This is a genomic window from Pseudomonas cichorii (assembly GCF_015471405.1).
Taxonomy (GTDB): domain Bacteria; phylum Pseudomonadota; class Gammaproteobacteria; order Pseudomonadales; family Pseudomonadaceae; genus Aquipseudomonas; species Aquipseudomonas serbiensis.
Genome location: NZ_BLVZ01000024.1, coordinates 1 through 57671, shown reverse-complemented (window position 1 = coordinate 57671; position 57671 = coordinate 1). Strand labels below are relative to the sequence as shown.

52 protein-coding genes and 1 pseudogene (1 of these 53 running past the window's edge) are annotated in these 57671 nt (G+C 58.4%); 38 read left to right on the top strand and 15 right to left on the bottom strand.

What is annotated here, in order from left to right; all coding sequences use genetic code 11:
* On the bottom strand, positions 1-18 hold the 5' portion of the coding sequence (locus JL015_RS27005) for an ATP-binding protein (protein WP_201002520.1). It extends 1884 nt beyond the left edge of the window; 18 of the gene's 1902 nt are visible here — the first part of the coding sequence; the start codon lies at positions 16-18; the stop codon falls past the left edge of the window.
* Positions 19-326: 308 nt separating this feature from the next.
* On the opposite strand from JL015_RS27005, the gene JL015_RS27000 reads away from it, so the two are divergent.
* The 8 genes from JL015_RS27000 to JL015_RS26965 all read left to right on the top strand — a co-directional run bounded on the left by JL015_RS27000 (position 327) and on the right by JL015_RS26965 (position 6573).
* Positions 327-1352 (top strand): NAD(P)H-dependent glycerol-3-phosphate dehydrogenase, encoded by a 1026-nt coding sequence (locus JL015_RS27000; protein WP_201002518.1) that lies wholly within the window; start codon positions 327-329, stop codon positions 1350-1352.
* Between the two features lie 25 nt (positions 1353-1377).
* Complete coding sequence (locus tag JL015_RS26995) at positions 1378-1722, top strand: DUF4389 domain-containing protein (RefSeq protein ID WP_201002515.1); 345 nt, start codon at positions 1378-1380, stop codon at positions 1720-1722.
* Positions 1719-2174, top strand: a complete 456-nt coding sequence (gene sixA / locus JL015_RS26990; RefSeq protein WP_201020623.1) for a phosphohistidine phosphatase SixA — start codon at positions 1719-1721, stop codon at positions 2172-2174. The genes JL015_RS26995 and sixA overlap by 4 nt, the downstream gene beginning before the upstream one ends.
* 101 nt (positions 2175-2275) lie before the next feature.
* Complete coding sequence (locus tag JL015_RS26985; RefSeq protein ID WP_201020622.1) at positions 2276-2719, top strand: hotdog fold thioesterase; 444 nt, start codon at positions 2276-2278, stop codon at positions 2717-2719.
* A gap of 121 nt (positions 2720-2840) precedes the next feature.
* Positions 2841-3650 (top strand): alpha/beta fold hydrolase, encoded by an 810-nt coding sequence (locus JL015_RS26980; RefSeq protein WP_201020621.1) that lies wholly within the window; start codon positions 2841-2843, stop codon positions 3648-3650.
* Positions 3647-4501 (top strand): alpha/beta fold hydrolase, encoded by an 855-nt coding sequence (locus JL015_RS26975; protein WP_201020620.1) that lies wholly within the window; start codon positions 3647-3649, stop codon positions 4499-4501. The genes JL015_RS26980 and JL015_RS26975 overlap by 4 nt, the downstream gene beginning before the upstream one ends.
* A 127-nt stretch (positions 4502-4628) precedes the next feature.
* On the top strand, positions 4629-5459 hold the full coding sequence (locus tag JL015_RS26970) for a DUF4892 domain-containing protein (RefSeq protein ID WP_374063555.1): 831 nt from the start codon (positions 4629-4631) through the stop codon (positions 5457-5459).
* 46 nt (positions 5460-5505) lie between these two features.
* Complete coding sequence (locus JL015_RS26965) at positions 5506-6573, top strand: AI-2E family transporter (RefSeq protein ID WP_201020618.1); 1068 nt, start codon at positions 5506-5508, stop codon at positions 6571-6573.
* 24 nt (positions 6574-6597) lie between these two features.
* Here the strand turns inward: JL015_RS26965 and xopAW are convergent, their stop codons facing one another.
* From xopAW to JL015_RS26950, 3 genes are all read right to left on the bottom strand, one after another.
* Positions 6598-7347, bottom strand: coding sequence for an EF-hand domain-containing protein (gene xopAW / locus JL015_RS26960; RefSeq protein WP_201020617.1), 750 nt, complete (start codon positions 7345-7347; stop codon positions 6598-6600).
* 114 nt (positions 7348-7461) lie between these two features.
* On the bottom strand, positions 7462-8499 hold the full coding sequence (locus JL015_RS26955; protein WP_201002499.1) for a sensor histidine kinase: 1038 nt from the start codon (positions 8497-8499) through the stop codon (positions 7462-7464).
* Complete coding sequence (locus tag JL015_RS26950; protein ID WP_201020616.1) at positions 8496-9245, bottom strand: response regulator; 750 nt, start codon at positions 9243-9245, stop codon at positions 8496-8498. The genes JL015_RS26955 and JL015_RS26950 overlap by 4 nt, the downstream gene beginning before the upstream one ends.
* 327 nt (positions 9246-9572) lie before the next feature.
* Here JL015_RS26950 and kdpF point away from each other — a divergent pair, with 327 nt between their 5' ends.
* The 6 genes from kdpF (at position 9573) to JL015_RS26920 (ending at position 17549) form a co-directional block, all read left to right on the top strand.
* Positions 9573-9662 carry a K(+)-transporting ATPase subunit F gene (kdpF, locus tag JL015_RS26945; protein ID WP_074569008.1) on the top strand — a complete coding sequence of 30 codons (90 nt, stop codon included), beginning with the start codon at positions 9573-9575 and terminating at the stop codon, positions 9660-9662.
* 8 nt (positions 9663-9670) lie between these two features.
* Positions 9671-11365, top strand: coding sequence for a potassium-transporting ATPase subunit KdpA (gene kdpA, locus JL015_RS26940; RefSeq protein ID WP_201020615.1), 1695 nt, complete (start codon positions 9671-9673; stop codon positions 11363-11365).
* A 10-nt stretch (positions 11366-11375) separates the two neighbouring features.
* A complete protein-coding gene (gene kdpB / locus JL015_RS26935) occupies positions 11376-13442 on the top strand; it encodes a potassium-transporting ATPase subunit KdpB (RefSeq protein ID WP_201002493.1) in 2067 nt (688 codons plus the stop codon).
* 118 nt (positions 13443-13560) lie between these two features.
* Positions 13561-14133, top strand: coding sequence for a potassium-transporting ATPase subunit KdpC (gene kdpC / locus JL015_RS26930; protein ID WP_201020614.1), 573 nt, complete (start codon positions 13561-13563; stop codon positions 14131-14133).
* Positions 14134-14149: 16 nt separating this feature from the next.
* A complete protein-coding gene (locus JL015_RS26925; RefSeq protein WP_201020613.1) occupies positions 14150-16804 on the top strand; it encodes a sensor histidine kinase in 2655 nt (884 codons plus the stop codon).
* Between the two features lie 55 nt (positions 16805-16859).
* Positions 16860-17549, top strand: a complete 690-nt coding sequence (locus JL015_RS26920; RefSeq protein WP_201020612.1) for a response regulator — start codon at positions 16860-16862, stop codon at positions 17547-17549.
* A 125-nt stretch (positions 17550-17674) separates the two neighbouring features.
* On the opposite strand, the gene JL015_RS26915 is transcribed toward JL015_RS26920, so the two are convergent.
* Positions 17675-18715, bottom strand: a complete 1041-nt coding sequence (locus JL015_RS26915) for a patatin-like phospholipase family protein (RefSeq protein ID WP_201020611.1) — start codon at positions 18713-18715, stop codon at positions 17675-17677.
* A gap of 139 nt (positions 18716-18854) precedes the next feature.
* On the opposite strand from JL015_RS26915, the gene JL015_RS26910 reads away from it, so the two are divergent.
* From JL015_RS26910 to JL015_RS26885, 6 genes are all read left to right on the top strand, one after another.
* The gene (locus tag JL015_RS26910) at positions 18855-19133 is read left to right on the top strand and encodes a hypothetical protein (RefSeq protein ID WP_025260601.1); all 279 of its coding nucleotides are present in this window, start codon (positions 18855-18857) and stop codon (positions 19131-19133) included.
* A gap of 197 nt (positions 19134-19330) precedes the next feature.
* A complete protein-coding gene (locus JL015_RS26905) occupies positions 19331-20248 on the top strand; it encodes an AAA family ATPase (protein WP_201002484.1) in 918 nt (305 codons plus the stop codon).
* Complete coding sequence (locus JL015_RS26900) at positions 20218-21201, top strand: DUF58 domain-containing protein (protein ID WP_201020610.1); 984 nt, start codon at positions 20218-20220, stop codon at positions 21199-21201. Before JL015_RS26905 ends, JL015_RS26900 begins: the two co-directional genes overlap by 31 nt.
* Positions 21198-23198 (top strand): transglutaminase TgpA family protein, encoded by a 2001-nt coding sequence (locus JL015_RS26895; protein ID WP_201020609.1) that lies wholly within the window; start codon positions 21198-21200, stop codon positions 23196-23198. Before JL015_RS26900 ends, JL015_RS26895 begins: the two co-directional genes overlap by 4 nt.
* A 229-nt stretch (positions 23199-23427) precedes the next feature.
* Positions 23428-24189 (top strand): CHAD domain-containing protein, encoded by a 762-nt coding sequence (locus tag JL015_RS26890; RefSeq protein ID WP_236250287.1) that lies wholly within the window; start codon positions 23428-23430, stop codon positions 24187-24189.
* A 113-nt stretch (positions 24190-24302) separates the two neighbouring features.
* Complete coding sequence (locus JL015_RS26885; protein ID WP_201002478.1) at positions 24303-25100, top strand: acyl-CoA thioesterase; 798 nt, start codon at positions 24303-24305, stop codon at positions 25098-25100.
* 20 nt (positions 25101-25120) lie between these two features.
* On the opposite strand, the gene JL015_RS26880 is transcribed toward JL015_RS26885, so the two are convergent.
* From JL015_RS26880 to JL015_RS26870, 3 genes are all read right to left on the bottom strand, one after another.
* A complete protein-coding gene (locus JL015_RS26880) occupies positions 25121-25483 on the bottom strand; it encodes an Mpo1-like protein (protein WP_201020608.1) in 363 nt (120 codons plus the stop codon).
* Positions 25484-25578: 95 nt separating this feature from the next.
* On the bottom strand, positions 25579-27054 hold the full coding sequence (locus tag JL015_RS26875; RefSeq protein WP_201020607.1) for a methyl-accepting chemotaxis protein: 1476 nt from the start codon (positions 27052-27054) through the stop codon (positions 25579-25581).
* Positions 27055-27152: 98 nt separating this feature from the next.
* A complete protein-coding gene (locus JL015_RS26870) occupies positions 27153-27977 on the bottom strand; it encodes a TatD family hydrolase (protein ID WP_201020606.1) in 825 nt (274 codons plus the stop codon).
* 165 nt (positions 27978-28142) lie between these two features.
* Between JL015_RS26870 and JL015_RS26865 the strand changes: the two genes are divergently transcribed.
* The 6 genes and pseudogenes from JL015_RS26865 to greB all read left to right on the top strand — a co-directional run bounded on the left by JL015_RS26865 (position 28143) and on the right by greB (position 33677).
* Positions 28143-29570, top strand: a complete 1428-nt coding sequence (locus JL015_RS26865; protein ID WP_201020605.1) for a transglycosylase SLT domain-containing protein — start codon at positions 28143-28145, stop codon at positions 29568-29570.
* Between the two features lie 104 nt (positions 29571-29674).
* Positions 29675-30109, top strand: coding sequence for a DoxX family protein (locus tag JL015_RS26860; RefSeq protein ID WP_201002469.1), 435 nt, complete (start codon positions 29675-29677; stop codon positions 30107-30109).
* Positions 30110-30342: 233 nt separating this feature from the next.
* Positions 30343-30651, top strand: coding sequence for a class I SAM-dependent methyltransferase (locus JL015_RS26855; protein WP_201002467.1), 309 nt, complete (start codon positions 30343-30345; stop codon positions 30649-30651).
* A gap of 376 nt (positions 30652-31027) precedes the next feature.
* Positions 31028-32191, top strand: a pseudogene (locus JL015_RS28210) (HAMP domain-containing protein); the annotation flags it as partial.
* Positions 32192-33061, top strand: a complete 870-nt coding sequence (locus JL015_RS28205; RefSeq protein ID WP_374063557.1) for a methyl-accepting chemotaxis protein — start codon at positions 32192-32194, stop codon at positions 33059-33061.
* Positions 33062-33203: 142 nt separating this feature from the next.
* Positions 33204-33677, top strand: coding sequence for a transcription elongation factor GreB (gene greB / locus JL015_RS26845; RefSeq protein WP_201002464.1), 474 nt, complete (start codon positions 33204-33206; stop codon positions 33675-33677).
* A gap of 61 nt (positions 33678-33738) precedes the next feature.
* On the opposite strand, the gene JL015_RS26840 is transcribed toward greB, so the two are convergent.
* Together JL015_RS26840 and JL015_RS26835 are read right to left on the bottom strand one after the other, a co-directional pair.
* Positions 33739-36246, bottom strand: a complete 2508-nt coding sequence (locus JL015_RS26840) for an ABC transporter permease (RefSeq protein ID WP_201020603.1) — start codon at positions 36244-36246, stop codon at positions 33739-33741.
* Positions 36246-36929, bottom strand: coding sequence for an ABC transporter ATP-binding protein (locus JL015_RS26835; protein ID WP_122317868.1), 684 nt, complete (start codon positions 36927-36929; stop codon positions 36246-36248). Before JL015_RS26835 ends, JL015_RS26840 begins: the two co-directional genes overlap by 1 nt.
* A 10-nt stretch (positions 36930-36939) precedes the next feature.
* On the opposite strand from JL015_RS26835, the gene JL015_RS26830 reads away from it, so the two are divergent.
* The 3 genes from JL015_RS26830 to JL015_RS26820 all read left to right on the top strand — a co-directional run bounded on the left by JL015_RS26830 (position 36940) and on the right by JL015_RS26820 (position 38944).
* On the top strand, positions 36940-37545 hold the full coding sequence (locus tag JL015_RS26830; RefSeq protein WP_201020602.1) for an arylesterase: 606 nt from the start codon (positions 36940-36942) through the stop codon (positions 37543-37545).
* Between the two features lie 56 nt (positions 37546-37601).
* Positions 37602-37883 carry a hypothetical protein gene (locus JL015_RS26825; RefSeq protein ID WP_117164303.1) on the top strand — a complete coding sequence of 94 codons (282 nt, stop codon included), beginning with the start codon at positions 37602-37604 and terminating at the stop codon, positions 37881-37883.
* A 95-nt stretch (positions 37884-37978) separates the two neighbouring features.
* Positions 37979-38944 (top strand): L,D-transpeptidase family protein, encoded by a 966-nt coding sequence (locus tag JL015_RS26820; protein WP_201020601.1) that lies wholly within the window; start codon positions 37979-37981, stop codon positions 38942-38944.
* A 119-nt stretch (positions 38945-39063) separates the two neighbouring features.
* On the opposite strand, the gene oprI is transcribed toward JL015_RS26820, so the two are convergent.
* A complete protein-coding gene (oprI, locus tag JL015_RS26815; protein WP_002553018.1) occupies positions 39064-39315 on the bottom strand; it encodes an outer membrane lipoprotei OprI in 252 nt (83 codons plus the stop codon).
* A 614-nt stretch (positions 39316-39929) separates the two neighbouring features.
* On the opposite strand from oprI, the gene JL015_RS26810 reads away from it, so the two are divergent.
* Positions 39930-40211: a GNAT family N-acetyltransferase gene (locus tag JL015_RS26810; RefSeq protein WP_201002454.1), complete on the top strand. Its 282-nt coding sequence runs from the start codon at positions 39930-39932 to the stop codon at positions 40209-40211.
* Between the two features lie 64 nt (positions 40212-40275).
* Here the strand turns inward: JL015_RS26810 and JL015_RS26805 are convergent, their stop codons facing one another.
* Positions 40276-41352 carry a 3-deoxy-7-phosphoheptulonate synthase gene (locus JL015_RS26805; RefSeq protein WP_201002453.1) on the bottom strand — a complete coding sequence of 359 codons (1077 nt, stop codon included), beginning with the start codon at positions 41350-41352 and terminating at the stop codon, positions 40276-40278.
* A gap of 279 nt (positions 41353-41631) precedes the next feature.
* Between JL015_RS26805 and JL015_RS26800 the strand changes: the two genes are divergently transcribed.
* From JL015_RS26800 to cysB, 4 genes are all read left to right on the top strand, one after another.
* Positions 41632-42588: a putative 2-dehydropantoate 2-reductase gene (locus JL015_RS26800; protein WP_201002451.1), complete on the top strand. Its 957-nt coding sequence runs from the start codon at positions 41632-41634 to the stop codon at positions 42586-42588.
* 26 nt (positions 42589-42614) lie between these two features.
* On the top strand, positions 42615-43520 hold the full coding sequence (locus tag JL015_RS26795) for a 5'-nucleotidase (RefSeq protein WP_201020600.1): 906 nt from the start codon (positions 42615-42617) through the stop codon (positions 43518-43520).
* A 90-nt stretch (positions 43521-43610) separates the two neighbouring features.
* Positions 43611-44105: a universal stress protein gene (locus JL015_RS26790; protein ID WP_201020599.1), complete on the top strand. Its 495-nt coding sequence runs from the start codon at positions 43611-43613 to the stop codon at positions 44103-44105.
* A 150-nt stretch (positions 44106-44255) separates the two neighbouring features.
* Positions 44256-45230: an HTH-type transcriptional regulator CysB gene (cysB, locus tag JL015_RS26785; RefSeq protein WP_201002444.1), complete on the top strand. Its 975-nt coding sequence runs from the start codon at positions 44256-44258 to the stop codon at positions 45228-45230.
* 67 nt (positions 45231-45297) lie between these two features.
* On the opposite strand, the gene JL015_RS26780 is transcribed toward cysB, so the two are convergent.
* Positions 45298-46032, bottom strand: a complete 735-nt coding sequence (locus tag JL015_RS26780; protein ID WP_201020598.1) for a phosphoadenylyl-sulfate reductase — start codon at positions 46030-46032, stop codon at positions 45298-45300.
* 186 nt (positions 46033-46218) lie between these two features.
* Here JL015_RS26780 and thrH point away from each other — a divergent pair, with 186 nt between their 5' ends.
* On the top strand, positions 46219-46836 hold the full coding sequence (gene thrH / locus JL015_RS26775) for a bifunctional phosphoserine phosphatase/homoserine phosphotransferase ThrH (RefSeq protein WP_201002440.1): 618 nt from the start codon (positions 46219-46221) through the stop codon (positions 46834-46836).
* Between the two features lie 47 nt (positions 46837-46883).
* Here the strand turns inward: thrH and pabB are convergent, their stop codons facing one another.
* Positions 46884-48239, bottom strand: coding sequence for an aminodeoxychorismate synthase component I (gene pabB / locus JL015_RS26770; protein WP_201020597.1), 1356 nt, complete (start codon positions 48237-48239; stop codon positions 46884-46886).
* Between the two features lie 454 nt (positions 48240-48693).
* Here pabB and JL015_RS26765 point away from each other — a divergent pair, with 454 nt between their 5' ends.
* From JL015_RS26765 to JL015_RS26755, 3 genes are all read left to right on the top strand, one after another.
* The gene (locus tag JL015_RS26765) at positions 48694-50961 is read left to right on the top strand and encodes an autotransporter outer membrane beta-barrel domain-containing protein (protein WP_445177112.1); all 2268 of its coding nucleotides are present in this window, start codon (positions 48694-48696) and stop codon (positions 50959-50961) included.
* A 239-nt stretch (positions 50962-51200) separates the two neighbouring features.
* Positions 51201-53210, top strand: a complete 2010-nt coding sequence (locus tag JL015_RS26760) for a hypothetical protein (protein ID WP_201020595.1) — start codon at positions 51201-51203, stop codon at positions 53208-53210.
* Between the two features lie 85 nt (positions 53211-53295).
* On the top strand, positions 53296-54750 hold the full coding sequence (locus JL015_RS26755) for a hypothetical protein (RefSeq protein WP_201020594.1): 1455 nt from the start codon (positions 53296-53298) through the stop codon (positions 54748-54750).
* A gap of 47 nt (positions 54751-54797) precedes the next feature.
* On the opposite strand, the gene JL015_RS26750 is transcribed toward JL015_RS26755, so the two are convergent.
* A partial coding sequence (locus JL015_RS26750; protein ID WP_307726281.1) for an RHS repeat-associated core domain-containing protein occupies positions 54798-57671 on the bottom strand: 2874 nt, incomplete at its 5' end.

The following is a 57671-nucleotide window of genomic DNA, read 5'->3' as shown; positions in this document are numbered from 1 at the left end:
CCAGTGACGCAGTTTCATTGGCTGCGTACCGTCTGGGCCGGGAGGCGGTCCGGTAAATGGAGGATTGCGTCCATGCTTCTGGGCTCTGTGGTTCGGGTCATAGCATTTGCGTCAGTGGCACAGCGTAAAAGCCAAATGCCACGATCATCCATGCTGCATCGGCGCATGTTAACCGAGATGGGCACGATTTCCATGGAACTTGTGTGGCCGCAACGGGCTCAGGTCCATGACTGATGGCGTTTCTGAAACGTTTGTCGCTGGCCGATGCGCCAGCGCTCCGTATAATGCGCCATCGCCAGTTGAATGGCCCCTGGATGGATTGGTTTATGACCACGCAGCAACCTGTAGCGGTTCTTGGTGGCGGCAGTTTCGGCACTGCCATTGCAAACCTGTTGGCACAGAACGGTCATCAGGTTCGTCAATGGATGCGCGACCCGGAGCAGGCCCAAGCGATTCGCGACAACCGTGAAAACCCTCGTTACCTCAAGGGCATCAAGGTCAGGCCCGAAGTCGAGCCTGTCACAGACCTCACGGCCACTGTCGAGGCGTGCGAGCTGATTTTCGTCGCCTTGCCTTCGAGTGCCTTGCGCACTGTGCTCTCGCCCCATGTCGAGCGCTTGAACGGCAAGATGCTGGTGAGCCTGACCAAGGGCATTGAGGCTCAGACTTTCAAGCTGATGAGCCAGATTCTCGAAGAGATCGTTCCCAAGGCGCGCATTGGCGTGTTGTCCGGTCCCAATCTGGCCCGTGAAATCGCCGAAGATGCGCTGACCGCGACCGTGGTCGCCAGCGAAGATGAAGAGCTGTGCCAGCGGGTCCAGGCTGCGCTGCATGGCCGTACCTTCCGTGTCTATGCCAGTAACGACCGTTTTGGCGTCGAACTGGGCGGTGCCTTGAAAAACGTCTATGCGATTATTGCAGGCATGGCTGTTGCCCTGGGCATGGGCGAAAACACCAAGAGCATGCTGATTACCCGTGCCCTGGCAGAAATGACCCGCTTTGCGGTCAGTCAGGGCGCCAACCCCATGACTTTCCTGGGGCTGGCCGGGGTCGGTGATTTGATCGTGACCTGTTCCTCGCCCAAAAGCCGTAATTACCAGGTCGGTTTCGCATTGGGGCAGGGCCTGACCCTGGACGAAGCGGTGAGCCGCCTGGGCGAAGTGGCCGAAGGTGTGAACACACTCAAGGTACTCAAGGTCAAAGCGCAGCAGGTCCAGGTCTATATGCCGTTGGTCGCTGGCCTGCATGCAATTCTTTTCGAAGGTCGTACGCTCAATCAGGTCATCGAAGCGTTGATGCGCGCAGAGCCCAAGACGGACGTCGATTTCATATCAACCACGGGTTTCAACTGAATTCAAACTCATCAGGGAGAATGTCTTGAACGAATCGAAAATCCAGAAAAACGAATCGATCCTGCTGCGCATCCTGTGGATGCTGTTGTTCGCCATCGTCTGGCAGGTCGCGGAGATTGTCCTGGCGGGTGTCGTGCTGGTGCAGTTGGGCTATCGCCTGATCTATGGGGCGCCCAGCGGCAGCCTGATGAACTTCGGTGACAGCCTGAGCCAGTTTCTGGCACAGATCGGGCGCTATGGCACTTTTCATAGCGACCAGAAGCCCTGGCCATTCGCCGATTGGCCGACGCCTCGTGCTCCAGAGGGCGAGGCTGCGCATTATGTCGAGCCTGCGCCGCATCCGGTGCGCGATGAAGAGCCAAAACTGTGAAGGTCTGGGTACTGCGCCATGGAGAGGCGCAATCCCGGGCACGCAGCGATGCCGAGCGTGAACTGACGGCCCATGGCCGCGAAGAGGTGCTCAAGAGCGCCGTGCATCTGCAGGGCAAGCCGCTGCAACGAATCGTGGCCAGCCCTTACGTGCGGGCGCAACAGACTGCCGAACTGGTTCGTCATGCGCTAGGGTTCAGTGAGCCGATTGTGACCGTGCCCTGGCTGACACCCGACAGCGATCCCCGTCAGGTCCTGAGTCACCTTGATCTTCAGGCTGACGATGACGTCCTGTTGGTCAGTCATCAGCCTCTGGTCGGCGCATTGATCGGTTTGTTGGCACATGGCAGCTATCAGCATGCCCAGCCCATGAGTACCGCCAGCCTTGCCGAGCTGGAAGGCGAATTTGCAACGGCTGGAGGCATGACACTGCTGAGTGTCCGCCACGTCTGAATCACTGACGCATGTAGGAGCAACTTCAGTCGCGAGCCCCTTTCGCGAATGAATTCGCTCCCACACAGCATGATTGAGTGCATCTATAAAAAGGATCGAGCATGACCCTATGGCGTGAAACCCCCAATCTCGAAAGCCTCAATGCAGGCCAGAAGAACACCATTGGCGAAGTGCTGGATATTCGCTTTGACTCGTTCACCGAAGATTCCCTGACCGGCAGCATGGTGGTCGATCAGCGTACTCATCAGCCTTTTGGTCTGTTGCATGGCGGGGCGTCGGTGGTGCTGGCCGAATCCCTTGGGTCCGTGGCCAGTTTTCTTGTGGTCGACACCAGCAAGTTCTTCTGCGTGGGCCTGGAGGTCAATGCCAACCATTTGCGTGGTGTTCGTAGCGGGCGAGTGACGGGCGTTGTGCGTCCGGTTCATATCGGTCGCACGACCCATGTGTGGGATATCCGCATCAGTAACGAAGATGGCAAGCCGTGCTGCATCTCCCGCCTGACCGTCGCGGTCGTTCCTCATGGTCAGGAACCACCTGCACGTTGAATGCCGACACTCCGGCCAGTTCCATGGCCGGAGTGTCACCTTCGATGGCACTTCCAGGCGTTGCCGTACCTTTGGCGCAGTGCGCACAATCGCCACAGATTCAGCCATTGGATGCGTCGGCATGTCGCAACATATCTTCTTTGCTCACGCCAACGGTTTTCCGTCGGCGACCTACGGCAAACTGTTCACCGCGCTGGCGCCGGAGTACTCGGTTGCCCATCTGGAACAGCATGCCCATGACCCTCGTTTCCCGGTCGATGACAACTGGCTGAATCTGGTGGATGAACTGATCCATCACCTGCGCGAGCAGCCGGGGCCGGTCTGGGGCGTCGGGCATTCCCTGGGGGGCGTGCTGCACTTTCATGCGGCACTACGCTGTCCTGAGTTGTATCGTGGCGTGGTGATGCTTGATTCGCCGGTCCTGAGCCTGGTGGACCAATGGATGATCCGCGCCGCCAAGCGTTTTGGTTTCATCGACCGCATCACACCCGCAGGCCGTACTCTGGGGCGCCGTGAGGCCTTCAGCAATGCCCAGGCGGCCCGTGATTATTTCTCCAGCAAGACGCTGTTCCGCCGTTTCGATCCAGACTGTTTCGATGCCTATCTGCAACACGGCCTGCAAGCCGATGGCGAACAGTTGCGCCTGCGTTTCGATGCCGCCACGGAAATCAGCATCTATCGCAGTATCCCGCACACCAGTCCCAAGCCGTCGCGACAGCTCAGCGTGCCGTTGGCTGTGGTGCGTGGCAAGCACAGCCGGGTGGTATTGCCGCATCATGGCTATCAGGCCAGACGCCTGCGTGACGGTGAATACCTGTCGATGCCGGGCGGCCACATGTTCCCGCTGGAGCGGCCCACCGAGACGGCGCAGATGCTCAAATCATTGTTTACCCGTTGGGATGCCCGACGCATCGAGGTCACCGGCCCATGAGCCATGCAGTGGAAGAAGTTCGCCTGAGTCTTGGGCATATCGAGCTGGCTGCGCATCTGTTCGGCCCTGAAGATGGTCAGCCAGTGATCGCCTTGCATGGCTGGCTCGATAACGCCAACAGCTTTGCCCGACTGGCACCCAGGCTTGAAGGCCTGCGCATCGTGGCGCTGGATCTGGCTGGTCACGGTCATTCCGATCATCGTCCCGCAGGCGCGAGCTACAATCTGGCGGATTACGTGTTTGATGTGCTGCAGGTGGCCGAGCAATTGGGCTGGCAGCGTTTTTCCCTGCTCGGGCACTCGCTGGGCGCGATTATCTCGGTGATTCTGGCGGCTTCGATGCCTGATCGGGTTCATCGTCTGGCCTTGATCGACGGCCTGTTACCGCTGACCGGCGAAGCTGACGAGGCGGTGGATCGCATGCGGATGTCCATTCAGGCGCAACTGGCCTTGCCCGGCAAGAAAAAGTCGGTGTATCCGGATCAGGAGCGCGCCGTGGAAGTGCGCATGAAAGGCATGGTGGCGGTCAGTCGTGAAGCGGCGCAATTGCTGGCCCAGCGTGGGCTCATGCCGGTTCCGGGCGGTTACACCTGGCGTAGCGACAGTCGCCTGACGCTGCCTTCGGCCGTTCGTTTCACTCAGCAGCAGGCCATGAGCTTTATCGACGGTATCCAGTGTCCGACACAATTGGTAATGGCTGAAGGCGGAATGCTGGCCAAGAACCAGGACCTGTTGTCGGGCCTGCCATTTCAGGTCTCGAGCTTGCCTGGCGGGCACCATCTGCATTTGAATGACGAGGTGGGCGCACGCTCTGTTGCAGACTGTTTCAATCGCTTTTTCGCTGCGTCTTGACTTGCAACAGGCAACTGTCGACGCTGCAAGGATTGAAACAGGAGTCAATCATGATGGACCAACCTATTGCCTTGTATATTCGCCTCAGCGGCGACGTTGCCCATTTCATTTCTCGCCTTGCAAGTCGATGAGAGCATCCATGCGTTTATCCAGTGCTCCATTTGTCATGTTGTGCGCTTCACTGTTCAGCGCCCTGGTGTCTGCCGCCGATGTGCCGGGTAGTCATGACCTGAATATCGTGCCGCGTCTGGCCGATGCGGAAATCGTCGATTACCGCCCAAGTGCTGATCTGGAGCGTATCTATCCCATGGGGTCTATCCGCAAGATCAGCGGCCAGTTACGTTTTGATGGTCAGGTCAGCGCCCGCGGCAGTCTCACTTCGGTGACCTACCAGTTGCCTGCCGAGCACGCTTCCGACGAAGCGTTCACGGCTGCCCGTGAAGCCTTGCAGAAGCAAGGTGCCGAGCTGTTGTTCTGGTGTCAGGCCCGTGATTGCGGGGAAAGCAGCCTGTGGGCCAATGAGGTTTTCGGTAATTCCAAGCTTTATGGTGCCGATGACCGACAAGCCTATCTGCTGCTGCGACTGGCTGAGCCTGACAATGAAACCCTGGTGGCCTTGTACAGCATCACTCGTGGTAATCGCCGGGCTTATCTGCATGTAGAGCAATTCACGGCTGCCGCGCCTCTGGGTGAGTTGCTGCCGACATCCGCCACCTTGCTGCGTCAGCTCAGAAGCACCGGCAGGCTCGATATGCCAAGGCTGGGTGGCGAGCCGCAGGAGAGCTGGGTGACTTTGCTGTCCCGGGGGCTGAATCTGGAAAGCACCTTGCGTGCGACGGTTTCGGGTGTTCATGCCGAAGCATGGCGTGAAGCTCTGGTTGCCAAGGGTGTACGCGCGGCACGATTGGAGACGGGCAGTGTCGATAAAGCGGGTCTTGTCATTGAAGTGATCCGCTAGTCTTTGTACAAGACATTCGCTGTTCTTATTTTCATAGGTGCCCTCCATGTTCAATAACGACCGCCTGCTGGTGCAGATCCTGTTGTTGGTGCTGTTTGGTGCCTGTCTCTGGGTGATGGCGCCATTCTGGTCGGCACTGGTCTGGGGGGCTGTGCTGGCGTTCGCCAGTTGGCCGCTGATGCGTTTACTGACTCACTGGTTCAAGGGCCGTGAATCACTGGCCGCGTTGGCGATGAGCCTGTGCTGGATGTTGCTGGTGGCGGCACCGTTGGTCTGGCTGGGTTTCAACCTTGCCGATCATGTGCGGGACGCAACGGCGTTCATCAAGGATGTTCAGGTCGACGGGCTGCCTGATCCTCCGGGCTGGCTGGCAGGCATTCCGTTCGTGGGTGAGCGGCTGGTGGGCATCTGGAACACCATCGATCAGCAAGGCGCGGCATTCATGGCTGCTGCCCGGCCTTATCTGGGCGAAGTCGGCAACTGGTTACTGGCCCGTAGTGCGCAGATCGGTGGCGGCATTCTCGAACTGACCCTGAGTATCGTGTTCGCTTTCTTCTTCTATCGCGACGGTCCAAGGCTTGCGGCTTTTGTGCTCAGCCTGCTGGAACGCTTGATCGGCGACCGCGCCCAGTATTATCTGGATCTGGTTGCCGGGACGGTGCAGCGGGTGGTCAATGGTGTGATCGGTACCGCCGCAGCCCAGGCAATCCTGGCCTTGATCGGCTTCCTGATCGCGGGTATTCCCGGTGCGCTGGTGCTGGGCATCCTGACGTTCGTGTTCAGCCTGATTCCCATGGGCCCGCCGCTGGTCTGGATACCGGCTACCGCCTGGCTGGTCTGGCAGGGCGAATACGGCATGGCGGTGTTTCTCGGTCTTTGGGGCACCTTCATCATCAGTGGTGTCGACAACGTGCTCAAGCCGTACCTGATCAGCCGCGGCGGCAACCTGCCGTTGGTGATCGTTCTGCTGGGGGTATTCGGCGGTTTGCTGGCGTTTGGTTTTATCGGCCTGTTCATCGGGCCGACGCTGCTGGCGGTTGCCTATAGCCTGTTGACCGACTGGGTCGCCGGGGAAAAGATCATCAAGACCAAGCGAGAAGATCCCGCCGCGTGATGTGCATCAGCGGCGGTTCTCGTGTCAGGCAGCAGTGTCGAGGTATTTACCGATAGGCTTGCTGCCTTCGGTGTCATAACGCTCGCCCAATGCGGCAATCATCTTGCTCAAGGCCTGGGCGGCCACTTGATTGGCATTGGTCTGTTCGCTATTGCTGTTGCTCTGGCTCAGGGCCGTGGCCAGCTCGGTAGCGCTGATGCTGTCATCGCTGTCGGTATCCAGGGCGCTGAACAGGGCTGCGCTGTCAGTGCTGCTGGTATTAGCGTTCTGGGCAGGTGGCGGGCCAGCCGGTGGCTGCTGCGGTTGCAGGCTGGCGGTCAGTTCTTCAAGGCTGACGGTGCCGTCTTCGTTGGTGTCCAGAGCATCGAACACTTTGGTGCTGTCGGCAGTGCTGCCCGCATTGGTCAGGCCAGTGGTCAGCTCGTCGCTGTTGATCGAGCCATCGCCGTCAGTGTCCAGCGAGCTGAGCAAGTCTTCGGCTATATCCGTGGCAGGTGGTGGCGGTGGTGGTGTCAGGGCTGCCAGTTCATCGGCATCCAGGCTGTCATCATCGTTACTGTCCAGGCTGCTGAACGCTTCGCTCAGGCTGACAGTAATTCCGTCTTTCTTGTCGGAGGAGAGCGCCGAGCTGAGTTCGTCCTTGTTGATGCTGCCATCACCGTCGGTATCGAGCTTGGCCAGCAACTCTTCCTGAAACTTCTTGCTGTTTGTGCTTGAAGTCAAACTGCTTGAGCTGGTGTAGCTCGAATAACTACTGCTGATACCACTGATCATTGGGCTGACTCCCATGAGGTTGATAGATCCGATGGCGGTGCATCGGCTTATGAAGCCTCAGGGCGTCAGTTGTCGTGGGGATGTGGGATTTGTATCGGGCGGGATACGCGCTCGTCAGACTCGTGGTAGATCGAGTACGACCGTCAGGCCACCGCCGGGTGTCTCTGTCAGGTACAACTCGCCGCCCATGCGCCAGGCTGCCTCGCGGGCGATGGTCATGCCCATGCCGACGCCGCCGGAGTTGCGATTGCGCGAGCCTTCCAGGCGATAGAAGGGCTCGAATACCGTCTCGTGAAACTCGGGCGCAATACCCGGCCCACGGTCGATGACCGAAATCTTCACGCGACTGGCTTGATCCTGAATATCGATGTTCACACTGCCTGCATAGCGCAGAGCATTGTCGATCAGGTTATGCAGGCAGGAACGCAACGCCATCGGTTGCGTCTTGAGGGGTTTGCACTGCCCCTGGTATTGCACGTCATCACCGTTGTCCTGAGCGTTCTCGGCCAGGGACTCGATCAGTGCCTGCAGGTCGAGCTGTTGCAGTTCTTCGCTCTTGCGATGCTCATTCAGGTAGCTCAGGGTGGCGTCGAGCATGTTGATCATGTCGTCCAGATCCTGAGTCATCTGGCCGTGGAGTTTGGGGTCTTCGATTTTTTCGACACGCAGTTTCAGGCGTGAAAGCGGTGTGCGGAGGTCGTGAGAGACGGCTGCCAGCATGCGCCCGCGCTGCTGCATCTGCTCGCGAATCTTTTGCTGCATCAGGTTGAAGGTGTGAGCCGCATTGCGAGCTTCCCTGGGGCCGGTCAGCTCCAGAGGCGGGCTATCGAGGTTTTCACTGAGGCGTTCGGCCGCTTCGCTCATGCGTTGCACTGGACGGCTCAGGGCCTTGGCCCCATACCAGGCGGCGATGACCAGCGTGATCAACTGAAAGCCCATGACTGTCAGAGGCCCCCGCCAGAATGATGGCCTGCGGGGGACGCGCTCCTGAGAAGTGCCGTTGGCGTCCTGCTGAGCGAAGGGCGGTGCCTCCCTTGGCGGTGGCGGGCCGTATTGCGTGAACCAGATGAATGCCAATACATGCCCGAGCAGGATCGCAATCAGCGCTCCACCGAACAATCGTGCAAAAAGTGTATCGGCTGATCTTATCAAGCGAGTTCCCTGGCATCGAAAAGGTAGCCTTCGCCGCGCACAGTCTTGATCAGTTGGGGATTCTTGGGATCGTCCCCCAGCTTCTGGCGCAGGCGCGAGACCAGCAGATCGATGCTGCGGTCGAAGGCCTCAATGGAGCGGCCACGGGCGGCATCGAGCAGCTGCTCGCGGCTGAGCACGCGATGAGGGCGTTCCAGAAATACCCGCAACAGACGGAATTCGGCGTTGGAGAGCGGAACTACCAGGCCATCTGCGGCGATCAACTGACGCAGGACGCTGTTCAGGCGCCAGGCATCGAAACGTACGGTGGTGCGCTGCTCGCTGCGCTCGTCGCGCACCCGGCGCAAGACTGTCTGGATACGAGCGACCAGTTCGCGAGGCTCGAAGGGCTTGGCCATGTAGTCGTCGGCACCCAGTTCCAGGCCGATGATACGGTCGGTGGGCTCGCAGCGGGCGGTGAGCATCAGGATCGGAATATCCGAAGTACTGCGCAGCCAGCGACACAGCGACAGACCGTCTTCGCCGGGCAGCATCAGGTCCAGCACCACGACATCAAAGGTTTCCTCGGCCAGGGCCTGACGCATCTGTGTGCCGTCGGTAACGCCTTTGGACTGGATGTTGAAGCGGGACAGGTAATCGCAGAGCAGTTCACGAATGGCCACATCATCATCGACGATCAATGCGCGGATATTCCAACGCTGTTCTGGTGACGAGTTATCGGTATTGCTGTCGGGGATTGCTTGCATAGTGCGACTGCTGCCTTGTGATGCCGCCATCACTGGCCGCTATTGAAGATCAACGCTCCCGTCATGCTACTTCGCCACGGGACGCGGCGAAAGGGTGTCGCGGGAGAATGTCGTGGGCATGTCGTGAATGTATTCAAGTTGGTACAAATCCCCAAGGCCCCTCCCACAAGTGACATGTATGCCTTAACCGATCGGGATTACTTCTAAAGAGTCGGCATTCTTTACGCCGTCTTTACGCCCCTCGCTACCTGTCGCTCTCGTTCCTTTACGCCTCTGCTGAGGACAATTGCTCCCAAGCGGCAACCGCCGTAGCGACGGAGAATCTTGATGAGCGTTCTGGATGGGGTGTCACTGCTGTTGGCAGTCGGGCTGTTCATTTACTTGCTGGTTGCGCTGCTGCGCGCAGGCCGGAACTAGGAGCTGCCATGCACAGTTATGACTATCTGCTGATTCTGGCTTTTCTGGTGCTGGTCGTATTGCCCGCGCCTTTGCTGGGGCGTTTCTACTATCGGGTGGTGGAAGGCGAGCGCACCTGGCTCAGCCCGGTGCTAGGGCCGGTGGAGAGTATCTGTTATCGCCTGTCGGGCATCGACCCCAAGGTCGAGCAGAACTGGAAGGCTTACCTATGGGCCTTGCTGGCCTTCAACCTGGCCGGTTTCGTGCTGCTGTTCGCCATGTTGCTGGGGCAGGGCGCCTTGCCACTCAACCCGCAGCAATTGCCGGGGATGGAATGGTCGCTGGCGTTCAACACCGCAATGAGTTTCGTCACCAACACCAACTGGCAGAGCTATAGCGGCGAAGCGTCGCTCAGTTACCTGAGCCAGATGGTCGGCCTGACCGTACAGAACTTTGTCAGCGCCGCCACGGGGATTGCCGTGTTGCTGGCGTTCTGTCGCGGCATCAGCCGTCGCTCCACAGAAAACCTCGGCAACTTCTGGACCGACATGACCCGCGTCACTCTGTACGGCCTGTTGCCGCTGTGTATCGTGCTGGCCCTGTTGCTGGTCTGGCAGGGCGTACCGCAAAGCTTTGCCCACTATATCGATGCCGTCACCTTGCAGGGCGCCGATCAAAGCCTGCCCATGGGGCCTGCTGCAAGCCAGATCGCGATCAAGCAACTGGGCACCAACGGTGGCGGCTTCTTTGGCGTGAACTCGGCGCACCCGTTCGAGAACCCGACCGCCTTGAGCAACCTGCTGCAACTGGTGTCGATCCTGCTGATTCCGGCTGCGCTGGTGTTCACTTTCGGGCATTACGTCAAGGACATGCGCCAGAGCCGCGCCATCATGGCCTGCATGCTGATCATGCTGCTGATCGGCGGCGCTGTTTCGCTGTGGGCCGAGTATCAGCCCAACCCGGCGCTGAACATTGCCGGTGTCGAGCAGACCGCGCCGCTCGAAGGCAAGGAAAGCCGTTTCGGCACCACTGCTACTGTGCTCTGGGCGACGGCGACCACTGCCGCGTCGAACGGCTCGGTCAATGCCATGCATGACAGCCTCAACCCGCTGACCGGCATGGTCGCGCTGGTCAACATGATGGTCGGTGAGGTGATCTTCGGCGGCGTCGGTGTCGGCCTCAACGGCATGCTGCTTAACGTGCTGATCGCCGTCTTCCTGGCCGGCCTGATGATTGGCCGCACCCCGGAATACCTGGGCAAGAAGCTGCAAGCGACAGAAATCCGCCTGCTGGTCGCGACCCTGTTGGTCATGCCTGTCGGCGTGCTGGTGCTCGGTGCCGTGGCGGCCAGTCTGCCAGGGCCGCTGGCTTCAGTGAGCAACCCTGGCCCGCATGGTTTCAGCCAGTTGCTGTATGCCTACACCTCGGCCACGGCCAACAACGGCTCGGCGTTCGGCGGTTTCAGTGCCAATACCGTGTTCCACAACCTGATGCTCAGCGTGGCGATGTTCCTGGGACGTTTCGGTTACATCGTGCCGGTCCTGGCACTGGCGGGCAGCCTCGCGATGAAAAAGGCCGCGCCACAGGGCCTGAACAGCTTCCCGACCCACGGCCCGCTTTTCGTGACCTTGCTGACAGTGACCATTGTGCTGGTCGGTGGCCTGACCTTCCTGCCAACCCTGGCACTTGGGCCGATTGCCGAACATTTGAGCCTGGGCTTCTGAGGAGCCGATGATGAATATGCAGATTCCAGTGACAAAGCCGTCTGAAGCGCCAGCAGTGGCCGAGTCGGCAAAAACCAGCTTCTCGTCGTTGTGGCGCGGTGCGCTGGTGCAAGCCTTCGTCAAGCTCGATCCCCGCCAACTGGCTCGTTCGCCGGTGATGCTGGTAGTGGAGCTGACCGCAATCCTGACAACCATCCTGTGCCTGATTCCCGACCCGGCCGTACCGACCGGCGTTGCGGTGCAGATAGCCTTGTGGCTGTGGTTCACCGTGCTGTTCGCCAACTTTGCCGAAGCCTTGGCCGAAGGGCGTGGCAAGGCGCGGGCCGACAGCCTAAAGGCGGGCAGCGAAGGGCTCAAGGCGCGTCGTCGTGATGAGTCCGGCGCGTTCAGCATGGTCAATGCCAGCGCCTTGCGTAAAGGCGATGTGGTGCGCGTCGAGGCCGGGGAAATGATTCCCGGCGACGGTGAAGTCATCGAAGGGATTGCGGCGGTCAACGAAGCGGCGATTACCGGTGAATCGGCTCCGGTCATCCGTGAGTCCGGCGGCGACCGTTCGGCCGTGACCGGCAATACCCGGCTGGTGTCCGACTGGCTGCTGATAAAGATCAGCACCAACCCCGGCGAATCGACCCTGGACCGCATGATTGCCTTGGTCGAAGGTGCCAAACGCCAGAAGACGCCCAATGAAGTGGCGCTGGATATCCTGCTGATCGGCCTGACCTTGATCTTCCTGCTGGTGGTCGTGACCTTGCAGCCGTTCGCCCACTTTGCCGGTGGCAGCCTGCCGCTGGTGTTTCTGGTGGCACTGCTGGTGACATTGATCCCGACCACTATCGGCGGCCTGCTGTCGGCCATCGGTATCGCCGGCATGGACCGGCTGGTACGCCTCAATGTCATCGCCAAGTCCGGGCGTGCAGTGGAAGCGGCCGGTGATGTGCATGTGCTGTTGCTGGACAAGACCGGCACCATCACTTTCGGCAACCGTCGTTGCAGTGCGCTGTACGCCGCCACAGGCGTGACGGCCAGGGAAATGAGCGACGGCACCTTGCTGGCGTCGCTGGCCGATGACACTGCCGAAGGCAAGTCCATCGTCGAATACTTGCGTAACCTGCATCCGATTACCGAGCCAAAACCTTCGGAACTGACGGCTGTGCCTTTCAGCGCCGAAACCCGTTTGTCCGGCGTGGATTATCAGGGCCACCAGTACCGCAAGGGTGCCGTGGATTCACTGCTGGCCTTCGTGGACTTGCAACGTCGCGACCTGCCTGCGGCTCTGGCCCGGGAAATCGACAAGATCGCCAAGACCGGTGGTACGCCATTGCTGGTGTGTGTCGACAAGAAACTGCTGGGCGCCATTCACCTCAAGGATGTGGTCAAGCCGGGCATTCGTGAGCGCTTCGCCGAACTGCGCAAGCTGGGGATTCGCACCGTGATGGTCACGGGTGACAACCCGCTGACCGCTGCGGCGATTGCCGCCGAAGCCGGTGTGGACGATGTGCTGGCCGAAGCGACGCCGGAGAAGAAGCTGGAGCGTATTCGCGCCGAGCAGAACGAAGGGCGTCTGGTAGCGATGTGCGGGGACGGCGCCAACGATGCACCGGCACTGGCTCAGGCGGACGTCGGCATGGCGATGAACGATGGCACCCAGGCGGCACGGGAAGCAGCGAACATGGTCGATCTGGACAGCGATCCGACCAAGTTGCTGGATGTGGTGCAGATCGGCAAGGAACTGCTGGTGACGCGCGGTGCGCTGACGACCTTTTCCATCGCCAACGACATCGCCAAATACTTCGCGATCCTGCCGGCCCTGTTCGCTGCGATCTATCCGCAACTGGGCGTGCTGAACATCATGCAACTGGCCAGCCCGCAAAGCGCGATTGTTTCGGCCATCGTCTTCAACGCCTTGATCATCGTGTTGCTGATCCCGCTGGCCCTGCGCGGCGTTCGGGTCCAGGCCGCCAGCGCGGCTCATCTGCTGCGCCGCAATCTGCTGATCTATGGCGTGGGCGGGATCATCGTGCCATTCGTGGGCATCAAGTTGATCGACATGCTGCTGGTTGGATTGGGGCTGGTGTAACTGACCCAGTCCGTAGGAGCGAATTCATTCGCGAAAGACCGATGCTGTATGGAATACCGCTTTCGCGAACAAGTTCGCTCCTACAAAAAGCGTTGCAACTCACTATGAGGAACTGATGATGTCCACTGTATTACGCCCGGCCTTGAGCCTGATTGTATTGATGACTGTGCTGACCGGTGTGGCTTATCCATTGGCGGTGACAGGTGTTGCTCAGGTGGCCTTCCCCGAGCAGGCCAATGGCAGCCTGGTGTACGACGCCAGCGGCAAGGTGCAGGGTTCGCAACTGATTGCCCAGGCCTTCAGCGGTGATGAATGGTTCCAGCCGCGTCCTTCGGCCGGTGCCTTCGCCACGGTTTCCAGCAGCGCGAGCAATCTGTCACCGAGCAATCCGGCTCTGGTGACCCGTGTCTCTGACGATGCCGCGAAACTGGCGGTCGCGGGGCAGGGCGCGGTGCCTCTGGCTTTGCTGACCACTTCCGGCAGCGGTCTTGATCCGCATCTGCCGCCGTCTGCCGTGGCCTATCAGGCCGCACGAGTCGCGGCGGCGCGCAAACTGCCGTTGGCGCAGGTAGAGGCCCTGATCGAGGCCAATACCGAGCGTTCCCTGATTGGCCCTCCGGTGGTCAATGTGCTGAACTTGAATCGTGGCCTGAATCAGTTAACGTCTGCACAACATCAGGCACAACTTTGAGTGAGTAGTAACAACCATGAGTGATTCCGGCCGTGCCGATGCCTTGTTAGCCGATATGCCCAGAGCCGGGCGTGGGCGTTTGAAAGTGTTTCTGGGCGCTGCGCCCGGCGTCGGCAAGACCTACGCCATGCTGCAGGCCGCCCATGGCCAGTTGCGTCAGGGCGTGAGGGTGCTTGCCGGTGTGGTCGAAACCCATGGTCGCGCAGAAACCGAAGCGTTACTGGGCGGTTTGCCGCAACAGCCTTTGCTGCGCTCGCAATATCGGGGCGTGACACTGGAGGAAATGGATCTCGACGGCCTGCTCAAACAGCGCCCGGAACTGGCGCTGGTGGACGAGCTGGCCCACAGCAACGCGCCGGGCAGTCGCCACGCCAAACGCTGGCAGGACATTCAGGAACTGCTGGCGGCGGGTATCAATGTCTACACCACCGTCAATGTCCAGCATCTGGAAAGCCTCAACGATCAGGTGCGCGGCATTACCGGTGTGCAGGTGCGCGAAACCCTGCCCGACTGGGTGTTGCAGGAGGCCTATGAGCTGGTGCTGATCGACCTGCCGCCCCGTGAACTGCTGGAGCGCCTGCGCGACGGCAAGGTCTATGTGCCGGAACAGGCGCGGGCGGCCATCGATGCATTCTTTACCCAGACCAACCTTACGGCCTTGCGCGAACTGGCGATGCAGACGGCTGCGGCACAGGTCGATAACGACCTCGCCCAAGGCTACCGCCAGTTGGGGCAGGACGCGCCAGCCGTGCGCGGTCGGTTGCTGGTCTGTGTGGATGGCGACATCCATGCCGAGCGTCTGGTCCGCCATGCCAGCCGCGTTGCGCAGCGTCGGCATCTGCCCTGGACGCTGGTGCATGTCGATAATGGCCGGCCTTTTGACGAACAGTCCCGCGCCCGTTTGCAGCGAGCCCAGCAACTGGCCGAGCGGCTTGGGGGTGAAGTGGTGCAACTGCGCGCCGGCGAGGTGGCCAGAACCCTGATTCAGCACGCGGCCGAGCGCCGGGCCAGTGTGGTTCTGGTCGGCCAGTCGCAACCGCGCTTGCGTCGTCGGTTGTTCGGCGGTGGCGTTGCCGAGCGTCTGTTACGCGAAGCCCATGGCCTTGAAATCAGTGTGCTGGACAGCGAGCCGCTGCCGGATCAGCCACGGGTTCGCTCGTCCCGCTCTGCGCCGTGGTTCGACTACTTCCTGGCCCTGATGGCGACATTATTGGCCAGTGCCCTGGCCTGGGCGGTGTCGAACGTACTGGATTTGCCGAATATCTCGCTGGTGTTTCTGGCTGCCGTCCTGCTGGTAGCGATCCGTACCAGTGTGGGGCCGTCATTGGCCTGCTCGGTGTTGTCGTTCCTGGCCTATGACTTTCTGTTCATGCCGCCAAGTTTTTCCCTGACCATCCAGCGCGAAGAGGACGTGCTGACCTTGCTGTTCTTCCTGCTGATGTCTGCCCTGACCGGCAACCTGGCTGCTCGTCAGCGCCGGCAACTGGAAGCCCTGCGCGACACTCAGGAGCAGACCAGCGAGTTGCTGGATCTGTCCCGCAAAATGACCGCCGCGACGGATCGGCAAGCTGTGCTCAGTGCCGCCGAGCATCATTTGAATGGCTGGCAAGAACTGCAAGTCTGCCTGCTGGATCGTGACGGGCAGGGCGGCTGGAAACTCAGCGACGATATTGCTCCGTTGTCCGAACCGGAGCGTGCAGCGGCAGACTGGGCCTGGCAGCATGATCAGGCGGCGGGCTATGGCACCGGCACCTTGCCGTCCGGTCGCTGGTGGTGGTGGCCATTGTCCGGTGAAAACGGGCCGCTGGCCTTGCTGGGCGTGTGCCCTCGCGACGGCCAGGAATTCACCGCCCAGCGTCGCCGTCTGTTGATCGCTCTCAGTCAGCCGCTGGCTCAGGCGCTGGCCCGTGCGCGACTGGCCGAGGATCTGGAAGCGGCGCGTCTGCATGGTGAAACTGAACAACTGCGCAGCGCCTTGCTGGCTTCGGTGTCCCATGACTTGCGCACGCCCCTGACCTCAATGCGCGGCAGTATCGACAGCCTGCTGGCGCTGGGCGAAGCCATTTCTCTGGAGGATCGCCGCGAGTTGCTGGAAGGCACGCGGGACGAGGCCGAGCGTCTGGATCGCTATATTCAGAACCTGCTGGACATGACCCGGCTGGGACACGGCGCATTGAAGCTGGCGCGTGACTGGGTTTCGCCCGGCGATATCGTCGGCAGTGCCCTCAGTCGCTTGCGCGCGGTCATGGCGCCTTTGCAGGTCGAAGCGCAGGTGTCTGCCGAACTGCCGCTGCTGTATGTGCATGCCGCGCTGATCGAGCAGGCGCTGGTCAATGTGCTGGAGAACGCAGCGCGGTTTTCGCCACTCAATGGCCGCTTGCAGGTCACGGTCACGGTGGAGAGCGACGAACTGGTATTTGCGGTCAGCGATGAGGGGCCGGGGATTCCCGAGAGCGAGCGGGCGAAGATTTTCGACATGTTCTACACCGCTGCCCGTGGTGATCGTGGCGGGCAGGGCACGGGACTGGGGCTGGCGATCTGTCAGGGCATGGTCGGTGCCCATGGCGGACGTGTCAGCGTCGGCGCGGGCATTGACGGGCAGGGCACCAGCATCACCTTGCACCTGCCACTGCAAGCCCAGCCTGAAGCAGAAACGGAGTCGTTGTCTTGAGGACGCTTTACGTTAGGCTTATGGCCCACTCGGCCATTGCACGCCCAGGGACATCATGAGTCAGACCGCGACCATTCTGGTGATCGACGACGAGCCGCAGATCCGCAAGTTCCTGCGCATCAGCCTCGTGTCGCAGGGGTACAAAGTACTTGAAGCGGCAACCGGCACCGACGGCCTGAGCCAGGCTGCGCTGAGCAAGCCTGACTTGCTGGTGCTCGACCTCGGTTTGCCGGATATGGACGGTCAACAGGTGCTGAGCGAGTTTCGCGAGTGGTCGAGTGTGCCGGTGCTGGTGCTTTCCGTACGTGCCAGCGAAGTGCAGAAGGTCCAGGCGCTGGATGCCGGGGCCAACGATTATGTGACCAAACCGTTTGGTATCCAGGAGTTTTTGGCCAGGGTTCGTGCGTTGCTGCGTCAGGTGCCGGCCGGCGATAAACCGGAAGCGGTAGTCAATATCGGCCCGCTGATGGTGGACCTGGCCTATCGGCGCGTGCTGCTTGAGGGCGTCGAGGTATCGCTGACCCGCAAGGAGTACGCGGTGCTGGCGCAACTGGCGCGTTATCCGGGACGGGTCATCACCCAGCAGCAATTGCTCAAGGATATCTGGGGGCCGACTCATACCGAGGACAGCCACTATTTGCGGATCGTGGTAGGGCACCTGCGCCAGAAACTGGCCGATGACCCTACCGCCCCGCGATTTATCGTGACCGAAGCGGGGGTTGGATACCGCCTGATGGGCACCTGACCCAGTAGGAGCGAATTCATTCGCGAGAGGCCGATACATCCAAAGAAAATGGTTCGCCTGAAATGCCGTCTCGCGAATAAATTCGCTCCTACATCATCCGCAAACACATGGCGGCGGGTGATCTTTCACCCGTGCTCGTTTTCATATCGATCCAGCGTATCCCTGGCAATCTCACGGCCTAGCGCGATCAGCTCCGGTGCCTTGTAAAACTCGAAGAACCGGCAGACCCGTTTTGGAACGTTGATCAGAATATCCGGCGGATAACCGGCGATCTTGTATTGCGCCAGGGACGTCTGCATCACCTCGAAACTCTGGTTGATCAGGTCCAGCAGTGAGGCCGGCCCCACATTGTCGATGATGACCGAGCCGCTGGCGGATTTCGGGGCACCCGATGCCTGGGGCGCGGCTGCCGGTTGTTGACTCAGCGGGTCGGCGGACTCCTCGCCCAGCCAGGGGTTGCCGATAAGTGCCGATGCAGGCTTCAGGCTGTTCGACTCGCCATCGGCCGTCTCGATCTTGCGACGAAACGGCAGGCGTGAGCCCAGTGAGCTGATCAGTGAGTCAAAACGCTTTTTCACGGCTGGTGGACGTTCAATCGTGGGTAGCTGATATTGCTGCTGGTTGGTTGCATTGAGGTTGATTGCCACGATCAGGTCGCAGTGGCTGGACACCACGGGCACGATGGGCAAAGGATTGAGCAGACCGCCATCCACCAGCATCCGGCCACCCTGCATGACCGGGGTGAACAGGCTCGGGATTGCCGCCGAAGCCCGCATGGCCTGATGCAGGCAGCCTTCCTGAAACCATATTTCCTGCTGATTGGTCAGGTCGGTCGCCACCGCCGTGTAGGGAATACGCAGGTCCTCGATATTGATTTCTCCGACGATGTCGCGGATCTGACCGAAAACCTTCTCGCCGCGAATCGCCCCCAGCCGGAAGCTCACGTCCACCAGACGCAGCACATCAAGGTAATCCAGGCTCTCGATCCATTGACGATACTGCTCCAGCTTGCCAGCGGCATAGATACCTCCCACCACGGCCCCCATCGAGCAGCCTGCAATGCAGGCAATTTCATAGTCGCGCCGTTCCAGCTCTTCGATCACGCCAATATGGGCATAACCACGAGCGCCACCGGAGCCCAGCACCAGTGCTATTCGTTTTTTCATCAGATCGCTCCTGATTTGTATCGATCCACGACCGGGTAATGCAGAATGCCATGCAATGAAAACAGTTGCTTACGGCACTTTTAGTGGCAAGTATCGTCAAAGTCGCACACTCTTTTTTTACTTCTGAGGTAACACCCCCATGAAAGCCTGGATCTGTTTGCCATTGTTCATCGTGGTCCTTGCAGGTTGCGCCGGCAAGACCGGGTATCGGGATAGCTGCGCCAGTCAGCTCGACAGTGCCTGGCAGGAGCTGGATCTGGCCAAGGCCGAGGGTTTTGCCGGGACGGTCAGTTACTCCAAGGCTTTGTCGCTATTGACCGGTGCCAAGACCCAGCAACAATTCGAGGCGTTTGAAGGTTGTACCCAAAAGGCCGAGAAAGCACGTTTCTATATTCGTGAGTCCCGAGCCGGTCGCTGACTCTGCTTTAGCGAATGAATCCGCTCCGGCGCCGTCGGCAGGAGCGAATTCATTCGCGAACAACCATCTCACATCTCCCGCAGCAATTCTCCTCTCTCCTCTGGCGAAAAGGCCTACGCTAACCGTAAAGTGTTTGTGCGTATGGCATCGTTTGCAGTCCCAATGGCTTGTAAGCAGTCGCCTGGAGAGGCTTTCAGATGGGCAGAAAACTCGATGCATGTCTCAGTGCCATAAATGAAGTGGTTCTGGGCAAGGAGGGGCAGGTACGTCTGGCAATGACGTGTCTGCTGGGTGGCGGTCATTTGCTGATCGAAGACTTGCCGGGTATGGGCAAGACCACCCTCAGTCATGCTCTGGCCCGGATACTGGGCTTGAGCTATCAGCGTATCCAGTTCACCTCGGACCTGTTGCCCGGAGATATTCTCGGCACCTCAGTGTTCGATCGCGATACCGGGCAGTTCACCTTTCATCCGGGGCCTGTCTTCGCCGAGCTGGTGCTGGCTGATGAAATCAACCGGGCAACACCCAAAAGCCAGAGCGCCTTGCTTGAAGCGATGGAGGAAGGTCAGGTTTCCATCGAGGGCGCGACGCGACTGTTGCCCGATCCATTCTTTGTGATCGCTACCCAGAACCCGTTCAGTTCGGGTGGCACCTTTGCCTTGCCCGAGTCGCAACTGGATCGTTTCCTGATGCGCATTTCCATGGGCTATCCGGCCCGCGCAGCAGAAAAAGCCCTGTTGCTGGGGCAGTCCAGGCGTGAGCTGATGCCGCGTCTGCAGCCGATACTCAACCATGCCGAACTGGGCCTGTTACAGGCCCAGGCGCGGCAGGTGAGGGTCAGCGATGCGCTGGTGGATTATGTCTTGCGTCTGGTGGACGCCACTCGCAGTCAGCCGCAGTTCGCCTACGGGCTTTCCCCGCGTGCAAGCCTGGCGATTCTGGCAGCGGCGCGGGCCTGGGCCTTGTTGCTGGGGCGAGATTATGTGATCCCCGAGGATGTGCAGGCGGTGCTGCCATCTGTGGTCGGTCATCGTCTTCGCGAGCGTAGCGACCCGACCGGTCATGGCGGCGGGGCGCTGGTGCAGTGGCTGCTGCGCGAGGTGCCGGTGCTTTGATCCAACAGCTCAAACCGCTCTGGCAGCGCTGGCTGGGGCGGCGGATTCCTCCGGCGGCGCGCATCAAACTGGATCATCGGCGCATTTTCATCCTGCCGACCCGTACCGGTGCCACTTTCGCGTTCGTGGTGTTCCTGATGCTGCTGGTTTCGATCAATTACCAGAACAGCCTGGCGTACGGCCTGACCTTTCTGCTGCTGTCGGTGGGAATACTGGCGATCCTGCATACCTATCGCAATCTTGGCGGGCTGGTGCTCAGTGCCGGTCTGGCACGTTCGGTATTTGTCGGTGAACCGGTGCAATTACGCCTGCGTCTGGAAAGCGCCGGTTATGCCCATCATGCGATTGGCCTGGGATGGGATGCGCAAGGCTTACAGCAGAGCGACGTGTCTGCCGAAGGCCTGACGGAAGTCGAGTTGACCTTGCCCGCCGAAACCCGAGGCTGGCTGCGTGCTCCTCGATTGCGCGTCGATAGCGTCTTCCCGCTGGGGATTTTCCGGGCATGGAGCTGGCTTGATCTTGAGCAGAGCGTCCTGATTTACCCTCGCCCGATACCCGGCGCAATGCCGCTGCTTCAGGGCGTGCAGCCTCATGCCCAGGACGATGGTCAGGCGACTCAGGGCGCGGGGGTTGATGATTATCAGGGGTTGCGCAGCTATCAGCCTGGAGATAACCGCCGACGCCTGCACTGGAAGGCGTATTCCCGAGGTCAGGGTCTGCTGGTCAAGGATTTCACCGACCTGAGCGGCCATGAGCTGTGTCTGGATTTCATGGCGCTGGGGGGCGACATCGAGGAGCGTCTGTCGCGCCTGTGTTACTGGGTGCTGGAGCTGTCGCAACGCCAACAGCCGTTTGCACTGCGTTTGCCGGGTTTCCTGTCGGCGGTGGACAGCAGCGACGCCCATCGCGAGGCCTGCCTGCGCGAGCTGGCGCTGTTCGGCAACCGCTCATGAACAGCATCAGCCTCGGGCAACCTGTCCCGCGTCCCGGCCTGATCTGGTTGTTACTGGCCCAGGCCCTGGTCATTCTGCCGTTCATCACTCATCTGCCGGTATCCATCATCCTGTTGTGGCTGGGGTGCATGGCATGGCGCGTCCAGGTCATGCGTATGCGAGCCCGCATGCCGGGTAACTGGGTCAAATCGGGCCTGTTGGTCGGTACGGCCGCAGGCGTGTATCTGGCGCGTGGCAGCCTGGTGGGGCTCGATGCGGGGGCGGCGCTGCTGATTGCTGCATTCGTGCTGAAGATGCTTGAAGTCCAGACCCGTCGCGATGCACTGGTCCTGATCTTTCTGGGGTTCTTTTGTGTGGTGGTGGGTTATCTGTTTGAGGACAACCTGCTTTGGGCACTGTTCAGCCTGTTGCCGATTACAGCATTGCTGGCGGCGCTGATCGGCTTGCAGCAGTCGGATCTGGCCAGCAAGCCCGTCAACAGCCTGAAGCTGAGCTTCAAGTTGATAGCCCAGGCCTTGCCTCTGATGTTGCTGCTGTTTTTGTTCTTCCCGCGTCTTGACCCGTTGTGGGCGCTGCCGCAGCCAAGCAACAAAGGGGTTACCGGCTTGTCGGACAGCATGTCGCCGGGTGATCTGACCGAGCTGAGCAAGTCGCCAGCCCTGGTGTTTCGTGCCAGTTTCAAAGGGCCGGTGCCGGCGCGCAATCAGTTGTACTGGCGCAGCCTGACCCTTGAACAGTTCGATGGCCGTCGCTGGTCGCAATCGTTGCGAGCCCAGACGATCCAGATTCCTCAGTGGCAAAAGCGCGGCGATGCGTTGACCTACAGCATCGTCATGGAGCCTAGCGGGCGTCCGTGGCTGCCAAGCCTTGATGTCGGCGAAACGAATCTGGCCGAGGTGCGCCAGATGAGCGATTTTCGTTTGCAGCGCAGACGTCCGGTCGATCAGGCCTTGATGTTCGCGGTGACCTCATGGCCACTGTCGGTTCGTGATGCGCAATTGAGCGAGAACATTCAGCGTCAGGACCTGCAACTGCCCGCCAAGGGCAATGATCAGGCCAGGCAGTGGGCCAGGGATCTGTTGCGCCGCTACCCCAAGCCCGATGCATTGGTCGAGGCCATGCAGCGGTATTTTCGCGAAGAGTCTTTTCATTACACCCTCAAGCCAGCGCCTCTGGGCCTGGACAGTATCGATGATTTCCTGTTCGTCAGCAGGCGGGGGTTCTGCGGTCATTACGCTGGAGCCATGACCTTTGTGTTGCGGGCGGCGGGGATTCCGGCGCGCGTAGTGGCGGGTTATCAGGGCGGTGAATTGAACCCGGATGGACAATACCTGACCGTGCGCCAGTTCGATGCCCACGCCTGGGTCGAGTACTGGCAGCCGGATGTCGGCTGGCGCAGTGTCGACCCGACCGCTGCCGTGGCGCCCGAGCGTATCGAACAGGGACTGGAGCAGGCATTGGCCGCCGATGAAGCATTTCTGCAGGACTCGCCCATGTCGGCGTTGCGTTATCGGGACGTGGCCTGGATCAACTCATTGCGCCTGAGCTGGGACAACCTCAATTACGGCTGGCAACGCTGGGTGCTGGGTTATCAGGGACAGCAGCAATTGCAGGTGCTGGGCCGCTGGTTCTCGGGTTTTCAGGTGCCGGTTTTCGTAGGGGGTGTGCTGGGGGTTCTGGCACTGATAGCCTTGTGGCTGTTCAAACCCTGGCAGCGGGAAAGCGATTCGCAGCTTCGTCTGTTCAAGGCGTTCGAGCGTTTGCTGGGGCGCCATGGGTTACACCGTCTGCCGGGCGAGGGCGCCGAGGCATTCTGTCGTCGTGCCGTGCTGTTTTTTCCTCGTCATGCCGATGCCATCGAAGCATTCGTTGCAGAGTTTCAGGCTCAGCGATATGGCGCAAGCGGGGCGTCGCTGAGCGAGCTGCGTCGGTGCCTCAAGCAATTGCGCCGTCGTTTGCCATGGCGTCTGGCGCCCGTGAAGGGCAGTCATTCATAAACTGATGCCGATCAGTCAAGAGGCTGATTTCAAAAAAACGGGTGGCTGGGGTCACAATCCGTGGTAGGGGTCTTGGCCGCGACAGCCCGGTTTCAGGCGCTGAAAATGTGTTGTCTGTAAGCAGGTCGTTGCGGCCAAGGCCCCTCCCATAAAGTCTGCACAAGTCACAGGTATGCCTTGGCTGATCGGCATTAATCATTCATAAACCGTTTTTTCAGAGGGGGTAGGCATGTCGTCGATGGTGAATCATCTGATCGCCGAAGTCATTGCGCTGGACGTCAAGTTGATTGCGTGCCAGGCACGTGTGGCGGTATCCACCGACAGTGAAGCGCTGCACGACCTGCGCACCACGGTACGTCGTCTGCGCAGTGTGTTGCGTCCGTTGCGCGAGCTGTCGAGTGTCGAGCCGCTGGAGGAGGCGGCAAAGGCGGTTGGCCAGTTGACGACGCCCTTGCGCGACATGCAGGTACTGGCTGCGTTTCTTGCGAAAAAAGGCTTGAGCGAAGCGGCCAGCAAGCGCGATGAATATCTGGAAAAGGCCTGCCCGAAGGTGGCGAGGTCTGCGGAGTTGATCCGGTTGCTCACCATGCTCGATCAGTTCCCGGCCATGCTGCGCATGCAGGAGCGTCAGGGTGGTTTGGGTGACCTGCGCAAGACCATCGAGAAACGCATGGACAAGCAATGGCACAAGCTGCGCGTTGCCATGGCTGATCCGGGCCATGACCGTCACGATCTGCGTTTGCTCATCAAGCGCGTGCGTTACGCCGCCGAGGCTTATCCGCAACTCAGCCATCAGCCCAAAAAGTTGCAAGCCAGGCTCAAGGCTGCCCAGAGCGAACTGGGTAACTGGCACGATCATTTGCAGTGGCTGGCGCAGGCCGGACAAGAAGCGGATCTGGCGCCCTGCATTGCAGGTTGGCAGATCGGTATCGTACGGGCCGAGCGTAAAGCCGAAGTGGCATTGGAGCGGTTGGCCAAAGATTGTTTCTGATTCTGGGTATCTGTGTCATTCAGGCCGCAAATATGGCCGATACGGCGTATGTCAGCAGGCGACGGGGTCGTTAAGATCCTGTTCAGTCAGCTTTTTCCTACACCGGGGTGCCCATGAATTTTTCTGACCTGCTCAACGCGGTTCGCGACAACCCACAGTCTGTCACCATCCCGGCTCAATGGTCCCAGGGGCGTGCCTGTTTTGGCGGGCTGATGGCAGCCTTGCAATACGAAGCCATGAGCGCCCGCGTTCCACAGGACAGACCGGTACGTTCCCTGGCGATCACCTTTGTCGGGCCAGCCGAGCCAGAGATTCCGATCTCTTTCGAGGTGGAGATATTGCGTGAGGGCAAGGCGGTCAGCCAGGTGCTGGGGCGAGCGGTGCAGAACGGGCAGGTGATGACCCTGATGCAGGGCAGTTTTGGTGCCCCGCGTGAGTCGGTGATTGCGGTCGAGGCCGATCCGGCCCCTGAACTCAAGTCATTGGAGCATTGCCCGGCGCTGCCTTTCATCAGTGGCATGATGCCTGAGTATCTGCGCTTCATGGAGTTACGCTGGGCATTGGGTGGTTTGCCGTTCAGCAATACAAAGTCGCCAGCCATTGGCGGTTACGTACGTTTTCGCGTTGATGGCGAATCCGAGCCGCTGACGCATGCGCATATTCTGGGAATGGTCGATACCTGGCCGCCTGCTCTCTTGCCGCACTTGAGCAAACCCGCACCCGGCAGCTCATTGACCTGGACCATCGAGTTCGTCCAGCCACAACCCGCCTTGAACACACTCGACTGGTGCAGCTACCGTGCAGTGATCGAGCATGCCCGCGATGGTTATGGCCATACCGCTGCGATGCTGTGGGCACCTGATGGTGAGTTGGTGGCTATCAGCCGACAGACTGTGACGGTTTTTGGCTAAGCCCTGGAGGTGCGCAGGAATTACTTGCGATGCCTTTGCTTCCAGGCGCGCCACCATCCGCCACTCAGAACAAAGCGGGGGAAGGTCACGAACTGTTCGGTCAGCAGACGTTTTACTGCATCGTTCCTGTCGCTGAAGGGCTCGGGTGCCTGAGCTTCCAGCGAGTGGCCGTGACGCTGGAAGCCCAGTGCTGCGATCAGGCCGATGATGCCGATGGCAATCGAGGAAAAGCTCAGCGAGAAGATGCCATCGAGCAGTAACAGAACCGCGAGGATAAACAGCGGGACGGCAATCAGGTGCAGGACAAGATTGGCCGGGTGCTGATGGTTGTCGGCATAGCCACGCCACTGCCAGGTGGGGAGATTGGGGAGTCGCTTGCCCATACTGCTGTCCTCTTCAATACATATTTCAATGTGTGAAGAATAGGCTTGGCTCCGTTTGTCCGCGAGCCAAGCCTGACTATCGGTCCGATAGGCCTTTACAGCTTGAGTTGGCCGATGGCCTTGCTCAGTTCACCTGCCAGAGTGGCCAGATCGTCACTGGTGGAAGCCGAGTCCACGGTCTGGGTGACGGTGCGTTCGGTGACATCGCGAATACTGACCACTGCGCGATTCATTTCTTCGGCCACCTGGCTTTGTTGCTGGGCTGCGACGGCAATCTGGGTATTGCTTTCGCGCATCTGCGCCACGGCGCCGGCAATGGCGGCCAGCGCTTCACCGGCTTCCTGGGCTTGCTGCACGCATTCGTCGGCCTTGTAGGAACTGTCCTGCATGAAGTCCACGGCATCGCGGGTTCCGGCTTGCAGATCTGAAACCATGCTGGTGATTTCGTCGGTGGAGGTCTGCACACGCTTGGCCAGGTTGCGAACTTCGTCGGCAACCACCGCGAAACCGCGACCCATTTCCCCGGCGCGTGCAGCTTCGATGGCCGCGTTTAGTGCCAGCAGGTTGGTCTGTTCGGCAATGCTGTGGATCACGTTGACCACGCCATTGATCTTCTGGCTGTCTTCGGCCAGGCGCTGGATCATTTGAGCGGTCTGCTGCACACCGCTGGACAACCCGGCAATGGAAACCTGAACACGATCGACCACGGCCTTGCCACCACCGGCAAGATTGTCTGCGGTCTGGGACTGATCCCGTGTGGTGCTGGCGTGCTGGGCAATGTGATGGACCGTGGCGGTCATTTCATTGATCGCCGTGGCGACCTGATCGGTTTCGCTTTGCTGGCCGAGCATGCCGTGGCGCACATCCTTCATGCCGGAAGCCAGGTGAGCTGCGCCTTCATCCAGACGTGTGGCAGTCTGCGAAACGGTATTGACCACTCGCTGATAGCCCGCCTGCATGGCATTGAAGGCCTTGGCCATCTGGCCCACTTCATCGTCGCTGCCATTGGGGACGCGGGCAGACAGGTCGCCGCTTTTCTCCACATGCAGCATCACATCCTTGAGGGTGTTGAGCTGGGTGAGGATGAAGCGAATCAGCAATTGCGAAGCGCAGAGCATCGCAATCATCAGCACGAATACCGCGATGGCGTAGTTGGCAAAGCGATCCTTGAGCACCTGCACGGCAGTAGGTGCAACGGCCAGTACGGCGATGCGCTGACCGTCGGCGCGGCTGACGACCTGTGCGCCGATCACGGACTGTTCGCCTGCCTGTTTGTCCAGCGTGACCCAATCCGTTGCATTGCTCAGCTCGGGCAATGGCAGGTTTTTCAGGCTGGGTGTCTGGCCCTGCGCGTAGACCAGGGTATTGACGGAGGAGGGCAAAGGCTGCGCGGCGGGCCATGCGGCAATCAGGCGGGCCTGCGCCTGGGCGGCGTCTTTGGCGGTTTCCTGCCGAGCCTGTTGCTCCAGCTCGACGGCGTACACCACCAAGAGCAGGGTGGTGATGAAAGCGACCGCGTTAACGGCCCAGAACTTGTACTTCAGTGAGAGGTTGCTAAGCAATGAGCCCATAAGTGGTCTTCTTTTGGTTGATCGTTAGAGATGTGCAGCAAGGTGCCATCACGATGCCTTAGCCATTAAACAAACAGTTGATGCGGGTCAAGGTAACATCACATTTCTTTCACTGAAGCCTCGAAATCGGGCAAGCGAAAGAAATTACGCGCACAGGCTGTGGTATGGCTGGCGAGGTCATCCTGACTCTCGTTGCGGTGCAAAGCCACTTCCCGCAGGACTTCGGGCAGATAGGCCGGTTCGTTGCGACCGTTTTTCGGTTTGGGCCGCAGGCTGCGCGGCAGCAGGTAAGGCGCATCGCTTTCCAGCATCAGGCGACCACGAGGAATATTGTGGACCAGTGGATGCAGATGGGTGCCACGACGTTCGTCACAGATCCAGCCGGTGATGCCGATGTGCAGGTCCATATCCAGATAACTGAACAGTGCGCGTTGCTCGCCGGTAAAGCAGTGAACCACTGCCGCAGGCAGGCGATCACGGTAGTCGCGCAGGATTTCCAGCAGACGCTGGCTGGCATCACGCTCATGCAGGAACACGGGCAGTTGCAACTGCACCGCCATGGCCAGATGGGCCTCAAGAACCTTTTCCTGCTGGGGACGAGGCGAGAAGTCCCTGTTGAAATCCAGCCCGCATTCACCGACTGCCCGCACGCGAGATTCCTTGAGCAGGGCCAGCAACTTTTGTTCGGTGTCCTGTGTCCAATCGCTCGCCGAATGGGGGTGAATGCCAGCGGTGCTGAAGAGTTGCAAGGCGCTTTCATCCAGCTCATGGCAAAGCTCCAGGGCCTGTTCGCTGCCCTCGACACTGGTGCCGGTGACGACCAGTTGCGACACGCCAGCAGCGTAGGCCCGGTCGAGGACCGCTTGTCGCTGAGAGTCGAAGCTTGCGTTGGTGAGATTGACGCCGATGTCGATGAGTTGCATGGTGCTACCTCCAGCCGAAGGCTGCCGAGGATATCAGAGCTTCGGTAATAAAAAGAAAATGCAATGCATTCAGCAGGTTAGGCCGAAAGGTTTAACGTTTTTAGTGATAGCGCTTCCTTGAACAACCCTTTTTTCTGTCTTTTCTGGCATTTCCCCGGAGAGTGAATGACCGTCCGAGCCCTGCTTTTGCCTATCGTTTGCCTCATGGCGCTGTCGCCTTTGTCAGCGGCTGCCCGTCAGGCCGGTCCGGAGGCTGCGCAGCATAAAACCCAGGTTCGGGATCTGGCGGAAATTCGCAGCAGTAAAGTGCTGCGGGTGCTGGTCAATCAAAGCCGCAACAGTTCGGGAGACGTCAAGGGGCAGGAAATCGGCATTGAATATCAACGCCTGCAAGCGTTTGAACAATACCTCAATGGTCATTCACGCAATGGCCAGAAAGTGACCTTCAAGGTCATCCCCAAAGCCAAGAATCAACTGCTTGCCGCCTTGCAGCGTGGCGAGGGTGATCTGGTCGCGCCCGGTGAACTGCTCGATACCGCCAGCGCCAAGGGTATCAATGCCGGCGAGCCGATCATCCGTGACGTGCCGCTGATTCTGGTAGGTGTCAGGGGCGGGCGCAGCTTCAAGAATGTCGATCAGCTTTCAGGGCGCACCCTGAGCCTGCCCGCTGGCAGCATGGCCGATGAAGCATTGCATCAAGTGAATCAGCAGCTGGCATTGCGCAAACTGGCGCCGGTGCGAATCGAGTGGGTCGATCCCAGTCTTGCCGTTGAAGATGTACTGGAGATGGTCCAGGCGGGTATCTATCCCCTGACACTGGTGGAGCAGCCGATTGCCGAACGCTGGGCCAGGGTCATGCCCAGGTTGCGTCTGGACCGAAACCTGACGCTGCGCACCCATGACGACATCAGTTGGTTCGTGCGCCAGGACGCAGCCATGCTGCGTGCCAGCATCGATGACTTCCTCAAGACCTATAAGCCTTCCGCCAATCAGGACGTGGCCTTCGAGAAGGCCTACAAGAACATGTATCGGGTCAACAACCCGTTGGTGCGCACCAATCTTCAGCGTCTGGAAAAACTGCGGCCCATGCTGCAACGCCATGCCGACGCGCAGAATATGGACTGGCTGGACCTGGCAGCGCTGGCTTTCAAGGAGTCGAAGCTGGACCCGCAGGCCAAAGGCAGTGGCGGTGCCACGGGGTTGTTGCAGATCACTCCGTCGGCGGCAAAGCGGGTCGGTGTTTCCGATATCCAGAATGCGGACAAGAACGTACAGGCCGGTGCGCGTTACATGGCGTTGATCCGCAGCAAGTATTTCGCCAGCCCCAGGGTCAATGAGCGTGAGCGCATGGCTTTTGTCCTTGCGGCCTACAACCTTGGGCCGGAGCGGGTGCAGAGCATGCGTGAAGAGGCGCGTCGTCGCGGGCTCAATCCCAATCAGTGGTTCTTCCAGACCGAGCGCATCGCCATGGAGCAGGGTGGCGCTGGTGTAGTCAGCTTCGTGAACAGCGTGAACAAGTACTACCTGGCGTTTGATCGGGAAAGGGGAGCGCTGGAGAAAGAGGGGTCTGAAAAGTACGTCATCAGAAGATAGATCGAATAATTCGATTGTTATGCAGCGTTTTTTGCAATTTTCATATTGGTTGATTTGATTATGATGGCGCCACTCCCACTTAATCAGTAACGGAACAACTCACCATGAACGCAACCATCAAATCTGTACTCTCCACTCGCGCTGGCTATGGCCTGACTGTATTGCGCATCATCGTCGGTATCATCTTCATCGCTCACGGCAGCCAGAAGCTGTTCGGTGCATTTGGTGGCTATGGTCTGGAAGGTACGGCGCAGTTCATGGCAAGCCAGGGCCTGAATCCGGGCTACCTGATGGCGCTGCTGTCGGGCAGTGTCGAGTTCTTCGGTGGCCTGGCCGTGCTGATCGGCCTGCTGGCCCGCCCGGCGGCACTGGGCCTGGCGGTATTGCTGCTGGTAGCGATTTTCTCGGTACACATCGGCAATGGCCTGTTCATGTCCAACAATGGCTATGAGTTCGCACTGGCCTTGCTCGGCGGCGCTATCGCAATCCTGATCGAAGGCGCGGGCAAACTGTCGGTGGATCGCGCCATCGCCAAGTGAAGAGCGGCATGCGCATCAAGAAGGGCTCGCCTTGTGAAAGGCGGGCCTTTCTTGCTGATGGCATTTGACAATTAGCCAGTGGCTTCTCTAGGATGCTGACCAGGCGCCGATTTAACAACTACTTGCGGGGCGCCAGGCAAGGCACAGACCTTGTCGAAATACCGCTAAAACGTTGGTTCGGTGTTGCCTCCCACCGCTGCCCAGCGGACCATCCGAGGCTGAGACAAGACACCATGAACAACCTGCGCCCCCTCGCTCGCCTGTCCCCGATCACTACCGTGCTGTCCCGCAAGAATCCGAAAATCCTGCTGGGTGGTTCGCATCAGCCGACGTTATTGCGTTATCTGGATGGCTGGCCTCGACGTCGCGGCGGCTCCTGTGCCTTTCTTATTCAATTTGCCGATACGACCCAATCGCTGGCTCATTACGCCAATGACCAGTTCGACCTGGCCGTGATCCAGACACCGGATGCCGGCAATGTCGAACAGATGATTCATGATCTGACACGGATTGCCCGACAGGGCCTGATTACACTGGGTTAATACAAACCGGGCCACTTGCTCATCAATTAAATGGAATTACCGGGTAGGAGCGAATCAATTCGCGAGACGCACGTATATCCAAAGCAAATTTATCTCCATCAATAACGTCTCGCGAATAAATTCGCTTCTACGGTATAAGGCGTTTCAGTCTGGTTCTGCACTGTAAATCCCCTACAACGCTTTGGTGCGCGGGAACCAGAGCGTGACTCCGGCCACTCATTGCCTGTCTTTGCATTGTCTATTGCAGCTCACCGACTTTTCGTACAAAGCCTGACGTACCGATTTTTCGAATAAATAATTCAACATAAACGAGAAAGGGATCGTCTCAAGAGGGCGCTGAACGGTTGTCGCTAATAATTTAGTGGACGAGAACCCGATGAATATTTTGACTCCTGCCGTTTACGTAACAAACCGAGTCCGTTTTCCCATGAAGTTTTTTATCCTGGGAATTATTGTCCTCATACCTCTGCTTTTTCTCGGTACCCGAGTCATGCAGACACTCAACACCAGCATCGATACCTTGAGTCATGAACAAGTGGGCCAGCATTACCTGCTGGATGTTACCCCCGTGTTGCGAATGTCCATGATGCAACGTGCGCTGACCCACAGCATGCTCAGTGGCAATGAAAGCGCCAAAGCCGATGTCGCTCGCAATGCCGAGAAGCTTGAGCAAGCGTTCAACGACCTGGCAACTCTGGATGCCAAGGTCGGCCAGCAACTGGAAACAGCCGGTCGGGTGCAGAAACTGCGTGCCGACACCCGTGAACTGATAGAGCGCGCCAAGGCCCCCGGCGCGGAACCATTGGCTATTTTCAGCGCCTGGAACGATCAACTGACCAACGTGCTGGGCTTCATCTATTACATCTCGGCCACCTCGGGAATGATTCTGGATGAAGACTATGGCTCGCTGTTCCTGATCGACCTGAGCACGTTGCGACTGCCGCGGCAAATCAACGTGGTCGGGCAGATTCGTGGTCTGGCCAACGGTTTCAGCGTTGACCGTCAGGTTGACGAAACCACTCGTGCCTTTGCCTTGAACCTGATGAAGCAGGAAGCCCAGATCCGTCAGGAGTTGCAGCAGAGCCTGCGTCTGCTGCGTCGTGAGGAGCCGGAACTTGCCGATGTGGTGGAGCAACCCGTCACCGTGGCCTTTACTGATCTGGAAAACCTGAATCGCGACCTCATGGACTACCTGGACCCGAGCAAGAGCCCGAACGCAAGCGCCAATACTCTGGGCGAGCGTGGCAATGCCGTGGTCGCGCAGTTCTACAAGGCTCAGGAGCAGATGCAGGCTTCGTTGCAGGGCCAGCTCGCAACGCGCCTTCATGACCGTAACAATGAGCGTCTGTTCTTTATCGGCTTGTTCGTCGCTCTCGGTGTCTTGCTGCTGTATGCCTTTGCAGGCATCTACAATGCGTTGCGCAGCGCCGTGGAAGAACTGCTCAGCGTGACTGCACGCATTGCTCAAGGCGACCTGAGCGCACGGGTGCAGGTTGGCAGTCGTGACGAGATCGGGGATGTCGGCACAGGCCTGAACAGCATGGTCGAAGCGTTCTCCCATTCGTTGAGCCAGGTCGAGCGCAGTTCGCATTCCGTCTCCGAGTCCGCGCAACGTCTGGAGCGCTCGATCAGCCAGGCCAAGCAATCCATGGATGCCCAGCAGGCCGAGACGGAGCAGGTCGCCACGGCGATCAACGAAATGACCACCAGCGTGGCCGACGTGGCGCACAACACCGAAGGTGCTGCCAGTGCCGCCGAAGCAGCCAGTAATGCTTCGGCCAAAGGCCTGCAAGTCATGGGTGAAACCCGTGCAACCATCGAAGCACTGGTCAATGAAGTGCAAATCAGCGGGCAAAAAGTCGAAGCCCTGGCCACCCACAGCATGGAAATCGGCGGCGTGATCGAAGTGATTCGCACCATCGCTGACCAGACCAACCTGCTGGCCCTGAACGCGGCCATTGAAGCGGCGCGAGCAGGTGAGCAGGGCCGAGGCTTTGCCGTGGTGGCAGACGAAGTGCGCACTCTGGCTTCACGCACACAGAACTCCACCGAGGAAATCCGCCGCATCATTCAGCAACTGCAAGGCGCTACCGACGAAGCCGTGCAGCAGATGAAAGCCGGTCAGGACCGTGCGCATGCCTGTCTCGATGCTTCTGAGCAGGCTTCAGGCACCCTTAAACAGATCAACGAAGCCGTGGACGGAATCGTTGGCATGAATACCCAGATCGCCAGTGCAGCCATACAACAGCACTCGGTTTCTGAGGACATCAACCGTAACGTCATAGGCATACGCAACAGCAGTCTGGTGGTCATGGACGGTGTGAACGATAACGCCGTGACGGCGGACGAACTGTCATCACTGGCCAGCGAACTGCGCACCGTGGTCGGCCGCTTCCAGTTCGCCAGGTAAGCTTCACAGGCCTTTCAGTCACCAGATACTGAAAGGCCTGCTCCTTCCTGCTCTTGCTTGCAGCTTGCAGCCTGCAACTTCTACTATCATCCCCCTCTGTTTCCCTACCCCCGCTGCAAACACTGCCTGCGAGATTCCTCTTTTGCCTACAAACATCATTACAACGGAAGGTCATGAGGCTCTGAAAAAGGAGCTGGATTACCTGTGGCGAGAAAAGCGTCCCGATACCACCCGCAAAGTCACCTGGGCGGCGTCGTTGGGGGATCGCAGTGAAAATGCCGACTACCAGTACAACAAGAAACTGCTCCGCGAGATTGATCGCAGGGTTCGCTACCTTCGCAAGCGGCTTGAAGATGTGCGTGTCGTCGCCTATTCCCCCGAGCAGGAAGGCAAAGTCTTTTTCGGGGCCTGGGTCGAGATTGAAAACGAGGCGGGAGAGATCAAGAAATTCAGGATCGTGGGGTATGACGAGATCTACGGTCGCAACGACTACATCTCCATCGACTCACCCATGGCCCGTGCGCTGCTGAAAAAGGAAGTGGGCGACGAGGCGGTGGTGCAGACACCTGGCGGAGAGGTGTTGTGGTGGATCAATGAGATTTTTTACGGCCAATAATGTTCGCGAATAAATTCGCTCCTACGCAGATTGTGTAGGAGCGAATTCAGTCGCGAAAGGCTCAACCCTCGCGCAGCACCGTCAGCGGGCTGGCATTCAAGGCGCGACGTGTACCGAACACACCGGCGCCGCCCACCAGCAGGGCACCGATCAGTGGCAGCAACAACAGCCATGGATGCGGTTGCCAGGCCAGATCGAAGGCGTAGCGGTACAGGACCAGACTGACCAGTTCGCAGCCCAGCGCGGCCAGCAGGCCACTGGCTGCGCCAAGCAGGCCGAACTCGATGCGGCGAGACTTGATCAGCAGCTTGCGCTCGGCCCCCAGGGCGCGCAGCAAGGCACCTTGGCGGATACGCTCATCAAGAGTCGCCTGCAAGCCCGAGAACAGCACGGCAATGCCGGCTGCCAGCACGAACAGCAGCACGAACTGCACCGCCAGGGTCACTTGATCGAGGATGCTGCGCACCTGAGCCAGCAGGGCTTCCACGCCCAGGATGCTGATGGCCGGGTAGGCACGGGAAAGCTCGACGATCTGCTTGTCCTGGCCGGGCGGCAGATAGAAGCTGGTCAGGTAAGTGGTCGGCAGGTCGGTGAGGGTGCCGGGCTGGAAGATCATGAAGAAGTTGGGCTGGAAGGTATCCCAATTCACGTCCCGCAGGCTGGTGACCACGGCTTCGCGAGTCAGGCCGCCGACGATGAAGCTCAGGTTGTCCCCCAGCTTGATTCCAAGGCTGTCTGCCAGCTTGGCTTCCACCGAGACTCCAGGCTTGGCGTCAGCAGCAGTGGCAGGTGCCCACCAGTTACCGGCAGTCAGCCTGTTGCCTTCGGGCATATTGGCCGCCCAGGTCAGGCTCAGATCGCGGCGGGTCGCATTTTCGCCGCGTGAGTCCTTGGTCACGAAGTTGCCGACCGGTTCGCCGTTGATGTTCACCAGACGGCCCGGCACCACAGGGTAGAGCGGGGCAGAGTGGGTCGACAGGCGGCTCAGGGTCTGGGCGAAGTTTTCTTTCTCGGAAGGCAGGACGTTGAGCACGAAATAGTTCGGTGCGTCCTTGGGCAACTGGTTCTGCCAGGTGTCGAGCAATTCACCGCGCAACAGGGCTATCAGCCCCATGGACAACAGGATCAGCCCGAATGCCAGCGACTGACCGGCTGCGGCCAATGGATAGCGCAGCAACTGGCCCAGCCCCAGCCGCCATGGCAGCGAGGCACCGGAAAGCAGGCGACGCAGGCTCTTGAGCGCCAGCAGCAACAGGCTGCCCAGCACCAGCGCGGCCACGATGCCGCCACCCAGCAGGGCGAAGGTCAGGACCAGATCCAGGCTCAGACGCCACATGATCAGACCAAGCGCCAGCAAGGCCGCGCCGTAGACCAGCCAGGAACTGGCCGGAATCGGCAGCATGTCCCGGCGCAATACGCGCAATGGCGGTACGCGGCCCAAGGCTGCCAGCGGCGGCAGAGCGAAGCCGGCCAATGCGACCAGACCGGTACCGATCCCGGCAACGGCGGGCAGCAGACCGCCAGCGGGTACGGTGGCCGGCAAGAGGTTTTGCAGCAGGGCAAACAGGCCCAGTTGCGCCAGCCAGCCCAGCAAGGCTCCACTCAAACTGGCCAGCAGGCCGATGATCGCCAGTTGCAGGCTGAACAGGGTCATGGTTTCGCCACGGGACAGGCCCAGGCAACGCAACAGCGCACTGGAGTCGAAGCGTCGGGCGGCGAAGCGCGATGCCGAGAGTGCAACCGCGACACCGGCCAGCAGTACGGCCACCAGACTCGCCATATTCAGGTAACGCTCGGCCTTGCCCAGTGCGCCGCCGATCTGCTGGCTGCCGTCCCGGGCGTCCTTGATTTCCTGATGAGGTTCAAGGCCTGGCTCTATGGCTTTGCGATAGGCCGCCAGAACCTCGGGAGGCCCGCTCCACATTTCCCGGTACTCGACCCGGCTGCCCGGTTGCACGACACCGGTGGCGGCAAGGTCTTGCAGGTTGATCATCACCCGTGGCGTCAGGCTGTAGAAGTTGCCGGCGCGATCAGGCTCGTAGGTGAGGATGCGGGTCAGCTTCAAGGTCTTGGAGCCGACATCGATGTTGTCGCCGATCTTCAGGTTTACCGCCGGCAGCAGTCGTGCCTCGGCCCAGGCTTCTCCCGGTTCGGGACCGTTACCGATCTGTTCAGGCTGGTAGAGGTCGGGAGCGCTTTTCAGGTCGCCACGCAGCGGGTAGACGTCATCCACTGCCTTGATGCTGGAGAGCTGAATACCACTATCGGTAGCGATTACGCTGGAGAACAGCACGATTTTCGCGTGGTCGAGCTTGAGCTGCTCGCCCGCTTCTATCTGTTCCGGGCGGGCAGGGCTTGAGCCTTCGAGGATCAGGTCGGCCCCGAGAAACTCTGTAGCCCGCAGCATCATGGCGCCATTGAGGCGTGCGCCGAAGTAGCCGATGGCGGTGCTGGCGGCTACAGCGACCAGCAGCGCGAAGAACAACACCCGCAACTCGCCGGCGCGGGCATCGCGCAGCAGTTGTCGGGCAGCAAGGCTGAGCAGGCGAACAAAGGGCAGGCGTGCCATCAAGGCTCCAGAGGGGCGACCAGACGCCCACCTTCAAGACGGATCAGGCGTCGGCAACGATGGGCCAGGCGCTCATCATGGGTGACCAGTACCAGCGTCGTATTGCGCTCCTTGTTCAACTCGAACAACAGATCGCTGATGCGCTCGCCGGTGTGGCTGTCCAGGTTGCCGGTCGGTTCGTCGGCGAACAGCACATCCGGATCGGCAGCGAAGGCGCGGGCAATCGCGACCCGTTGCTGTTCACCACCGGACAACTGGCGCGGCGTATGGGTCAGGCGTTTGCCCAGTCCGACACGCTCCAGCAGGCTGCGCGCTTTTTCGCGAGCATCCTTCCGGCCTTCCAGCTCCATGGGCAGCATGACGTTTTCAAGGGCGTTGAGGCTGTCGAGCAACTGGAACGACTGGAAGACGAAGCCGACGTGTTCGGCACGAACCCTGGCGCGCTGATCTTCATCCAGCTGGCTCAGGTTGCGTCCCGAAAGGGTCACGGCACCGGCACTGGGAAGATCCAGCCCGGCCAGCAGGCCCAGAAGCGTCGATTTGCCGGAACCTGAGGAACCAACGATGGCCAGCGTATCTCCCTTGTTTAGTTCCAGAGAGAGTTCGTGCAGGATAGTCAGGTCACCTTCGGTGCTGGGGACCACTTTACTGAGGCTTTGAGCACTGAGAATACTTTCACTCATGGAGAGTCCGATGCGTGCGTGGTTTTTAAGTGCTGGCCTGGGTTTGTTGCTGCTGTCACAAGGGGCAGTGGCGGGCACGGTATTGATCGTTGGAGATAGTATCAGCGCGGCTTTCGGCCTGGATACCCGTGTCGGCTGGGTCAGCCTGCTCGAGCAGCGCATGCGCAGCGAGGGACACACCGATAAAGTCGTCAATGCGTCGATCAGTGGCGACACCAGTGCCGGAGGCCTGGCGCGGCTGCCTACGCTGCTTGCAGAGCATAAGCCCGAGCTGGTTATTCTCGAATTGGGCGGCAACGACGGGCTGCGCGGGCAACTGCCAGCCCAATTGCAACAAAACCTTACGAGCATGGTTCAGCAGTCCAAGGGGGCCGGTGCCAAGGTGCTGCTTCTGGGGATGAGGATACCGCCCAATTACGGCCCTCGTTACACCACGGCCTTTGCCGAGGTGTACCCCAAGGTTGCCCAGGAAACCGACATCCCGTTGGTGCCTTTCATGCTTGAAGGTGTAGGCGGTGTGGCTGCGCTGATGCAGGACGATGGGCTTCACCCCAACGCCAAGGCACAACCCATGCTGCTTGATAATGTCTGGCCGAGCCTGAAACCGCTGCTTTGAGGCTTTTCTAGGCGGGGTCTTTCGGCTAATGTGGCGCCCCCTATCTGGAGCCCCCCATGCCGCGTCCCGCCTGGTCCCTATATGCCTATCAAATGATCGAGCCCGATGAACAGCTCGATCTGTTCGCGTGCCAGGAAGTCAGGGTGCATCTGATTGCGCGACAGCTGGAGCTGGGCGGCTCCATCGATCGTACCTTGTGCGGCACCTTGCTTCCGGCGCAGCCACGCTGGTCGGGGGTCGAGCAGCAGGCCTTGACCGATGAGCGGCTGTGCCCGTTGTGCAAGGCGATTCTCGACGCTCAGCGGCGCGGGATGCATCCGATCTGGCCTGAACTGTAGCTGTCTCTGTCCTGCGCCTGTCTCCCGGTTCTGTAAGCGCCGGTGTACACTTCATTACTTTCCCCATTCGCCGTTTAGCCGAAGGATTTCCCCGGATGTTGTCGCGCATTCCAGCCGTTACCCGCTGTCTGTCGCTTGCTGCTCTCTGTGTGGCCAGCTCTGTCAATGCACTGGAGTTTCCATTGCCTGCGCCTGGAGAGGACATCATCGGGCAGGTTCAGGTGATCAAGGCTCGCTACGAGGATACCTTTGCCGATATCGGCACAAAGTACGACCTGGGTTATCTGGAGATGATCGCGGCCAACCCTGGCGTCGATCCATGGTTGCCGGGCGCTGGCACCGATATCGTGTTGCCGACCCGCTTCATTCTGCCGCCGGGTCCGCGTGAAGGTATCGTCATCAATCTGGCCGAATACCGCATGTACTACTACCCCAAGGGCCAGAACGTTGTACATACCTATCCTCTGGGAGTGGGGCGCGAAGGCTGGGGGTCGCCGATCGGTGTGACCAAGGTGATCGCCAAGACGCCGAACCCGACCTGGACACCGCCGGCGTCGATTCGCGCCGAGCACGCGGCCGATGGCGACATCCTGCCCAGCGTCGTGCCTGCCGGTCCCGATAACCCTCTGGGGCCGTTCAAGTTCGGGCTGGGCATGTCCGGTTACCTGATCCATGGCTCGAACAAGAAGTTCGGCATCGGCATGCGCACCAGCCATGGCTGCTTCCGCATGTACAACAACAACGTACTGGAGCTGGCAGACATGGCGCCGGTGGGCACGACGGTGCGAATCATCAGCGAGCCCTACAAGTTCGGTATCAGTGGCGGCAAGGTGTATCTGGAAGCCCACACTCCGCTGGACGATCAGGGCAATCCGTCAGTGGTCGACAAGCACACTGGCGTCATCAATGCCTTGCTCAAGCGTGAGGATCTGGCCAACAACCTGCGCATGAACTGGGATCTGGTGCGTGATGTGGTCGCTGCCGAAGATGGCATGCCGGTCGAGATCGCGGTTCCGGGCACTGCGCCAGCGGCTGCCGAAGCCCCGGTGATCTTTCAATAAGCTGTCTTGAGTCCTGGCCAGCCTGAGCGGGCTGGTCAAGGCCTGCATACTGAATCGCAGGCAATAAAAAGGCTGACCCGTGCGAACGGGTCAGCCTTTTCAACAATCCCGAGGGATTATTACTTGCGGCTAGCTTTGTCCAGCATGCGCAGAGCGCGCTCGTTGGCTTCGTCAGCAGTTTGCTGAGCTTTTTGAGCAGCAGCCAGAGCTTCGTCAGCCTTGCGATAGGCTTCGTCGGCACGTGCTTGCGAACGAGCTGCTGCGTCTTCGGTAGCTGTCAGACGAGCTTCGGTTTCTTTGGAGACGCTGCTGCAACCGGTGGCCAGAACTGCGGCCAGAGCCAGAGCAGAGAATTTCAGAACGTTGTTCATCGTGTTCCCCTTCAAGGACTTTTCTTCAAATTAGTCATCTCTCGAAAGTGAGAAAATGACCGGCGTACATAGTACCCATTGTTTGTAGTAAGTAAACTGACGAAGCGCAAGAAGGGATAAAATTCTTGGCTTTGAAAGTGTTCCGTACTACTTCTCATGCAATCTGTATAAAAACTATCCACTTTGCCGCGTCAGCGTGGGACAGTGGCTCTGACGAACGCCTGGCTCAAGAAGACACGTGCTGCCATGACCCGGAATCCGGGTGCTGTGGCTTCATATCGGCCACTTCATGTCCAATGTCGCGCCTTGCTCTTGAACAGGCAGGTTATCTAAAAGGACTGCGGTGACTTTCAATGTTCATGGACGTCTCAATCGACAACATCCGGCGAGGACTGGTTCAACCGCGCCCGTAAATATTGGGTCGAACATGCATTTTATGATCGATATGCTTGAGCATCTTCTGTAAGGACGCCTACTATTTGGAGGTGCTGTTTGTTGGAGATCTGCAATCCTTTTCTCGGTGTCCAGGCAGGCACGGGGTGGCGTAGATATTCCTTCGCCGGAAAAACATCGGTAAGGTAGGGGTCAAAATCCAAGACCCGCGAGGAGTAGTGATGAGCGAGGCGTTGTCCATCCACCATGATAAGACTGGCCATCAATTTGAAGTCAACGTTGAAGGTCATCGTGCCTACCTGACCTATATGGACCTGGGAAAACAGACCCTGGATTTCTACCGGACCTTCGTGCCGGACGAGCTGCGTGGCAGGGGCATTGCGGCTGCCCTGACCGAACAGGCGCTCAATTATGCCGACAGCATGGGGTACACCGTGATTGCATCCTGCTCGTATGTTGAGCGCTACATGGAGCGCCACCACCGCCAGGCTGCCAAGATCTGAAGGCACATCCAGCACCATGAAAAACGCCGGGCATATGCCCGGCGTTTTCGTTGGTGCGTGACCGTTAACCGCGATTGCGGGCCGGCAGTACACCCTTGAGCTTGGCATGCATGCTGCGCAGGGTTTTTTCGGTGCTTTCCCAGTCGATACAGGCATCGGTGATCGATACGCCGTATTGCAGTTCCGACAGGTCTTTGGGAATGGCCTGGCAACCCCAGTTCAGGTGGCTTTCCACCATCAGGCCGATGATCGACTCGTTGCCTTCCAGAATCTGGTTGGCGACGTTCTCCATGACCAGAGGTTGCAGGGCAGGGTCCTTGTTGGAGTTGGCGTGGCTGCAATCGACCATGATGTTCGGGCGGATATTCGCCTTGTTCAGTGCCTGCTCGCAAAGAGCGACGCTGACCGAGTCATAGTTCGGCTTGCCGTTGCCGCCGCGCAGTACCACGTGACCATAGGCATTGCCCTTGGTGGTCACGATGGAAACGCCGCCTTCCTGGTTGATACCCAGGAAGCGATGCGGGCTGGAAACCGATTGCAGGGCGTTGATTGCAACCGTCAGGCCGCCATCCGTGCCGTTCTTGAAGCCCACGGCCGACGACAGGCCGGAAGCCATTTCGCGGTGGGTCTGGGATTCGGTCGTGCGGGCGCCGATGGCAGACCAGCTGATCAGGTCTTGCAGGTATTGCGGGGAGATCGGGTCCAGCGCTTCGGTAGCGGTTGGCAGGCCCATTTCCGCGAGGTCCAGCAGCAATTGACGGCCGATGTGCAGGCCATCCTGGATCTTGAAGGAGTCATCCAGGTACGGATCGTTGATCAGGCCTTTCCAGCCGACGGTGGTACGTGGCTTCTCGAAATACACGCGCATGACCAGATACAGGGTGTCCGAAAGTTCGGCAGCCAGGGTCTTGAGGCGTGCGGCGTATTCTTTTGCTGCCTTCAGATCATGAATCGAGCATGGCCCGATCACGATGAACAGGCGATGATCCTTGCCGTCGAGAATGTTGCGGATCACTTCCCGGCCCTGGCTTACAGTGTGCAGGGCCTTCTCGGTAAGAGGAATTTCGTGCTTGAGTTGATCCGGCGTGATCAGAGTCTCGTTGGATGCAACGTTGAGGTCGTCAATCGGTAAATCAGCCATCGTGTTACTCATCAGGTCACGGGTATTGGCCGCCCGCAGTGTTTCTTGCGGCGGTGCTCAGCATGGTTGAGCGTATCGGGGAGCCGAACCTTAGCGCGTTACCCTGTTGCTCGACAATGGGTAAACGTGGCTTTGAGGCTGTCGGGCTGTAATAAAGACAGTACTTGAAGCAAGGATAGCCGCTTGCTCTCGCCGTGAATTTGCAACCGGTCGGCATGCATCGGATAGTGTGCGGACAATCAGAACTGCCATGAGGCAGACGATATTGAGAGGATGAGTATGACCCGTGATACGCAACGACCAAGGATCGGCATTATCGGCACCGGTGCTATTGGTGGTTTTTATGGCCTGATGCTGGCGCGTGCCGGTTTTGACGTGCATTTCCTGTTGCGCAGTGAATTCAATGCAGTGGTTCGCAACGGCCTGCAGGTGAACAGTGCGGTGCATGGTGATCTGTCGCTCAATCCGGTCCAGGCTTATTGCTCCGTTGCAGACATGCCGCCTTGCGACTGGTTGCTGGTGGGCACCAAAAGTACCGGCAATGGCGGCCTTGCGCCTGTCATTGCCCGGGCTGCGGCGCCGGGAGCCAAAGTCCTGCTTTTGCAGAATGGCCTGGGAGTGGAGGATCAGTTGCGGCCCTTGCTGCCCGAGAGTCTGCACCTCCTGGGTGGTTTGTGTTTTATCTGCGTGCATCGTGCGCAGCCCGGGGTTGTGACCCATCAGGCTTTTGGTGCCGTGAGTGTCGGGTATCACAGTGGCCCGGCCGTTGATCAGGAAAGCCGTCAGGCAGTGGTCGAAGAATGTACGGCGCTTTTTCAGAGGGCAGGAGTCGAATCCCATGCCATGGCCGATCTGCAGCAGGCCCGCTGGCAGAAGCTGGTCTGGAATGTGCCCTATAACGGTTTGTCTGCCCTGTTGCAGACCAGCACTACGCCATTGATGGTCGATCCTTGCAGTCGTGAACTGATCAAGGCATTGATGGATGAGGTGGTGCAGGGCGCCGAGGCTTGTGGCTATGTCCTGCCCGAAGGGTATGCTCGTCAACTGTTCGAGGTGACCGGGAAGATGCCGGATTACAAACCCAGCATGCACCACGACTTCGTCGAGGGGCGACCGCTGGAGCTGGAGGCCATCTATGCCAGGCCGCTGGCCGCCGCGCTGGAGGCTGGATACGACATGTCGCGGGTCAGGGTGCTCTATCAGTCTCTGGCGTTCATCGGACGTCGAAACGTTTGATTCGATCAGTCAACAAGGAGGCGATCATGGCAGACCGTGATGAGCATAAACTGGTGTTGGCGATTTCCTCGCGGGCACTGTTCGATCTGCGTGAAAGCCATGCGGTGTATATGGCGGACGGAGTCGAAGCCTATCGCCAGTATCAGATCGATCATGAAGACGAGGTGCTGGAGCAGGGCGACGCTTATCTGCTGGTGGAAAAGCTGCTGAGTCTCAACGCCAGCCTCAGCAAGGCGCGGGTCGAGGTCATACTCGTTTCGCGCAACAGCGCCGATACCGGGTTGCGGGTCTTCAATTCGATTCAGCATTACGGGCTGGATATCACCCGTGCCGCTTTTGTCGGCGGGCGCAGTCCCTATCCTTATCTGGCGGCGTTTGGCTGCCACCTGTTTCTTTCAACCCATGCCGAGGACGTACGCAGCGCTCTGGATGCCGGATTCGCTGCGGCAACCATTCTTTCCGGTGGCGCACGGCGGGCGGCCAGTGCCGAGTTGCGAATCGCGTTCGACGGCGATGCGGTGCTGTTTTCCGACGAGTCCGAGCGCATCTACCAGACCGGCGGGCTGGCGGCCTTTCAGGCCAGTGAACGCGAGTCGGCGCGTGAGCCTTTGCGCGGCGGACCTTTCAAGCCGTTTCTGGCAGCGCTTAACCTGTTGCAGCGCGAGTTTCCCGAGGAAAACTGCCCGATTCGTACGGCCCTGGTCACGGCCCGCTCTGCTCCGGCCCACGAGCGGGTGATCCGCACCCTGCGCGAGTGGGATATTCGTCTGGACGAGTCGCTGTTTCTGGGTGGTTTGCAGAAGTCTGCTTTTCTTGAGGCGTTCGCGGCCGATGTCTTCTTCGACGATCAGCCCGGCCATTGCGAAAAGGCCCGGGAGGTTGTAGCTACCGGCCATGTTCCCCACGGCATCAGTAATGAAATAAAGCTTTGACAGCACAAGGCGCAATAAGCCGTATTCGTAGTCTTGGGTGCGCTGCTAAGCTGAATCAATCTCCGTCATTCCGGTTGTTCGGGAGGTTATATGATTCGTTCGATCCTGTATGCCACAGACCTCGGTCTGTATGCGCCTTACGTGGTGCAACATGCGCTGGCAATGGCTCGAACGTTCAATGCCGGCCTTTACGTCATTCATGTTGTCGAGCCCATGGGTCTGTTCGCCGAGTCGGTATTGCAGAGCTACCTGGGGGAGGATGCGTTGAAGGACCTTCACGGCAAGGGCGTGAGTACATTCATGGATGGAATAGAGCAAAGGATGCTCGACGGGTTTCGTGAAGAACTAGGAGAAGGTCATAAAGACCTGTCTTTCATCCGCGCAGTGAGGGTCGTTCAAGGGGAGCCATGCAATGTGATCCTTGAGCAGACACGCGAGCTGGCAGTGGACTTGCTGGTGCTAGGTAGTCATAGCCATATGGCGAAAGAGGGCGCGCCGATAGGTCGTACGGCCGCCAGGGTTTTACAGCTTTCTGATGTACCGGTTTACATGGTGCCCATGATGCAGAACAGAGGACGGGGGTAGGGTGGGGGTGTAAATGATGGTTTAAGTGAAATCGAGCGTGCGATTACCTCTCAAAGGTGATAAAAAGTTCTAGCGTTATTCACCCGACCATTAATCCAGTTATATACCGTCGCTGATACCCCTAGGGTTTATCTGCTTTGAGGGATACATATGAAGCTCCAACAATTGCGCTACATTTGGGAAGTGGCGCACCACGACCTCAACGTTTCCGCGACGGCACAGAGCCTTTACACCTCGCAGCCCGGCATCAGCAAGCAGATACGCTTGCTTGAGGACGAGTTGGGGGTCGAAGTTTTTGCCCGCAGCGGCAAGCACCTGACACGGGTCACGCCAGCCGGTGAACGCATTATCACCACTGCTGGCGAGATTCTGCGCAAGGTCGAAAGCATCAAGCAAATTGCCCAGGAATTCTCTAACGAGAAAAAGGGCACCTTGTCGATCGCAACCACCCATACCCAGGCGCGTTATGCCTTACCGCCTGTCATCAGTAATTTCATCAAGCAATACCCGGACGTTGCATTGCACATGCACCAGGGGTCACCGATGCAGATCGGGGAAATGGCGGCTGACGGGACCGTTGACTTCGCCATTGCTACCGAAGCGCTGGAGCAGTTCGGTGATCTGGTCATGATGCCGTGCTACCGCTGGAACCGCTGTGTAGTGGTGCCTCAGGGCCATCCCCTGACCAAGGTACCCAAGCTGACCCTGGAGCTGCTGGCCGAATACCCGATCGTGACTTATGTATTCGGGTTCACCGGGCGCTCCAAGCTTGATGAAGCATTCAGCCACCGCGGGCTGGTGCCCAAGGTCGTTTTCACGGCGGCGGACGCAGACGTGATCAAGACTTATGTGCGCCTGAATCTGGGGGTCGGTATCGTTGCCAGGATGGCAGTGGATGAAGAGCTCGACAGTGACCTGGTCATTCTTGATGCCAGCGACCTGTTCGAGTCAAGCATCACCAAGATTGCTTTCCGTCGCGGTACTTTCCTGCGTGGCTTCATGTGCGACTTCATCGAGAAGTTTGCTCCGCACCTGACTCGCGAAGTCATGGCCAAGGCGATTCACTGCCACAACAAACAGGAGCTGGAAGAGCTGTTCGAGGGTGTGGAACTGCCTGTGCATTGATGTCTATCGCGGATGAATCCGCTCCCACGCAATCTGTGTAGGAGCGGATTCATCCGCGAAACGACCATCAACCCTTGGTAATCAGATTCCCGGCGTGCAACCCGCATTCCTTCTGCGTCGCCTCTTCCCACCACCAGCGGCCTTCACGTTCGTGCTGGTTCGGCAATACCGGGCGCGTGCAGGGCTCGCAGCCAATACTGATGAAACCGCGTTCGTGCAGGCTGTTGTAAGGCAGCTCAAGCATGCGGATATAGCCCCAGATTTCTTCGCTGCTCATCTGTGCCAGAGGGTTGAACTTGTACAGCGTGCGTTCGGGCGTCGAGAAGGCGCTGTCGACTTCCAGGGCGGCTACCGCGCTCCGGGTGCCAGGGCTCTGGTCGCGACGCTGGCCGGTGGCCCAGGCCTTGACGTCTGACAGCTTGCGGCGCAGGGGTTCGATCTTGCGAACGCCACAGCATTCGCCATGACCGTCCTTGTAGAAGCTGAACAGGCCCTTTTCCTTGACGAAAGGCTCAAGCTTTTGCTGGTCCGGGGAGATCAGTTCGATATCGATCCTGTAATGCTCGCGGACCTGCTCGATGAAGCGATAAGTCTCTGGATGCAGGCGACCGGTATCCAGGCTGAACACCTTGACGTTCTTGTTCAGCTTCCAGGCCATGTCCACCAGCACCACATCTTCGGCACCGCTGAAGGAGATCCACAGCTCGTCACCGAAATGTGCGAAGGCCAGTTTCAGAATGTCCTGAGCAGACTTGTTGGCATACGTCGCGGCGAGTTCAGCGACGTCGAAGGGTTGGCTCATCAGGCGGCTTCCTAGGTACAAGAGTGGCGCTTAAGCGCTCGTGATGGCGGCAATGGTAACAAAATCCATCGCTCAATGGCCTGTCTGACGTGTTCTGGGTTTGTGCCAGTACGGCTTGCGCTGAAATGGCAACAGACTCTAGAGTGCCGCTTCGCTTGATCTTGAAATCCCATTGAGGAGTGTTCTGTGGAAATTGCCTGTCTCGACCTGGAAGGGGTGCTGGTCCCGGAAATCTGGATTGCCTTTGCCGAAAAAACCGGCATCGAATCGCTGCGTGCGACCACTCGGGATATTCCCGACTATGACGTGCTGATGAAGCAGCGGCTGCGCATCCTCGATGAGCATGGCCTGAAGCTGTCGGATATCCAGGAAGTGATCGGCACCCTCAAGCCGCTGGACGGCGCGGTCGAATTCGTCGACTGGCTGCGCGAGCGTTTCCAGGTGGTGATTCTGTCGGATACTTTCTACGAGTTTTCCCAGCCGCTGATGCGCCAACTGGGTTTTCCGACCTTGTTGTGCCATCGACTGATCACCGACGAGACGGATCGCGTCGTCAGCTACCAGTTGCGTCAGAAAGACCCGAAGCGTCAGTCGGTACTGGCTTTCAAGAGCCTGTATTACCGCATCATCGCTGCTGGCGATTCCTACAACGACACCACCATGCTGGGCGAGGCCGATGCAGGCATCCTGTTCCATGCCCCGGAAAACGTCATTCGCGAATTCCCGCAGTTCCCGGCGGTGCATACCTTTGAAGACCTGAAAAAGGAATTCATCAAGGCCTCGAACCGGGATCTGTCGCTGTAGATCCATTCGCGAATGAAGTCGCTCCTGCACATACCGTAGGAGCGACTTCAGTCGCGAATAAAGTTCTCCAGTGTCCTGAGCAACACCCGCACCTTGGTAAAAGACTCCTGATACTCCGACTCCCAATCGGAGTCTGCCACGATTCCACCGCCACCCCAGCAGGAAATGCTGCCGTCTTTCACCAGCAGGCTGCGGATGGCGATGGAGCTGTCCAGTTCACCGCGCACATCCAGGTACATCAGCGAGCCGCAGTACAAGGCGCGGCGTGTGGGCTCAAGTTCGTCGATGATCTGCATGGCGCGGATCTTTGGGGCACCGGTAATCGAGCCGCCGGGGAAGCTGCCAGCGATCAGGTCCAGAGCATCCTTGTCTGCCGCCAGTTCGCCAGTCACGCTGCTGACCAGGTGATGCACATTCGGGTAGCTTTCCAGGCTGAACAGCTCCGGCACTTTCACTGAACCGGTGGTGCAACTGCGGCCCAGATCGTTACGTAACAAATCGACGATCATCAGGTTTTCGGCGCGGTCCTTGATGCTTGAAAGCAGTTCCTGCGCATAGGCCTCATCTTCGATTGCATCGCGACCCCGTGGGCGGGTGCCTTTGATCGGGCGGGTTTCGACTTCCCGATGGCTGACTTTGACGAAGCGCTCCGGCGACAGGCTCAGGATCGCATCGCCGTCGGGCAATGACTGGTAGCCGGAAAACGGCGTTGGGCATGCTTCGCGCAGAGCGCAGTAGGCAGTCCATGAGTCGCCTTCGCAGCGAGTCTGAAAGCGCTGGGCAAAGTTGACCTGATAACAGTCACCCGCCTGGATGTAGTCCTGAATACGGGTAATGGCTGTGCGGTAATCCAGTGCGCTGAGGTCGGCCTGGAAAGGGCTGCTCAAGCGGAACTCGCTCGGGACCGAGTCGCTGCCCGGCTGCTGAAACAGCTCCAGCAACCGCAAGCGTTCAGATTCCGGCAGTGCAGGGTGACAGACCAGTTGCGTGGTGCCTGCCTGATGATCACTGATCACCGCCCAGGCATACAGGCCCAGGCGAGCATCCGGCAGTTGCAGGTCATCGATAGCCAGGGTTGGTAACGGCTCAAGGCGACGACCGAAGTCATAGCCCAGATAGCCGATCAACCCACCCGCAAAGGGCAGTTCGCTGTCATAGGGCAATTGTGCAACGCCCAGACGCTCAAGGCCGTCGCGCAACCGTTGCAGAAACGCCGTACCGGATTCACCTGGCTCTACAACCAGATGCTCCAGCGGCCATGCGCTGAGCAGATCAAACCTTCCGCGATCCGCCTCAGGACGACCACTGTCCAGCAACACGGCGCCCGGTGCGTGACGGACCCGTTTGAAGTATTCAGCAGGGTCAGATGAATAGCGCAAGGGGTAAAGGGTGCAGGTCGGCATTCGCAGAAATCGGTCGGCAGTATCGGGTGGGTGATTCTAAGGCTCAAGTGCCAGTATCTCCTAGTACTCTGTTTGGGAAACGGGCTGTATTCTTGTCCTGAAGAAGTATTTTGATGGAAATGATCATTTGACTGTAAAGGCAGCTTTACAACTAATTCCATCGTGTCCCAGGTCGTGATGTACAAGTGCTTTATCGCTGATTTGAATAGCTTGTATGAATCTAGGAAGAGAATGTTAATGAAATGATTCAGTTATTCTTGAAAGGGATAAGCCTGCTTTTTTTATTGTGAATTGATTGGCTCTTCATCGTTTATTTATCTTTTGTTCGTGGGAATAAGGCTACATTCCTCTAGGAAAGGTCCTACATGATTATAGGTTTTGTATTGTTATTCTTCGGCGCCGTTGATGACGTACGCATTGTCGTTGTCGCTTTTATAAAACGAAGGAATAAGTCATGTTTTTTTATAATTCGTCGAAGTCTGCTGCTTCAGGCAGAGCATTGCGAACACTGTGGATTACTCCGTTGATGTTATTTGGCTATCATGGTGCCGCTCTGGCGGAAACCGTTATTGGAGGCCCCAGGTATATCGATAGCACTTACTATAAGACTGAGTGGTTTGTCATGAATGGAGGGGTGCTTAATGCCGATGGTGCCAAGGCTACTTATATAAGAGTGGAGCACGGCGGTGCGCTGAACTTTACGGATACGCAGGTGACGGGTGAGGGGGCTATCTTAGGTATTGCCATCAGTTTTCTGGGCGGTGCAGGGAACTTCATTGGCGGCAGTATCGGGGGGGCAAATGCACTTATTGGCATGCGCGTAACTGCCGCCAATGCGCTGATGAATGGCACTATCGTGAGCGCAAATGAAATAGGCATTGATATGTTGGCAGGGAGCACTGTGACGCTCTCGGGAAGTCAGGTCAGTGGCACGGGTGCCAATGGCGTTGGGGTTCACATGTTCAACGGGGAGTTGAGGGCCACTAACGGTACGGTCATTTCCGGGGCCGTAAACGGTATCAACGTCACTCAAAGTCGTGATGTTTCGGGCCCTGGTAATCCTTTCATCGAACTGGACAACAGCCAGGTCATTGGGCAGACAGGTGCTGCAATCGTTGTTGATCCCCCTTTTGGCAGCACTGACTTGACGAACATCATTGTAAAGAACGGCTCAAGTCTGACGGGGGGGAACGGGAATATTCTCGAGGTCAATGGCGCTACGGCCACAATGGATGTATCAGGCAGTGCGCTTGCGGGAAATGTTCAGGTCACTGACAGTGGCAAGCTGGATTTGAGCCTGGACCAGAGCACCCTGACGGGCGACGTGATCGCTGAAGCGGGCAGTACTGCAAATGTTGCACTCTCCAATAACTCCGTTCTGACGGGCCGTCTTGAAAACCTCAGCAGCCTGGCGATCAATAGTGCTGCGAGGTGGGTGATGGTTGAAGACTCCACGGTCAGCAACCTGACCATGGATGGCGGCTTCATCAAGATGGGTGAGCCGGATGCGTTCTACAGGTTGTCGGTGGGCAATCTGTCAGGTAATGGCACATTTGTCATGGACGCCGATTTCTCCCAGGGCAAAGTCGACTTTCTCGATGTGACTGGTACTGCAACCGGCAATCACTCCTTGCTGGTGGGGGCGACCGGTTCCGATCCGCTTGCCGACTCGTCCATGCATGTGGTGCATACCGCCAGTGGTGACGCACAGTTCTCGTTGCTCAACGGGCCGGTAGATATGGGCACCTACACTTATGAACTCAGCCAGCAAGGTGGTAACGACTGGTATCTGGTCAATACCGGCAAGGTCAGTTCGAGCACTGGCGCGGTACTGGCATTGTTCAATACGGCGCCTACTGTGTGGTATGGCGAGTTGTCCACCCTGCGCAGCCGTATGGGTGAGTTGCGTTTCAAGGGCGGGCAGCCAGGCGGCTGGATTCGTACCTATGGCAACAAGTTTGACGCCAAGGCCGCGTCCGATGTCGGTTACAAACAGACACAACAAGGGCTTTCCTTTGGTGCCGATGCCCCATTGCCATGGGGTGACGGGCAGTGGCTGGTCGGTCTGCTGGGTGGTTACAGCAAGTCGGACCTGAACCTTGATCGCGGTACCACCGGGCAGGTCAACAGCTACTATGTCGGCGCTTATACGACCTGGCTCGATCAGGACAGCGGCTACTACTTTGACGGTGTTCTCAAGCTCAACCGCTTTCGTAATGAAGCCGATGTCAGCCTGAGTGATGGTTCCGAGTCGAAGGGCGATTACGACAACAGTGGTGTGGGGGCTTCCGTCGAGTTCGGCAAGCATATCAAGCTCGATGATGGCTATTTCGTCGAGCCTTACACGCAACTGGCAGGCTTGATGGTTGAGGGCAAGGATTATTCTCTGGACAACGGCATGCGGGCTGAAGGTGATGATACCCGGTCACTGGTCGGCAAGCTGGGTGCTACGGCAGGTCGTGATTTCGATCTGGGCGAGGGCCGGATTGCCCAGCCTTATATTCGTGCCGCTTACGTGCATGAGTTTTCTCAGGACAATGGTGTAAAGATCAATGGCAACGACTTCAATAATGATCTTTCCGGGGCGCGAGGTGAACTGGGTGCCGGTATTGCCGTTTCAATGTCGGATCGCCTGCAACTGCATGCCGATTTCGATTACAGCAATGGCAAGAAACTTGAGCAGCCGTGGGGTGCCAATATAGGGTTGCGTTATAACTGGTAAGGGTTGTCATGGATCATGAGGGAAGCGAAAGCTTCCCTTTTTTATTCGTGAAACGAATATCGGAAGGTTTAATTCATCTGCCGGGTACTGGCAGTTCTGACAGTATCCAACTCTTCACGGGGGGCGTTTAATGGTGTTCGAGCAGGGGCGGTGTTAACAGGAGGCTCGGCCGCTCTTGAACGAATCATTCCTGCTCGCCTTATGTATACAGGTTTTTTGTTGAACTCAAGGAGAGTGAAATGTCGAATGCTCATAAAATTGCGGAAGGCATACAGAAGCGTCGCGAGTATATGCGTTCACAGGTGAAGAGAGGGGGAGGTAATCCCTCACCGGATGCCTTGCTTGATCCTGCGCTGGTAAGCGCTATTATTGCAGGCTTGCCGCCGGGGTTACTCCGTGTCAAGGATTTAGTGGGTGATCTTGATGTGCAAATTCCTTATTGGCATCTTCCGATTGTCAGTACGGGTTATGTAGATGTTGTTTTAACACTCACTAATAGTGAGGATTATATCATTTATGTCAATTCAAAGCGATTCATGGGGCCGCTGGACGCAACTGATTTTCCGCTGGAGAAGAATATTCCGCATGATAATATCCCTCATGAGGGTGTATTCACGATTGCATACGAAATTTTTACAAACGAAGGGACTAATAACAGTTCCAGTCCTCTCACTATTACGATTGACAGGACTCCGCCTTATTTCAATCCGGATCCAGCCCTTGCATTCCCCACGGCATTGATTGTCCCGGCAGACTTTATTACTGACGAGACTTTTGCGGGGGGAGTGACTGAGTTTGTCTGTACGCTGCCGGACTATCCAGGGATTACCGACGAGGACCAGGTCGTGGTGTATTGGGGGCCGGGAATGCCAGATTCGCCTAACGCTCCGAACCCAGCTTTCGGCCCGGTGGTGATCCCGGCGGACCGGAAAATTCCTATCCAGAAATCCTTTATCGAAGACAAGGTCAATGGCCCTACGCTGGCTGTGTACTGGTTGACAGACAAGGCCGGAAATGTGAGTGCCGTTTCCCAGATTACTGTAGTGGATGTGCAGCTGGGGGCGCTGCCTGCCGATCTTCAGCCACCGGAGGTTCCATTAGGGCCATTGGTGGACCTGGCCGATGCGCATATGGGTGTCACCGTGCTTGTTCCTGCGTTCAATAATCCTGCAAGTACGCTTGTTCGAGTGAAATGGGGTGGAACTGATCTGGCTCCTGTTGAGCCTGGGTCCATGCCTCGTGATGTGTATGTCACTGTGCCTTGGGGGACTCTGAAGGCTGAGTATCTGGGGCCTGGCGAAAAACCTTTGGAGGTCAGTTACCAGGTCAGTCGTGGGACGCTGTTATTCCCCGATGCACCCTTGACTCTGGGTATCGATGTTGACTTTTCGACCATTGGCCCGGGGAATCCCGATGAGCCCGACCCCGTTAATCCGACACTTGCGCAAGTGCATCTGACCGGGGCCGATGGTGGGCAGGATCACCTTACACCCTCCGACGACGGTAAGGACATTAATGCAACCACGACGTTATATACGCCTGTATTGCCTACTGAGGTATTGAAACTGTATTGGGGCACTCAGGAAACTCCGGTGTATGAGTTCACGGTAGCAAATGAAAAACCAGGGGACCCGATCAGTTTTACCATTCCCTGGACAGCCATTGAACCCCAGGCCAATAACCCGGCACTGCCGATGTATTACACCATCAACAGTGATAACGGCAATAACCCCCAGAGTTCTCCTCCTACGCCAGTCAATGTCGATGTCTTGCGGATCAGTTTCGAGCCTGCCACTTTTCCCGATGTCTTCGTGGATGATCTGGGCAACGGGACGCTTTCATGCATTTCCCTGCGCTCGGAAGATTATAACGATCCGACTGCAAAGTTTGGTTTCAGGGTGCAGATTCCAGCAGATAAAGACCTAGCCGTCGGTGATGAGGTGATTGCGGTATGGCAGGGGTATGAGCTCGATGGCACCACGGCCATTCCTGCTACCCGATTTACCCATGTTCATCCGCCGTTGAAGCAGGAGGAGGTGGACAATGGTTTCCTGTTTCTTGTGGAACCCTACGTTGATCATATCTTGCCGATCAAAAGGGGGTTTACGGAAGTTACTTATACCGTAACACCCGCGGGCGGTGGTACGCCTGTCCCGGCTAATCCAATGCCTGCGAAGCAGTATGTCTCGCTTCTTATCCCGGGTGAGGATCTAACGTGCGTAGTGCCGCCGCCAGAACCCAAACCATGAAGTGTGAGGCCGACAACTTGCGTGTCTGCGCGCAAGGGGTGTGGCCGATTATATTCCCTGGCAGGTTATATGGGAGAAACGCGATATGGATGCGACTGATTTTTTAGCGAACTTGAGCCCGCCAGTAGTGCCAGAGACTTTGCCGGACATTCCGGGAGGAGAAACCAATCTTCTGCCTCTGGCGGCATTGCAAAGAGACCTGAAAGTAACATTTCCCTTATGGGGCGGAAGCGATCCAGCACCGGGCCGCAATGAAAGGGTCGTGCTGAACTGGGATGGCCGGGAAGTGGCTGTAAAGACATTCACGACGCCCATCACTGATCCAGACACTCTGTTTGCGGAGATTCCTCTGGCTGAATTGATTGAAGGTACGCACCAGTTGTTTTACAAGGTCACGCTTTCAACCGGCAACACTAACGACTCCGATCCCGTCACCCTTACCATCGACAGGACTCCTGCCACGCTTGCCGGCAATAAAGACCCGCTGGCTTTTCTTCCCGATCTGATCGGTAACAGGGTCACGGCCCGTTATCTGGAGGAGCACAACAATACACTTCCGGCCACTGTCCCCACCTATTCCCCCCATCGGCCCGGCGACACCATCAGTTGGTATTGGGAGCAAGCACCGGTTGGTTCTCTGCTGGCGGGTGAGAAGACCTTGAGCTTGGTCGATATGAGCCTGGACATCGCAATCGATGGCGATGTGATTGTTGCCGGTGGCGATGGCCAGCGGTATGCGACCTATGAAGTTCAGGACCGGGCCGGAAACCTCAGTGTATTGTCTCGCGCCGCACTGCTGTCCGTGGATGCGCAGCCGATTCCGTTGCTGATGCCTTCGGTCAGGAAATCGCTGCCAGCAGGCGGTGGCAAGGGAACACTGGACCCGATGCTCGTCACGGATGGGGCCGTGGTGGTCATCCCCTCGGAAATCGATCTGCAGCCCTCCGACCTGCTCACGGTCTACTGGACCGGTATTACTCCCGAGGCCAGCCACGTCACAACTACCCCCATCGCGGCGGGTGGTCTTGAGTATGGAATACCGGCTATCGCAGTACCCGGCAATATAGGTTCAGGCAGAGAAGTCGAGGTGTATTACACCTTGACCCATCAGGGTGGCAAGGTTGAAGAGTCCGGGAAGTATCTGCTGACCATCCTGCCGATTCCCGATGCCCGGTTTCCCCAGCCACAATGCGAACAGGCAAGCGGGACACCGGAGACACTTCGTCTTTCTGCAGTACCCGCCGGTGGAGCAGACTTCTTCACCCGGGCATGGGTGTTTATGGCCGAGAAGCAAAAGATGAATATGCGGGCAGAGGGAGTGGACAAGAATACGGGGGGCGATCTGTACTTCGACATGTTCAAGGCGCGTGAGGTAACTTCAAGTGAGATCGTTGCAGAGAGAGTCGATGCCGTGCTGGTTCGTTCGTTTCTGGAACAGTTGAAACTCAATGCGGTCTTCTCGGTATATATTGAAGTGAGTTTCGATGGAGGGTTGTCTTATAGAGTGTTCAGGCCGCAGGAGTTGACATTGGTGGCTTGAGAGATCAGCCCCGACTTTTGGTCGGGGCTGACTGGTTATTTTGATTTTTATATGACTCTTAGTGCTCTGATGTTGGTAACTAATCTGCTTGGTGCACTTTCAAATGTCAAGAATCTTCCGAACCTACTGCCATTAGCTTGAAAGAACTTGAGAAGTGGTGGAATGTCTGGATCTGTAGTGCTCGGAGAAGCTTGTAATGTCGTACTGCTAGTGCTTCCCCGTCTGGAGAGTGATGCTGTAGCAGAGATGGAATCTCTCAATGGTGTTGCTGCTGGCGGTGGTGGAGGTGGAGGTGGAGGTGGAGGTGGAGGTGAAATGGAACTTCTGGTTGAGGCTGGTAATGATGCTGAAATTGAATTACTGGTTGAAGCTGGTAATGAGGCTGGAGGTTGAACACCTAATACGTTTGCGTTTGTGCCTTCGGGTAAGGTTAATTCAGGAAATTGAAAGGCGTTATCCCCGTTATATAAAGGGTTTTGTTGCATTCTGAAGTTGTTTGTGAGGTCAGGAAGGCTTTCGGAAGCCCTGGAGGCTGCAACAGGAGCTACTCCCTCAGGTGCTGCTTCTGACATCCCGACGGAAAACCACTTTGACTCCTTCGTAAAAAGTGTCGCCGCACCCGCCAGAGTCGATATGATCCCCAGCACAGTGCTTGTTATACCCAGCACTTTCTTGGCCTGTGTATCCGGGGTATAAGCTCCGATCCCGCCTGTCACCACCGCCGCAACCCCCGCCGTCTGGGCAACCGCGAACATGCCGAACTGCATGGTCAATGCCGGCGCAGCCACTCCACCGGTCGCAACGGTGCCAATGATCCCCAGCACCAGGCCTGCGATATTGAGCCCCAGAAACAGACCACGGGACATATGCCCGGTGGGGTCGACGAAGCCGATCGGGTCGCCCAGGCAATAGACATAAGGGTTGAGCCCGCCAGCGCCGAACGGGCTGAGGCTGTCGGGGCTATGGAAACGCATCAGTATCGGGTTATAGGCTCGGTAGCCACGGCCCAGCAGATACCAGCCGCTGACCTCATCGCGCACTTCACCATTGAAGCCCAGCAGGTTACGCATGCCATCGTCACTGCTGCGTTCCCCATAGGCGCTGTACACCGCCGTGCGCAGATCGGCCTGCTGGCTTTCGCCGAGCAGGCTTTGCTTGGCGTCGGTCATGAATAACAGGGTCTTTGCCCCATCGCCGAGGGTCTGCTGCCCCAGCGGTTGATTGTCGCCATACAGATAACAGGTGGTTTCGTTGCCCTGAATACTGCTGCTCAAGCGTTCGCCCTGATAGAAACGCAGCGCCTCGATTTGACTGCCTTGACTGACGCCAACCAGTTGGTTGTGCGAGTCATAGCGGTATTGCGCTGCCGCTGTGCCATCTGTTGCGGTTACACCCAGCAAGCGGCTCTGAGTGTCATAAGCCAGTAGCTGAGCATTTTCGTCGTGCAACAGATTGCCATCGGCGTCGTAATCCAGCGTGATGCTGGCAGGGTAGTCCGGGTGAGTGTGGGTGATGCTGACCAGTTGCGTCGGATCATCAATGGCAAAGCCGAACAATGCCTGATCGGTGCTGCCATCGATAAAGGTGCTGAGTACTTCAGTGATATTGTCCAGCGCATCGAAATCGAAATGTTGCTCGCTGATCCCGTTGCCATAACGATCCTGTGGCAGCGTTTCTCCGGTACAGGCATACAGCACGAGGCGGCCGCGTTCGTCGTAATCGAAGGTTTCATCGAGCAATGAGCGGTCGGCGGTTTTCAGATGCCTGGACGTCAGCCTGCCGTCCTTGCGCCATGTCTGGGTAATCGTGCGGGTATCGTGGCCGCTCAGTTCAAGGGTACGCTCGGTTTCCTGTCCCTGATCGTTGTATTGCAGGCTGGTCTGTAACGTGTTGCCACTGCCTGTATCCGTCGTGAGAATACTCTGCAACCGACCCAGGCTGGACCAGGTGAATCCGGCCTGCAACTGCTCCTGTTTCACTGACCGGGCGCGGCCGAGCTGATCGTACTCATAGACTGACGTCAGCCCGCCTGGCTCCTGGCGGCTCAACGCCCGTCCGCCAAAGGAAGCCGTATGCAGGGTTTCCCGTGTCACTCCGTCTTCCACGCGGCGTTCCGCTTTCAATCCGCCGTTCAGGTTGTAATCGAACTCGGTACGGCTGCGACTGTTTTGCGAGGTCATCAAGGCGGCCGTCTTGAAGTCATAGGTAAAGTCGGCCTGTTCACTCTCGGCGATGGTGCGCACTGGCTGATCGCTCAGGCCCAGGCTGTATTCATAATGAATGGAGTGCCTGGCGGGAGTGATGCATTCATCCACCTGCATCTGTCCGCCCTTGTAGACCAGGGTGGTGGTACGAGGGCCGACGCTGACGTGTGTCGCGCGATTCAGTCCATCGAACTGTTGTTCACCCAGCAGAATGGATTCTGTTGCCTTGTCTGGCCTGGCGCAGATTCTTGTCGGCAAGGCATCGCTGCTGTGTAACGCATAATCCTTTTCGATCACGGTCAGGTCGGGGAGGGTGGTGCTGATGACCCGTGACAGGGCGTCGTAACCGAAGCTTGTGCTGCGTCTGAGCGCATCGACTTTCTGGATACAGCGCCCCAGGCCGTCATAGGCATAATCCGTCTGGCCTATAAGGATGTCAGCAGCATCCAGTGTTCTGGACCATTCGGGTTTGCCGAACCGGTTGCTTTTGGTTTCAGTCAGGTTACTGATCTTTGCTGGCGTATCGCTGCTCTGCACCCAGTTACGCACGGTCTTGCGTATCGGATCCGTTTCGGCAATCCGGGAAATCCCGTCCGGGCCGGTGACACTGCGCTGTTCACCCCAGTCATCGTATTGATAGGTATTGGTCAGGGGCAATTCACGCAGTTGCAGCTCCGGCTCATCCTCGACTTCCACCAGCAGCCAGTCACTCTCGGT

Bases quoted from the DNA above. Each gene is read 5' to 3' on its own strand.
- JL015_RS27000 (WP_201002518.1), top strand. From the start codon at position 327: ATGACCACGCAGCAACCTGTAGCGGTTCTTGGTGGCGGCAGTTTCGGC.
- JL015_RS26985 (WP_201020622.1), top strand. From the start codon at position 2,276: ATGACCCTATGGCGTGAAACCCCCAATCTCGAAAGCCTCAATGCAGGC.
- JL015_RS26980 (WP_201020621.1), top strand. From the start codon at position 2,841: ATGTCGCAACATATCTTCTTTGCTCACGCCAACGGTTTTCCGTCGGCG.
- JL015_RS26975 (WP_201020620.1), top strand. From the start codon at position 3,647: ATGAGCCATGCAGTGGAAGAAGTTCGCCTGAGTCTTGGGCATATCGAG.
- JL015_RS26970 (WP_374063555.1), top strand. From the start codon at position 4,629: ATGAGAGCATCCATGCGTTTATCCAGTGCTCCATTTGTCATGTTGTGC.
- JL015_RS26965 (WP_201020618.1), top strand. From the start codon at position 5,506: ATGTTCAATAACGACCGCCTGCTGGTGCAGATCCTGTTGTTGGTGCTG.
- xopAW (WP_201020617.1), bottom strand. From the start codon at position 7,347: ATGATCAGTGGTATCAGCAGTAGTTATTCGAGCTACACCAGCTCAAGC.
- JL015_RS26950 (WP_201020616.1), bottom strand. From the start codon at position 9,245: ATGCAAGCAATCCCCGACAGCAATACCGATAACTCGTCACCAGAACAG.
- kdpF (WP_074569008.1), top strand. From the start codon at position 9,573: ATGAGCGTTCTGGATGGGGTGTCACTGCTGTTGGCAGTCGGGCTGTTC.
- kdpA (WP_201020615.1), top strand. From the start codon at position 9,671: ATGCACAGTTATGACTATCTGCTGATTCTGGCTTTTCTGGTGCTGGTC.
- kdpB (WP_201002493.1), top strand. From the start codon at position 11,376: ATGAATATGCAGATTCCAGTGACAAAGCCGTCTGAAGCGCCAGCAGTG.
- kdpC (WP_201020614.1), top strand. From the start codon at position 13,561: ATGTCCACTGTATTACGCCCGGCCTTGAGCCTGATTGTATTGATGACT.
- JL015_RS26925 (WP_201020613.1), top strand. From the start codon at position 14,150: ATGAGTGATTCCGGCCGTGCCGATGCCTTGTTAGCCGATATGCCCAGA.
- JL015_RS26920 (WP_201020612.1), top strand. From the start codon at position 16,860: ATGAGTCAGACCGCGACCATTCTGGTGATCGACGACGAGCCGCAGATC.
- JL015_RS26915 (WP_201020611.1), bottom strand. From the start codon at position 18,715: ATGAAAAAACGAATAGCACTGGTGCTGGGCTCCGGTGGCGCTCGTGGT.
- JL015_RS26910 (WP_025260601.1), top strand. From the start codon at position 18,855: ATGAAAGCCTGGATCTGTTTGCCATTGTTCATCGTGGTCCTTGCAGGT.
- JL015_RS26905 (WP_201002484.1), top strand. From the start codon at position 19,331: ATGGGCAGAAAACTCGATGCATGTCTCAGTGCCATAAATGAAGTGGTT.
- JL015_RS26895 (WP_201020609.1), top strand. From the start codon at position 21,198: ATGAACAGCATCAGCCTCGGGCAACCTGTCCCGCGTCCCGGCCTGATC.
- JL015_RS26890 (WP_236250287.1), top strand. From the start codon at position 23,428: ATGTCGTCGATGGTGAATCATCTGATCGCCGAAGTCATTGCGCTGGAC.
- JL015_RS26885 (WP_201002478.1), top strand. From the start codon at position 24,303: ATGAATTTTTCTGACCTGCTCAACGCGGTTCGCGACAACCCACAGTCT.
- JL015_RS26880 (WP_201020608.1), bottom strand. From the start codon at position 25,483: ATGGGCAAGCGACTCCCCAATCTCCCCACCTGGCAGTGGCGTGGCTAT.
- JL015_RS26875 (WP_201020607.1), bottom strand. From the start codon at position 27,054: ATGGGCTCATTGCTTAGCAACCTCTCACTGAAGTACAAGTTCTGGGCC.
- JL015_RS26870 (WP_201020606.1), bottom strand. From the start codon at position 27,977: ATGCAACTCATCGACATCGGCGTCAATCTCACCAACGCAAGCTTCGAC.
- JL015_RS26865 (WP_201020605.1), top strand. From the start codon at position 28,143: ATGACCGTCCGAGCCCTGCTTTTGCCTATCGTTTGCCTCATGGCGCTG.
- JL015_RS26860 (WP_201002469.1), top strand. From the start codon at position 29,675: ATGAACGCAACCATCAAATCTGTACTCTCCACTCGCGCTGGCTATGGC.
- JL015_RS26855 (WP_201002467.1), top strand. From the start codon at position 30,343: ATGAACAACCTGCGCCCCCTCGCTCGCCTGTCCCCGATCACTACCGTG.
- JL015_RS28205 (WP_374063557.1), top strand. From the start codon at position 32,192: ATGGTCGAAGCGTTCTCCCATTCGTTGAGCCAGGTCGAGCGCAGTTCG.
- JL015_RS26840 (WP_201020603.1), bottom strand. From the start codon at position 36,246: ATGGCACGCCTGCCCTTTGTTCGCCTGCTCAGCCTTGCTGCCCGACAA.
- JL015_RS26835 (WP_122317868.1), bottom strand. From the start codon at position 36,929: ATGAGTGAAAGTATTCTCAGTGCTCAAAGCCTCAGTAAAGTGGTCCCC.
- JL015_RS26830 (WP_201020602.1), top strand. From the start codon at position 36,940: ATGCGTGCGTGGTTTTTAAGTGCTGGCCTGGGTTTGTTGCTGCTGTCA.
- JL015_RS26825 (WP_117164303.1), top strand. From the start codon at position 37,602: ATGCCGCGTCCCGCCTGGTCCCTATATGCCTATCAAATGATCGAGCCC.
- JL015_RS26820 (WP_201020601.1), top strand. From the start codon at position 37,979: ATGTTGTCGCGCATTCCAGCCGTTACCCGCTGTCTGTCGCTTGCTGCT.
- oprI (WP_002553018.1), bottom strand. From the start codon at position 39,315: ATGAACAACGTTCTGAAATTCTCTGCTCTGGCTCTGGCCGCAGTTCTG.
- JL015_RS26810 (WP_201002454.1), top strand. From the start codon at position 39,930: ATGAGCGAGGCGTTGTCCATCCACCATGATAAGACTGGCCATCAATTT.
- JL015_RS26805 (WP_201002453.1), bottom strand. From the start codon at position 41,352: ATGGCTGATTTACCGATTGACGACCTCAACGTTGCATCCAACGAGACT.
- JL015_RS26800 (WP_201002451.1), top strand. From the start codon at position 41,632: ATGACCCGTGATACGCAACGACCAAGGATCGGCATTATCGGCACCGGT.
- JL015_RS26795 (WP_201020600.1), top strand. From the start codon at position 42,615: ATGGCAGACCGTGATGAGCATAAACTGGTGTTGGCGATTTCCTCGCGG.
- JL015_RS26790 (WP_201020599.1), top strand. From the start codon at position 43,611: ATGATTCGTTCGATCCTGTATGCCACAGACCTCGGTCTGTATGCGCCT.
- cysB (WP_201002444.1), top strand. From the start codon at position 44,256: ATGAAGCTCCAACAATTGCGCTACATTTGGGAAGTGGCGCACCACGAC.
- JL015_RS26780 (WP_201020598.1), bottom strand. From the start codon at position 46,032: ATGAGCCAACCCTTCGACGTCGCTGAACTCGCCGCGACGTATGCCAAC.
- pabB (WP_201020597.1), bottom strand. From the start codon at position 48,239: ATGCCGACCTGCACCCTTTACCCCTTGCGCTATTCATCTGACCCTGCT.
- JL015_RS26765 (WP_445177112.1), top strand. From the start codon at position 48,694: ATGTTTTTTTATAATTCGTCGAAGTCTGCTGCTTCAGGCAGAGCATTG.
- JL015_RS26760 (WP_201020595.1), top strand. From the start codon at position 51,201: ATGTCGAATGCTCATAAAATTGCGGAAGGCATACAGAAGCGTCGCGAG.
- JL015_RS26755 (WP_201020594.1), top strand. From the start codon at position 53,296: ATGGATGCGACTGATTTTTTAGCGAACTTGAGCCCGCCAGTAGTGCCA.